At 54.5% G+C, this 57,671-nt stretch carries 44 protein-coding genes and 1 pseudogene (2 of these 45 only partly in view); 22 read left to right on the forward strand and 23 right to left on the reverse strand.

Annotated features, from left to right (window positions below):
• Nucleotides 1–396 carry the final stretch of an ABC transporter substrate-binding protein gene (locus ACFQI7_RS30865; protein WP_218101625.1) on the forward strand. 921 nt of this gene lie to the left of the window's left edge, so the window shows 396 of its 1,317 coding nt (coding positions 922–1,317); the start codon falls outside the window, past its left edge; the stop codon is at nt 394–396.
• Between the two features lie 226 nt (nt 397–622).
• Nucleotides 623–1,957, forward strand: a complete 1,335-nt coding sequence (locus tag ACFQI7_RS30870) for an MFS transporter (RefSeq protein WP_218101624.1) — start codon at nt 623–625, stop codon at nt 1,955–1,957.
• A gap of 86 nt (nt 1,958–2,043) precedes the next feature.
• Here ACFQI7_RS30870 and ACFQI7_RS30875 read toward each other — a convergent pair whose 3' ends face one another.
• Nucleotides 2,044–4,662 (reverse strand): transglycosylase domain-containing protein, encoded by a 2,619-nt coding sequence (locus tag ACFQI7_RS30875; RefSeq protein ID WP_218101623.1) that lies wholly within the window; start codon nt 4,660–4,662, stop codon nt 2,044–2,046.
• A 193-nt stretch (nt 4,663–4,855) separates the two neighbouring features.
• Entirely contained in the window at nt 4,856–5,314 is a 459-nt protein-coding gene (locus ACFQI7_RS30880; protein WP_218101622.1) for a hypothetical protein, read from the reverse strand.
• Nucleotides 5,315–5,483: 169 nt separating this feature from the next.
• Here ACFQI7_RS30880 and rluF point away from each other — a divergent pair, with 169 nt between their 5' ends.
• Nucleotides 5,484–6,206 (forward strand): 23S rRNA pseudouridine(2604) synthase RluF, encoded by a 723-nt coding sequence (gene rluF, locus ACFQI7_RS30885; RefSeq protein ID WP_218101621.1) that lies wholly within the window; start codon nt 5,484–5,486, stop codon nt 6,204–6,206.
• Here rluF and ACFQI7_RS30890 read toward each other — a convergent pair.
• Nucleotides 6,196–6,888: a response regulator transcription factor gene (locus tag ACFQI7_RS30890; RefSeq protein ID WP_218101620.1), complete on the reverse strand. Its 693-nt coding sequence runs from the start codon at nt 6,886–6,888 to the stop codon at nt 6,196–6,198. The two genes, rluF and ACFQI7_RS30890, sit on opposite strands and share 11 nt — an antisense overlap.
• 257 nt (nt 6,889–7,145) lie before the next feature.
• Between ACFQI7_RS30890 and ACFQI7_RS30895 the strand changes: the two genes are divergently transcribed.
• Entirely contained in the window at nt 7,146–9,116 is a 1,971-nt protein-coding gene (locus tag ACFQI7_RS30895) for a sensor histidine kinase (RefSeq protein WP_230415426.1), read from the forward strand.
• 10 nt (nt 9,117–9,126) lie between these two features.
• Here ACFQI7_RS30895 and ACFQI7_RS30900 read toward each other — a convergent pair whose 3' ends face one another.
• Nucleotides 9,127–10,005, reverse strand: coding sequence for an AraC family transcriptional regulator (locus ACFQI7_RS30900; RefSeq protein WP_218101618.1), 879 nt, complete (start codon nt 10,003–10,005; stop codon nt 9,127–9,129).
• Between the two features lie 224 nt (nt 10,006–10,229).
• On the opposite strand from ACFQI7_RS30900, the gene ACFQI7_RS30905 reads away from it, so the two are divergent.
• The 6 genes from ACFQI7_RS30905 to ACFQI7_RS30930 all read left to right on the forward strand — a co-directional run bounded on the left by ACFQI7_RS30905 (nt 10,230) and on the right by ACFQI7_RS30930 (nt 18,478).
• Nucleotides 10,230–11,402: a galactokinase gene (locus ACFQI7_RS30905; protein WP_218101617.1), complete on the forward strand. Its 1,173-nt coding sequence runs from the start codon at nt 10,230–10,232 to the stop codon at nt 11,400–11,402.
• Nucleotides 11,403–11,495: 93 nt separating this feature from the next.
• Nucleotides 11,496–12,482, forward strand: a complete 987-nt coding sequence (gene galE / locus ACFQI7_RS30910) for a UDP-glucose 4-epimerase GalE (protein ID WP_218101616.1) — start codon at nt 11,496–11,498, stop codon at nt 12,480–12,482.
• Nucleotides 12,483–12,500: 18 nt separating this feature from the next.
• Nucleotides 12,501–14,087 carry a UDP-glucose--hexose-1-phosphate uridylyltransferase gene (locus tag ACFQI7_RS30915; RefSeq protein ID WP_218101615.1) on the forward strand — a complete coding sequence of 529 codons (1,587 nt, stop codon included), beginning with the start codon at nt 12,501–12,503 and terminating at the stop codon, nt 14,085–14,087.
• A 266-nt stretch (nt 14,088–14,353) separates the two neighbouring features.
• Complete coding sequence (locus ACFQI7_RS30920) at nt 14,354–16,576, forward strand: methyl-accepting chemotaxis protein (RefSeq protein ID WP_218101614.1); 2,223 nt, start codon at nt 14,354–14,356, stop codon at nt 16,574–16,576.
• A 178-nt stretch (nt 16,577–16,754) separates the two neighbouring features.
• Entirely contained in the window at nt 16,755–17,402 is a 648-nt protein-coding gene (gene sleB / locus ACFQI7_RS30925) for a spore cortex-lytic enzyme (protein WP_218101613.1), read from the forward strand.
• A gap of 194 nt (nt 17,403–17,596) precedes the next feature.
• Nucleotides 17,597–18,478: a GNAT family N-acetyltransferase gene (locus tag ACFQI7_RS30930; protein WP_218101612.1), complete on the forward strand. Its 882-nt coding sequence runs from the start codon at nt 17,597–17,599 to the stop codon at nt 18,476–18,478.
• Nucleotides 18,479–18,659: 181 nt separating this feature from the next.
• Here the strand turns inward: ACFQI7_RS30930 and ACFQI7_RS30935 are convergent.
• Nucleotides 18,660–19,390, reverse strand: a pseudogene (locus ACFQI7_RS30935) (class I SAM-dependent methyltransferase).
• Between the two features lie 243 nt (nt 19,391–19,633).
• Here ACFQI7_RS30935 and ACFQI7_RS30940 point away from each other — a divergent pair.
• Together ACFQI7_RS30940 and ACFQI7_RS30945 are read left to right on the forward strand one after the other, a co-directional pair.
• A complete protein-coding gene (locus ACFQI7_RS30940; RefSeq protein WP_230415424.1) occupies nt 19,634–21,094 on the forward strand; it encodes an ABC transporter substrate-binding protein in 1,461 nt (486 codons plus the stop codon).
• 123 nt (nt 21,095–21,217) lie between these two features.
• Nucleotides 21,218–22,183 (forward strand): metallophosphoesterase family protein, encoded by a 966-nt coding sequence (locus ACFQI7_RS30945; protein ID WP_218101611.1) that lies wholly within the window; start codon nt 21,218–21,220, stop codon nt 22,181–22,183.
• A gap of 67 nt (nt 22,184–22,250) precedes the next feature.
• On the opposite strand, the gene ACFQI7_RS30950 is transcribed toward ACFQI7_RS30945, so the two are convergent.
• Nucleotides 22,251–25,145, reverse strand: a complete 2,895-nt coding sequence (locus ACFQI7_RS30950; RefSeq protein WP_218101610.1) for an ATP-binding protein — start codon at nt 25,143–25,145, stop codon at nt 22,251–22,253.
• Nucleotides 25,146–25,386: 241 nt separating this feature from the next.
• Between ACFQI7_RS30950 and ACFQI7_RS30955 the strand changes: the two genes are divergently transcribed.
• Nucleotides 25,387–26,583 carry an EAL domain-containing protein gene (locus ACFQI7_RS30955; protein WP_218101609.1) on the forward strand — a complete coding sequence of 399 codons (1,197 nt, stop codon included), beginning with the start codon at nt 25,387–25,389 and terminating at the stop codon, nt 26,581–26,583.
• Between the two features lie 126 nt (nt 26,584–26,709).
• On the opposite strand, the gene ACFQI7_RS30960 is transcribed toward ACFQI7_RS30955, so the two are convergent.
• Nucleotides 26,710–29,643, reverse strand: a complete 2,934-nt coding sequence (locus ACFQI7_RS30960; RefSeq protein WP_218101608.1) for a DEAD/DEAH box helicase — start codon at nt 29,641–29,643, stop codon at nt 26,710–26,712.
• On the reverse strand, nt 29,631–31,229 hold the full coding sequence (locus ACFQI7_RS30965) for a hypothetical protein (protein WP_218101607.1): 1,599 nt from the start codon (nt 31,227–31,229) through the stop codon (nt 29,631–29,633). Before ACFQI7_RS30965 ends, ACFQI7_RS30960 begins: the two co-directional genes overlap by 13 nt.
• 257 nt (nt 31,230–31,486) lie before the next feature.
• On the opposite strand from ACFQI7_RS30965, the gene ACFQI7_RS30970 reads away from it, so the two are divergent.
• Nucleotides 31,487–31,780, forward strand: coding sequence for a hypothetical protein (locus tag ACFQI7_RS30970; protein WP_218101606.1), 294 nt, complete (start codon nt 31,487–31,489; stop codon nt 31,778–31,780).
• Between the two features lie 13 nt (nt 31,781–31,793).
• A complete protein-coding gene (locus tag ACFQI7_RS30975) occupies nt 31,794–32,117 on the forward strand; it encodes a 4a-hydroxytetrahydrobiopterin dehydratase (RefSeq protein WP_218101605.1) in 324 nt (107 codons plus the stop codon).
• Nucleotides 32,118–32,620: 503 nt separating this feature from the next.
• Here ACFQI7_RS30975 and ACFQI7_RS30980 read toward each other — a convergent pair.
• On the reverse strand, nt 32,621–33,136 hold the full coding sequence (locus ACFQI7_RS30980; RefSeq protein ID WP_218101604.1) for a GNAT family N-acetyltransferase: 516 nt from the start codon (nt 33,134–33,136) through the stop codon (nt 32,621–32,623).
• A 136-nt stretch (nt 33,137–33,272) separates the two neighbouring features.
• On the opposite strand from ACFQI7_RS30980, the gene ACFQI7_RS30985 reads away from it, so the two are divergent.
• The 3 genes from ACFQI7_RS30985 (at nt 33,273) to ACFQI7_RS30995 (ending at nt 35,609) form a co-directional block, all read left to right on the forward strand.
• Nucleotides 33,273–34,109, forward strand: a complete 837-nt coding sequence (locus ACFQI7_RS30985; RefSeq protein WP_218101603.1) for a sulfurtransferase — start codon at nt 33,273–33,275, stop codon at nt 34,107–34,109.
• A gap of 220 nt (nt 34,110–34,329) precedes the next feature.
• Nucleotides 34,330–35,262, forward strand: coding sequence for an NAD(P)-dependent oxidoreductase (locus tag ACFQI7_RS30990; RefSeq protein WP_218101602.1), 933 nt, complete (start codon nt 34,330–34,332; stop codon nt 35,260–35,262).
• Nucleotides 35,259–35,609: a VOC family protein gene (locus ACFQI7_RS30995; protein ID WP_230415422.1), complete on the forward strand. Its 351-nt coding sequence runs from the start codon at nt 35,259–35,261 to the stop codon at nt 35,607–35,609. The genes ACFQI7_RS30990 and ACFQI7_RS30995 overlap by 4 nt, the downstream gene beginning before the upstream one ends.
• Before the next feature lie 12 nt (nt 35,610–35,621).
• Here ACFQI7_RS30995 and ACFQI7_RS31000 read toward each other — a convergent pair whose 3' ends face one another.
• From ACFQI7_RS31000 to ACFQI7_RS31025, 6 genes are all read right to left on the reverse strand, one after another.
• Entirely contained in the window at nt 35,622–35,861 is a 240-nt protein-coding gene (locus tag ACFQI7_RS31000) for a hypothetical protein (RefSeq protein ID WP_218101680.1), read from the reverse strand.
• Nucleotides 35,862–35,867: 6 nt separating this feature from the next.
• On the reverse strand, nt 35,868–37,061 hold the full coding sequence (locus tag ACFQI7_RS31005; RefSeq protein ID WP_218101601.1) for an MFS transporter: 1,194 nt from the start codon (nt 37,059–37,061) through the stop codon (nt 35,868–35,870).
• 16 nt (nt 37,062–37,077) lie between these two features.
• Entirely contained in the window at nt 37,078–37,443 is a 366-nt protein-coding gene (locus ACFQI7_RS31010) for a TetR/AcrR family transcriptional regulator (protein ID WP_218101600.1), read from the reverse strand.
• 554 nt (nt 37,444–37,997) lie between these two features.
• A complete protein-coding gene (locus tag ACFQI7_RS31015; RefSeq protein WP_218101599.1) occupies nt 37,998–39,200 on the reverse strand; it encodes an MFS transporter in 1,203 nt (400 codons plus the stop codon).
• Between the two features lie 190 nt (nt 39,201–39,390).
• Complete coding sequence (locus tag ACFQI7_RS31020; protein WP_218101598.1) at nt 39,391–39,981, reverse strand: TetR/AcrR family transcriptional regulator; 591 nt, start codon at nt 39,979–39,981, stop codon at nt 39,391–39,393.
• 94 nt (nt 39,982–40,075) lie between these two features.
• Nucleotides 40,076–40,897, reverse strand: coding sequence for a helix-turn-helix domain-containing protein (locus ACFQI7_RS31025; protein ID WP_218101597.1), 822 nt, complete (start codon nt 40,895–40,897; stop codon nt 40,076–40,078).
• Nucleotides 40,898–41,024: 127 nt separating this feature from the next.
• Here ACFQI7_RS31025 and ACFQI7_RS31030 point away from each other — a divergent pair, with 127 nt between their 5' ends.
• Nucleotides 41,025–41,474, forward strand: coding sequence for an SRPBCC family protein (locus ACFQI7_RS31030; protein ID WP_218101596.1), 450 nt, complete (start codon nt 41,025–41,027; stop codon nt 41,472–41,474).
• Between the two features lie 102 nt (nt 41,475–41,576).
• Here the strand turns inward: ACFQI7_RS31030 and ACFQI7_RS31035 are convergent, their stop codons facing one another.
• Nucleotides 41,577–42,404 carry an exodeoxyribonuclease III gene (locus tag ACFQI7_RS31035; protein WP_218101595.1) on the reverse strand — a complete coding sequence of 276 codons (828 nt, stop codon included), beginning with the start codon at nt 42,402–42,404 and terminating at the stop codon, nt 41,577–41,579.
• Nucleotides 42,405–42,622: 218 nt separating this feature from the next.
• Complete coding sequence (locus ACFQI7_RS31040; protein WP_218101594.1) at nt 42,623–44,152, reverse strand: MDR family MFS transporter; 1,530 nt, start codon at nt 44,150–44,152, stop codon at nt 42,623–42,625.
• Nucleotides 44,153–44,496: 344 nt separating this feature from the next.
• Here ACFQI7_RS31040 and ACFQI7_RS31045 point away from each other — a divergent pair, with 344 nt between their 5' ends.
• Both ACFQI7_RS31045 and ACFQI7_RS31050 read left to right on the forward strand, forming a co-directional pair.
• Nucleotides 44,497–46,266, forward strand: a complete 1,770-nt coding sequence (locus ACFQI7_RS31045) for an ABC transporter ATP-binding protein (protein ID WP_218101593.1) — start codon at nt 44,497–44,499, stop codon at nt 46,264–46,266.
• Nucleotides 46,235–47,974, forward strand: coding sequence for an ABC transporter ATP-binding protein (locus ACFQI7_RS31050; RefSeq protein WP_218101592.1), 1,740 nt, complete (start codon nt 46,235–46,237; stop codon nt 47,972–47,974). The genes ACFQI7_RS31045 and ACFQI7_RS31050 overlap by 32 nt, the downstream gene beginning before the upstream one ends.
• A 109-nt stretch (nt 47,975–48,083) precedes the next feature.
• Here ACFQI7_RS31050 and ACFQI7_RS31055 read toward each other — a convergent pair whose 3' ends face one another.
• Nucleotides 48,084–48,416 carry a winged helix-turn-helix transcriptional regulator gene (locus tag ACFQI7_RS31055; protein ID WP_218101591.1) on the reverse strand — a complete coding sequence of 111 codons (333 nt, stop codon included), beginning with the start codon at nt 48,414–48,416 and terminating at the stop codon, nt 48,084–48,086.
• Nucleotides 48,417–48,585: 169 nt separating this feature from the next.
• Here ACFQI7_RS31055 and ACFQI7_RS31060 point away from each other — a divergent pair, with 169 nt between their 5' ends.
• Nucleotides 48,586–49,473, forward strand: a complete 888-nt coding sequence (locus ACFQI7_RS31060) for an NmrA/HSCARG family protein (protein ID WP_218101590.1) — start codon at nt 48,586–48,588, stop codon at nt 49,471–49,473.
• Nucleotides 49,474–49,647: 174 nt separating this feature from the next.
• On the opposite strand, the gene ACFQI7_RS31065 is transcribed toward ACFQI7_RS31060, so the two are convergent.
• From ACFQI7_RS31065 to ACFQI7_RS31085, 5 genes are all read right to left on the reverse strand, one after another.
• A complete protein-coding gene (locus tag ACFQI7_RS31065) occupies nt 49,648–51,753 on the reverse strand; it encodes a methyl-accepting chemotaxis protein (RefSeq protein WP_218101589.1) in 2,106 nt (701 codons plus the stop codon).
• 167 nt (nt 51,754–51,920) lie between these two features.
• Nucleotides 51,921–52,802, reverse strand: a complete 882-nt coding sequence (locus ACFQI7_RS31070; protein ID WP_218101588.1) for a carbohydrate ABC transporter permease — start codon at nt 52,800–52,802, stop codon at nt 51,921–51,923.
• Between the two features lie 123 nt (nt 52,803–52,925).
• Nucleotides 52,926–53,870: an ABC transporter permease gene (locus tag ACFQI7_RS31075; RefSeq protein WP_377518168.1), complete on the reverse strand. Its 945-nt coding sequence runs from the start codon at nt 53,868–53,870 to the stop codon at nt 52,926–52,928.
• 103 nt (nt 53,871–53,973) lie between these two features.
• Nucleotides 53,974–55,611, reverse strand: a complete 1,638-nt coding sequence (locus ACFQI7_RS31080; RefSeq protein ID WP_218101587.1) for an extracellular solute-binding protein — start codon at nt 55,609–55,611, stop codon at nt 53,974–53,976.
• A gap of 214 nt (nt 55,612–55,825) precedes the next feature.
• A protein-coding gene (locus ACFQI7_RS31085; protein WP_218101586.1) for a helix-turn-helix domain-containing protein crosses the window boundary here: on the reverse strand, nt 55,826–57,671 show its 3' portion. 533 nt of this gene lie beyond the right edge of the window; 1,846 of the gene's 2,379 nt are visible here — the last part of the coding sequence; the start codon falls outside the window, past its right edge; its stop codon occupies nt 55,826–55,828.

The following is a 57,671-nucleotide window of genomic DNA, read 5'->3' on the forward strand; positions in this document are numbered from 1 at the left end:
GCCAGGTACAATTTCATCACGAAGACGAGTGCTCACAAGGACGACGTCTTCGAAGCGATTGCCTATTTGACCAGCGAGGAACGCCAAATTCAGGCGGCGAAGGACGGTATTATCCCGGCGCTGAAAATGAGCGATACGTGGATGAAAGTGTTCAAGGAGAACGATCCGCTGCTCAAAGGGAAAAATACCGGCGCTTATTTCAAGTATCAATACGGTAAGGAAATACCGCCGAGATCGGCTGGGCTGCTGCAAAATTTACAGCAAAAAGGGATCGGCATTCTCGAAACGGAAGTGAGAAATGTGCTGGCCGGCGAAAAAGATCTCAATACGGCTCTTCGTGCGGCGGACGAGTCGTTCAATAAAGAAATCGCAGCAGAGAAGGCTAAGCAAAAGTAATGGGTTTTGCGAAGGGAAAATGGCTCATAAGGGAAAGTCTCGGCACCAAGGCCGAGGCTTTCTTTTTGCTTTGTCAGGGGAACGGAAGTCGTTCAGCCTAAAAGACAGTTCGCCTCGCGGACAAAGGCCCGGTGGCCGGCATCCGCGTTCAGAAGCGTATTGACGGTATTGCAGCTTATGATGCATTATGAAACGATGGGGTCAGATTGTCGGAGGAGGAATACATATGAACCGGTTGGCTGTCATGGCCAGCATAGTGCTTGCCGTGCTCATCTCGTCGATGGACACTACGATTATGAACACCACGATGCCGCTGATCGCCGATGAGCTGGGCAACGTTAAGCTGTATGCCTGGAGCTTCGCTTCCTACATGATTTTATGTACTGTCGTAACGCCGATCAGCGGTAGGGTTTCCGATCTGTTCGGCAGGAAAAAAGTGCTTGCCACGGGAATCGTTATTTTCATGCTCGGTTCGGTGCTTTGCGGAACGGCGAACACGATGGTGGAGCTCGTGCTTTACCGGGCGGTGCAAGGTCTAGGGGCAGGGGCGATGATTGCTTTCCCTGCTATCATCGCAGGCGATTTGTTTTCGATTGAGGCGCGGGGCAAAATTCAAGCGTTTTTCACCGCCATGTGGGGGTTGTCGGCCGTGCTTGCGCCGCTGCTCGGCAGCTTTTTTCTGGAGAAGCTCGACTGGCGTTGGATTTTTTACATTAATGTGCCGATCTGCATCGCATCGCTGCTGCTGCTGATTCCGTACAAGGATGTGTACCAGGCCAAACAAAGCCGCGTCAACTACATGGGCTCGGCGCTGTTCGGGATAGGCATCGCGCTGCTGCTGGCCAATACGGTCGTCAGCGGAGGGTATTTGTATTGCACGGCGGCAGGCTTGATCTGCCTCGTATTGTTTGTCCGCAATGAACGGCGGCATCCGTCACCCATCGTACCGATGGGGCTGCTGCAGAACGGGTCGATCGCCTGGATGATCTTGAACGCTTTCTTGACGTGTGCCGCATTGTTCGGTACGTCGAGCTACATCCCGTACTACTTGCAAAACCACGGCTATTCGCTTTATGTCAGCGGCTTTGCGCTTATCTGGATGTCGGTCGGGTGGATTGCGATGGGGATGTACGGGGGCAAATGGATTCTTCGATACGGCTACCGCAGGCTTCTTGTGATCGGCAACGCCATCTTGTCCATTTCAGGGCTGCTGCTGCTGTTTTTGCCGGATACGGGCGGCTTCTGGTACGTAAGCCTCGTCATGACGCTGCAGGGCTTGGCTTACGGATTGCTTATCACTGTTTCCGTCATAGGCTCCCAACAGCTCGTAGCCGCCGATCAGAAGGGGATCTCCACTTCGCTGCAGGTGTTTGCGCGCAACATCGGGACGGCGGTCGGCGTGACCATCATGGGGGCGCTGTTGACGGCGGCACCGAATTTCATGACAGGCATTCACCGGCTGTTCTTGTACGGCTTTATCATCAGCTTGGTAGCGCTGGCATCGACCGCTTTTCTGTTCGTGCAGGGAAGCCGTGTCAAGTCGGAAGCCAAAGCTTCGTAACTGAAAAGGACGTTCTCTCGGAATGCCCGAGGAACGTCCTTTTGTCTTCCAGATAAGTCTTTGATCCGAACCTTATGATCTCTGCGTCAGTCGTCGTTTTTCTTCTTGCCCTTATTGAAAGGCCATATGTCCTTTAGACTCGGCTTGCTGCTGTTGCCGTTGCCAGGCTTATCGCGCTGTGCGGCAGCTTGCTGCTGCGCCTGCTCCATCGCCCGGCGCACTTCTTCCGGCACCGGGAAAGCGGATGGCGGCACGTCCTTCAGCGAGCGGGCCATCACTTCCCGGAACAGCTGCGCCGGAACCGCCCCGCCGGAGGTGGTCAGGTAATGCTTCCGGTCGGTCTGGTCGTAACCTAGCCAGACGGCGGCGGTCAGCTCCGGCGTGTAGCCGACGAACCAGGCGTCCTTCGATCCACCCGAGCCGATCTCGGCGAACTCTGCGGTCGCAGGCAGTTGCGTCGTGCCGCTTTTCCCTGCAACGGGCCGGTCGCTCAGTGCCGCTACCCGGCCCGAGCCCGAAGCGACGACGTCCTGGAGCAGTGTCGTCAGTGTATAGGCGACCGTCGGCGTTGTCACTTGCGACGAGGCCGGGGTCGCTTCGACCAGCGTGTGACCATCCTTGGTCGTAATTTTCGTAATGGCGTGCGCCTGGTGCAGCACGCCTTCGCTTGCGATGGCGCCGTATGCTTGCGCCATTTGCAGCGGCGAGACGCCTTCGGACAACCCGCCGAGGGCGATCGTCAGGCTGCGGTCGGTCTTGGGCAAAGCGATGCCCGCTCTGCGGACGAAATCGATTCCCGCATCGAGGCCGATCTCGTTGAGCAGCCAGACCGCCGGAATGTTCCAGGAGCTTTTGAGCGCTTCGCGCATCGAGACTTGCCCGCGCGTTCGGCCGTCCCAATCTTTGGGCCGATAGCCGGCGATATCCAGCTCCCCGTCGTACAGCATCGAATCCGGCGTATAGCCGCGCTCAAGGGCAGGGCCGTAGACGGCGAGCGGCTTGAACGACGAGCCGGGCTGCCGTTTGAGCTCGGTCGCATGGTTAAAGCCGCGGTATACTTGCTCGCCGCGCCCGCCGATGATCGCGCGGATGCCGCCGGTGCGATGGTCGATGACCGCGATGCCGCTTTGGATGACCTGATCGGCCGGGCTCTGGGGGAACAACGCGTCGTTCGCGTACACTTCTTCCGCCGCTTGCTGCACTTTTTCGTCCATAGAAGTATGGATGCGCAGCCCCATGGTGAGGATTTGCTGTTCTGTGAAACCGTACAGCTTCTCCGCTTCATCCATCACGTGATCGACATACGCTGGGTGTTTGCCTTTGAGTGATTCGCCGTTATTCGTGTTGAGCTGAATGGGGGAGGCGATCGCTTGGGCATAATCGGCTTCGCTGATAAAGCTTTGCTCCTTCATCAGCGACAGCACAAGGTTGCGCCGGTCAAGCGCCTTCTCTTTATTTCGGAAAGGCGAATAGGCCGTCGGCGCTTTCGGCAGTCCGGCGAGCATCGCCGATTCCGGAAGCGTGAGCTTCTCCACCGGCTTGCCGAAATATTGCTGGGCCGCGCCTTCTACGCCCCATCTCCCTTCGCCGAAGTAGATGCTGTTTAAGTACAGCTCCAATATTTCATCTTTGGAGTATGTGAAATTGATTTTAATCGCATAGCCGAGCTCCTTGAGCTTGCGGCTCATCGTTTTATCCGCGTCCAGGAACAAGTTTTTCGCGAGTTGCTGGGTAATGGTGCTGCCGCCTTCCTTCAGCGAACCCGTCTTCACATCGCGTATAACCGCCCGGCCGATCGACAATACGTCGAACCCGGCATGATCGTAAAATCGACGGTCTTCCACGGCGATCACGGCGTTGCGCAGATCGAGCGGTATTTGATCAAGCTGCACCGGTACGATCTTCGAGGAAGATAGCTGCGACACAGGCTTGCCGCTTGCGTCCATTACAAGCGACGGCTCCGGCAGCGGATGCTCCAGCTTGCTGATGTCGAGCGCTTGAACCCACTTCGCACCGAGCCCGAGCCCGGCGGCGCTGACGACAAGCAGCAGCACGATGCTTCCCAGCAGCGGGCGGCGCCAGGAGCGCGCTTTTTTGCCATTTCCGCTCGGGCGCGCGTCCGTCCCTGCACCGGGAGTAGGAGCGTGCTTCGGCGCTCCTGCGGGGGTGTCAGCCGCCGATGCGGAGCTCGTCGCACTCGCGGTTGCGCCCGAAGCTGCCGCGCGCATCGCCGCGTCCGCTTGGGCGGATGCCCGCGGTTGCGCCTGCTCCGGCGCTTCCCCCGGCGCGCTCGCACCGGCCTGCGGCCTGCCGCTGCGCTCGCTTGCGGGGCCCGCCGGCACAGCGCTCGCCGTCTGCCGCTCAGCGGCCGCTGCGCCGTCCGCCGCCTGTGGCCGGCCTGCTGCTGCGCCGGCTTTGCCCCAGGCGGCCCGGCTCGCCAACAGCGCCTGCTTCGCCGCACCCGCCCGCGCTGCGCCCGCAGGCCGTGCGTCGTCGCTGCGCATCCGCTCTTTAGCCGCCTCGCGGGCAAACGCTCCGTCACGCCCGCTGCTGCTGCGCACTTGCTCGGAGTCTCTCGTCGCGCCCGCGGACCACGTGCCGCGCTCTCGCGAGCCGTCGCGTGCCCCGGGCTGCTTTCCGCGACCGCCGCCTCCTTTATTCCGCCGCAGTATCCACTGAAGAAACGGCGCTCCTATCATTGCCATACGACCCCTCTCTACCGAATCGCTTCTATCAATAAATGCATGACACCTTATGGATGTCGAAGAAATTCGTTTCTCGTTAACCTATTCGCGGAGCCCCCCGGTTTTGTGCAGGTTGACAAGCCAAAAAACAGGAGCAAAAAAGCCCGCAAACCGATATGGACCGGCCGTGGGCTTGCCTGCTCTTTATGCGATATTACTGAATCGGATCGGGCACCAGACCGTTTTTCCGCAGTTCGCTGTTCGTGGGGATGCTGGCCATTACCTTTCCAAGCTTTTTCACTTCCGCTTCGTTATTCGCCATTTTCCCGTTCATCACTTGGTCAATCGACGGTGCGGCTTTTTTTTCCTGCCCGTTTTCAAGGTATTGCTGCACCTCGGTCAGCAGCTCCACGGCGGCGGCTTCGGCCGATTCCGGAACGAATTGCTTTCCGCAGAATCCGGCTTCCGGCAATTGAACCTCCGTTTGGCCGTTTTCCTTCGTCTGTGTAGGGATGCGGTACGGATACTGCTTGAGCGTCGCAGGATCATGGAATGTCAGTTCATACAATGTTCCTTCCCTGCAAGGCGTTTCCGAGAAGCCAAGTGCGGTTAAGGTGTTGTGCACATGAGTAAACGGCTTTGTGATCGTCGGCAGCGTTCTTTTGCGATTCATCGTTAACACTCCTTCGATTCGTATTGCACCGAATGCCCATGGCACCGGTGTACCGTTTCATTACCCGCTTTGGACAAGTTTGAAACGGCGCGCCGCATTCTTTTTGAATCGAATCCGGCGCATGCTATAATAAGGCAGGATGATCCAATTCAATTGCGGAGTGGGAACGATGAGAATCAACAAATATATTAGCGAAACGGGACTGTGCTCCCGTCGTGAAGTAGATAAATGGATCGAAGCCGGACGCATTACGATTAACGGGAAGCGGGCGGAATTAGGAAGTCAGGTAGAGGAAGGCGACGAAGTGCGGGTAGACGGACGGCTCGTAGGCGAGCATAAGTCGCATGTATATATCGCGCTGAACAAACCGGTCGGCATCACCAGCACGACGGAACAGCATGTACGGGGCAATATCGTGGACTTTGTCGGGCATAAGGAACGAGTCTTTCCGATCGGACGGCTGGACAAAGATTCTGAAGGACTCATATTCCTTACGAACGACGGAGATATCGTTAACAAAATATTGCGTGCGGAAAACGGGCATGAAAAGGAGTATATCGTTACGGTGGACAGGCCGGTTACTCCAGTTTTTCTTCAGGGCATGGCGAGCGGCGTGAAAATTCTCGGCACCGTGACCAAGCCGTGCAAAGTATACAAAATGGACGAGCGGGTGTTCCGCATCATATTGACCCAAGGACTTAACCGGCAAATTCGCCGGATGTGCGCCGCCTTCGGTTATGAAGTGCGGCGGCTTAAGCGAGTGCGCATCATGAACGTGAAGCTGGCGGGGCTGCCGACAGGGAAGTGGCGGGATTTGACCCGGGAAGAGCTGGAAGGATTGCTGGCGTTAACGGGCCACGATCCGGACCACCGTCCGGAAGCTAGCCGTTGAATTTGTATCCGACGCCTCGAACGGTTTGAATGTACCTCGGCTCGGCGGGATTCGTTTCGATTTTTTTACGCAAATTGCTAATGTGGACGAGAAGCGTTCTTGTATCTCCGTTGCTGTCCACGCCCCAGGTCATTTTGTAAAGCTGCTCCAGCGGGAGCACCTTGCCGGGCGATTTGGCCAGATGCAGCAGCAGATCGAACTCTTTGGAGGATAGCGGAGCAATCGCTCCGTCCACCTTCACGGTCCGGCTGATCAGGTCGACCTCGAGGCCGGGAAAATAAAGATGCTGCGAATCTTCTTTATGCTGTTCCATCAAATGACTTCGGCGCAAATGCGCCTTCACGCGGGCGACCAGCTGTCCCGGGCTGAACGGCTTCGTTATATAATCGTCGCCGCCGATGCTGAAACCGAGTATAATGTCCATGTCATCGCTCTTGCAGCTTAAGAACAGAATTGGCGTACTGAATGATTTGCGCAGTTGGCGGCACACTTCGATCCCGTCCATACCGGGCAGCGAAATATCCAGGATGACAAGGTCGGGACGATGCTCTTTGGCCATCTCCAGCGCTTCTGTCCCGTTATTGGAGCAGAGCACCTCGTATCCTTCCTTCTTCAAATACAAGCTGATCAACTCAACAATTTCCGCCTCATCATCGACGAGCAATATTTTTTCTCCAGGCATCTCATACCCTCCATCAGGCTTTGCAGCAAGGCAGTTCGTTTTTTTTCCGTATCCAAAGCAAGCGGTTTGCGGTAAGATTAATACGACGATCATTGACGTAATATGGAAAGAACGTGGTACCAATTTCCAGATTGTATCTCTATTATAAATGTTTAACGACACTTTTCGCTATAGTTTTATTAAGTGTCGTATTATCCGGCTGTGATGTGGAGCCGCACTCGGGACAACATGCCGATATTCGCGCCAAGGGCGGGGTGATGTCTCTTGGAAAATACCATTTCCAGCAGCAAGGCGTCCTTCCGCTTATAGGCGAGTGGGACTTTTATTGGCGGCAGCTGCTCGCTCCGCAGCAATTGACTGCGCCCATCGAAAACGTAGGGCCCGTACCCGGAAAGATCGAGCAGCCGGGCTCTTGGAACGGATTGGGTGATAGCGGCGATATCGGAGGCAGCGGCTATGCGACGTACCATCTCCAGGTCGAGCTGAGCGATACAACGCCGATTTTGTCGATAAAAATTCCGTATATTCGCACGGCCTACCGGCTGTGGGTGAACGGCAACGAGGTGGCTGCCAGCGGAACGGTCGGTACCGGTCCCAAGAACGCCCAGGCCAAATACACGCCCAAGGAAGTTGATTTTCATAACAATGGGCGATATATCGATATCGTGATCCAGGTATCGAATTACGATCATCGGCTCGGCGGCATTTGGAACCCGCTGCTGCTGGGAACCACGGATCAAGTCGACCGGCAAATCCGTACAGGCGCTGCGTTGGATACGATTATTGTCGGCAGCCTGTTTGCGATGGGGCTGCATTATATCGTGAAATTCATTTTGCGCCGGAAGGAAAGAGGCTCTCTATACTTTGGAGGGTTTTGTTTGCTGACCGGTCTTCGCGCCGCATTCGTCGGGGAAGGCATCGTTTATTACTTTATGCCTGGATTTGAATGGCTGTCTGCGCTGCGAATTGAGTACGCATGCTATTATCTTAGCGTTCCGGCCATTGCGCTGTTCGTTCATTCGCTCTACCCTCAGGAAACGAACCGCCGTGTAATCCGCATTATTCAGTGGGTGGCGATGCTATTTGCCGCCACGCTTATTCTTCCGCCGCCCTGGTTCACGTACGGCCCGCCGGTTTATCAGGTGATTACGGTGCTGGTATGCCTGTATTTGCTTGCTTGCCTGATTCAAGCTCTGCTGCACGGACGGGAAGGGGCATTGTTTGCGGTAACGGGAGCCGGCATTTACGTGGTTACGATCGTAATCGACATTTTGTATTACAATCAATTGTTTTCCTTCGGAGAAGTATCATCGTTCGGGCTGCTGTTCTGCGTTTTCATGACCTCGTTTGTGATCAGCTCGAAGTCGGCGAAAGCATTCATCGCGGTGGAGACGCTATCGCGTCAAATGCGGGAGATGAACATCGGGCTCGAGCAAAAAATACGGGAGCGTACGGCGGAGCTGGAGCGGATCAACAGCAGTCTGGAGCATATGAACGAAAACTTGGCCCGCATGGAAACGTCGCGGAGGCATTTGCTGAGTAATATTTCGCATGATCTCGGCACGCCGATGACACTGATCCAAGGCTACGTCGAAGCGTTGATAGACGGGGTCGTTTCGCAGCCCGAGCAGCAGCACAAATATTTGAAGCTGATCTACGCCCGCATTACCGGGTTGAACCGGTTGATCAGCGATTTGTTCCAGTTGTCCAAACTCGAGGCGCGCCAACTCGAATTCGACATTCAGCCGATCACGACTAGCGAATTTATCCGGTATTTCCAGGAACGGTACGAGCTCGAAGTCATCGGCGCCGGGCTGCGTTTCGAATCGGAGACGTATGAGCTTCAGTCCAAAGCGGACAGGCTGGCGGTCGTCTACATCGACCTGAACCGGATCGACCAGGTGCTGACCAACATCATCTACAATGCGGTCAAGCATACGCCCCAGGGCGGGCTGATTCAGCTCGATATTATCCTTGACGGACACTCGCTGGTCGTGCAGGTGAAAGACAACGGCTCGGGGATCGAGCCGGAGGACCTCCCACATATATTCGACCGTTTTTACAAAAAGGACAAGACGCGCAACACCGCAGGCGGCGGCAGCGGACTCGGGCTTGCGATCGCCAAGGAAATTATCGATTACCACGGCGGAAGAATTTGGGCGCAGAGCCGGGTCGGACAGGGAGCTTGCCTTGCCTTCATGCTGCCGCTGTCCAAGCCGGATCCGTAATCGCAGCGGGTTACCGTTTGACAAGGGAGCTGCGGTATTCCGTAGGAGCGATGGCGTAATGACGCTTGAACTGCTTCGAGAAATAGAGCGGGTCCTGGAAGCCGACGGAGGAAGCGATTTGTTCGACCGTCAGCTCGAGCCGTTCCCGCAGCAGGTGCCGCGCTTTGTCGAGCCGCAGCCTTTGCAGGAAGGTGACCGGCGTCAGGCCGGTGTGCTGCTTGAACAGCGTGGACAAATAAGCGCGATTGTAGCCGAGCGCCGCCGCCATCAGCTCGATGGTAATCGGCTCCGCATATTGCGCGGATAAGTAGTTTAGCGCCTGCTGCACGATCTGGTCGCCGCCGGATGTTAGCTCCGGCGCGTTTTTTTGCTGCGGCATCAACGCATCGGCGTACTCGCCTAGGAGCAGCTGCAGGCAGCCGTTCGCCTTCAGGTTGGAGCCGGGACTGCGCGACTGGAAGGCGCTTTGCACCTGATGAAAAAGCACGGCGATATGCCGCTTGTTCCCGGTGTGCACGATCGGCTGCTCGGAGCTGAGCCCGATGTCCCGGAGCATGGTTGCGGCTTCCGTTCCCTCGAAGGCGATCCAGCGGTAATGCCACGGGTCTTCCAGATCGGCCATATAGTTGATCAGTTTTCCGGGCTCGATCAGGAAGCTGTCGCCTGCGCCGAGCTCGTAAGTGCGCCCTTGGCACGTGTAGACGCCTTTCCCGGATACGATATGATGAAGCAAGTAATAGTCGACGATTTTCGGCCCGGGCCTATGGCCGGGCTTTGTCTGGCTATGGCCGGAAAAAAGCACGCTCAGCCTCCCGGAATCGATACCGGGCCTGGGGTTCGAGACGACGTAGTAGCTTTCCGGACGTTTGGGCGGTGCAGGAATGGACATAGCGCTTGGCTCCTTTATACCGGACTTCGGTCGTTTACGTAGAAGTATATCATGAACCTGCGGATGACTATATCGTAAAATCTAACATTTTTCCATGCAGGAATTACATCGTTCCATAGTGAATTTAGGAAGCGCAAGCTATACTTTACATCATGACAGAAGATTCTACGCGTTCAACGGAAAATCGTATACCAAACAAACCAATCGACGAGGTGACTGAGGTTATGGCACAAATTCAGGCAATGCAGCAGACGTTCAAGGAGTTTTACGGAGAATCCGGCGAGCACCCGGTACACGTATTTCACGCGCCGGGCCGCGTCAATCTGATCGGCGAGCATACGGACTACAACGGAGGCTACGTGTTTCCGGCGGCGCTGACGTTCGGCACGACGCTGCTCGCCCGCAAGCGAAGCGACGGCCAGGTGGGCTTTGCCTCTACCAATTTTCCGCTGCGCAAACATATATCCATTCAGGACATGACGTACCGCGGGGAAGACGAGTGGATGAATTACCCGAAAGGCGTCATTCGCGAACTGCAAAATCGCAATTTGTCCGTAGGCGGCTACGACCTGCTTTACAGCGGGGCCATTCCGAACGGTTCGGGCCTTTCCTCCTCCGCTTCGATTGAAGTGGTGACGGCGTTCGCGCTGCTGACGCTGGAAGGCCACCCGGCGGATAAAGTGGACATCGCGCTGCTCGCACAGAAGACGGAGAACGAATTCATCGGCGTCAAATGCGGCATCATGGATCAGTTCGCGGTGGCGATGGGCAAGAAGGATCATGCGATTTTGCTGATGTGCGATACGCTCGAATACAAGCATGTGCCGTTCCAAAGCGGCGCGTACCGTCTTGTGATCGGCAACACGAACAAAAAGCGCGGGCTCGTCGATTCCGCGTATAACGAAAGACGCGCGCAGTGCGAGCAAGCGGTTCAGGAGCTGAAGGCGAAATATCCGGAGCTGACGCTGCTCGGCCAGCTGTCGCTTGCACAGTTCAACGAGTCGCAGCATTTGATCCAGGACGAAACCGTGCGCCGGCGCGCCCAGCACGTCGTGGAAGAGATCGACCGCGTGCTGCAATCGATGAAGGTATTGGAGCAGGGGGACTTGGCCGCATTCGGACAGCTCATGATCGGCTCGCACAATTCCCTCCGCGATTTGTACGAAGTGACCGGCTTTGAACTGGACACGATGGTGGAAGCGGCACTGGCCGTTCCCGGGGTGCTCGGCTCGCGCATGACCGGTGCGGGCTTCGGCGGTTGCACGGTATCGCTCGTGCACGAGGACAGCATCGAGCGGTTCAAGGACGAAGTCGGCCGCGTATACAAGGAGAAAACAGGGCTGACGGCGGACTTTTACGTATGCGATATCGGAGACGGCGTGACGGAGTTGGCTTAAACGGCAAGGCCGGACGAACGGTGATGTAAGCGAAGGCGATAGAAGGCGTTACATGGCAATGTAACAACAATTCAGGCGGAAGGCGTGATTCATATGGCGATATTGGTTACAGGCGGAGCGGGATATATCGGATCGCATACGGTGGCGGAGCTGCTCGACAAGGGGGAACAGGTCGTTATCGTTGACAACCTGCAGCAGGGGCACCGCGATGCGCTGCTGGGCGGCAAGCTATACGCAGGCGATTTGCGGGATGCCGATTTCATGGATACGGTGTTCAAAGAAAACGAGATCGACGCCGTCATTCACTTTGCGGCGAACTCGCTGGTCGGCGAAAGCATGCAAAATCCGGGAAAATATTATCATAACAACGTTTACGGCACGCTATGCCTGCTGGAAAAAATGAACGAATACGGCGTAAAGAAGATCGTATTCTCTTCGACAGCGGCGACATATGGCGAGCCGGAGAACGTCCCGATTCTGGAGACGGACCGGACGCTCCCGACAAACGCATACGGAGAAACGAAGCTGGCGATGGAAAAAATGATGCGCTGGTTCGACACGGCCCACGGGATCAAGCACGTATCCTTGCGCTATTTCAATGCAGCCGGGGCGCACGAAGGCGGGCGTATCGGCGAAGATCACTCGCCGGAGACGCATCTGGTGCCGCTCGTGCTGCAAGTGGCGTTAGGGCAGCGGCCGCATATTTCGGTCTTCGGAGACGATTACGCGACAGCGGACGGCACGTGCATCCGCGACTACATTCATGTCACCGATTTGGCGGACGCTCATATTCTTGCCGTCGAGAAGCTTCGCGCCGGCGGAGAGAGCGGGATTTATAACCTCGGCAGCGGCACAGGATTCTCGGTGAAGCAAGTGATCGAGATCGCCCGCAGCGTTACCGGACATCCGATTCCGGCGGTGATCGAGGCGCGCCGCGCGGGCGACCCTGCGACGCTGATCGCTTCCTCGGAACGCGCGCGTGTCGAGCTCGGATGGAAGCCGAAGCGCGACAGCATGGAGCAGATTATCGCTTCCGCCTGGAAGTGGCACCAGGCTCATCGGGACGGCTACGACAAGTAAGGCTGGGAGGGGAAAGCGATGAAGGATACAACCATTTCTACGTCGCGCGAACGGGAAGCCGCGTACGGCATCAAGCGTCTGCTGCAGTTCGGATTGCGCCATAAGCTGCTTGAGCCGCTTGACGCGTATGCGGCCCGTAATAGCTTGCTCGATCTTCTGAGGATCGGCGAGCCGTATGAAGGCGAGACCAGCGAAGATGCGGCGGAAAGCCCGGACGAGCTGCTTGAGCCGTTGCTCGACTATGCAGCGGAGATCAGCGTGCTTGAAGACAATAACACGACGCTGCGCGACCTGCTCGATGCGCGCATGATGGGATACTTGATGCCGCGGCCGTCGGAGGTCGTACACCGGTTCTGGACTGCGGCGAGACGGGACGGAATCCGGCAGGCGACGGACGAGTTCTATAAGCTGTGCATCGATTCCAACTACATCCGCATGGACCGGATACGAAAAAACATGTATTGGCTTGCGCCGACCGAATTCGGCGATCTGGAGATCACGGTCAATCTCTCGAAGCCGGAAAAAGATCCGCGCGAAATCGCATTGCTCAAAAATGCGCCGCAAAGCCATTATCCCAAATGTTTGCTGTGCATCGACAATGTCGGGTACGCGGGACGGGTCAACCATCCGGCCCGGCAAAACTTGCGCGTCATTCCGCTGGAACTGACCGGAGAGCCGTGGTATTTGCAATATTCTCCTTATGTGTATTATAACGAGCACAGCATCATTTTCGACCGCGAACACCGTCCGATGAAGACGTCGAAGCAGACGTTCGAACGTCTGCTTGATTTCATCGAACAGTTCCCGCATTATTTTATCGGCTCCAACGCCGATTTGCCGATCGTCGGGGGATCGATATTGAATCACGACCATTTTCAAGGCGGCCGTCATACGTTCCCGATGGAGAAGGCGCCGGTCGAAGCAAGTTTCAGCCATCCGGATTATGCGGGCGTCAAGCTCGGAATCGTCCGCTGGCCGCTGTCGGTGATCCGTATTTCCAGCCATCACCGCGAGCAGCTGCTGAAGCTTGCGGGCGTCATTCTGGAATCGTGGAAGCAGTACAGCGATCCGGCGCATGACCTTCTTGCGTTCACCGAAGAAGCGGGAGGAGCGCAGACGCCGCATAACACCATTACGCCGATCGCGCGCAGCAACGCGGCAGGCGAATTCGAGCTCGATCTTGTGCTGCGCAACAACCGTACGAGTGAAGAGCACCCGGACGGCATTTTCCATCCGCACCGCGAGCTGCATCATATTAAGAAAGAGAACATCGGGCTGATTGAAGTCATGGGTCTTGCCGTGCTGCCGGGGCGGTTGAAGGATGAGCTGGAGCAGGCGGCGGAGCTGTTGACCGGCGCATCCGCGCTGGATGAGCGCATTAGGCAGCAGCCGGAGCATCCGCTGCAGAAGCATGCCGCATGGCTTCAAGCGCTGATCGAACGGTACGGCACCGCGATGTCCGCGGAAGAAGCGGCGGAAGCGCTGCGGACCGAGGTCGGCCGCAAGTTTGCCGACGTGCTGCGCGATGCAGGCGTCTATAAATGCACCGAAAGAGGCCGGGATGGGTTCCGTACATTTTTGCGGCAATTGGGCTTTCAGGAATAAGATCATCGTTTGACCGGATTCGTCCGCCTGCTGGCGGGCGAATTTTTTTGCGCTTATACCGAGTTTGGAGTCGATTGGAACGAAATTGTCTAACCTGAAACGGATAGCTACCTGACATGGTTCGTTTGAATCTGAAAACGTGTTAACAATTCGCATGCATGGGATATAAATAGTAGTTTATTACAAAAGATTGTACCAAAAGTACTATAATTCATGTTATAATACATTACACATTGATAACACGGAGATAAGGGGGCGGGGATAATATGTTTGATTGGCTTGGAATTAGAAAAGGGTTGCCCCTCTGGCGGTCGTATCGTTTAAATCGCGGCTCCAAGGAAGATGTGGAGCATATTTTCGAAGGCATTGCACATACGCGGATGGAATTGCTCCAGGATTGGACCAATGAATATTGGGGCCATTTGGATCGGTTGCTTGAACAGCTACATTCCGCGAAAAACGGTGATGGTTTATGGGAAGCGCCGGATTCGTCGCTATGGGATCGGCTGTTTGCCAAAGCGATGGACCGCGCGAATGATTTTACGGAAATTTTTTTGCTAAGCAGCCAAGGGACGGTTGCATTCAGTACATACCGCGGGCATTTAGACGCCCGGCATGACGAGAAGAGTCCGTTCTTTCCCGGATTGCACGATTCCAAAGGGAATGGCGAAGGCAGGAAGTGCCTGTTCGGACCGTATCCCGACCTGATGACGCTGAAGATCGGGCCCCGCAGTTCTTCGTTCCACGACAAAATGACGCTGCTTTTCATCGTTCCGATTATGGAAGAAGGGCAATGGAACGGGGCGCTGTGCGGCAGGGTGCCGAACGATGTGCTCGGCGACCTTATTCAGCGGGAGTCGGGGCATGTGTATCCCGATTCGGGCGACAACTATATTTTCATGGCCCGGCCGGGCCTGCAGAACCATATCGTACCCGGGACGGCGCTGTCGCGGAGCCGGTTCGAGGACCGCACATTCACGCACGGCGAAAATTTGAAAGACGGTGTAATGACGGATTGGGGCATCGTAACTGTAAAGGAACATACGGAGCTTGAGCTGATGTTCACCGACCCGGCGACCGGAGAACTGCATCCCGGCGTTGCGAATACGATCAAGAACGGAAACAATTTGTTCGTTGCCTTCCCGGGCTACTCGGATTACCGGCATATCCCGGTAATCGGCAAAGGCGTTACGTTCCAGCTTCCGCACTGCCCGGACGTATGGGGGATGATGTGCGAAGGCGATCTGGAGGAAGTATACCGGATTCGCAGCATCGGTTGGAAGCTGTTTCTGCTTCAGTTCTCGCTGCTTTTAGGATTCGGGCTCCTGACCGCGGCGCTGGCTTATTTGATCGTCTCCAGAGGAATGTCGCCGCTGTGGGTAGCGCTTCTAATCGGAGCGTTTCAACTCCTTGGCGGCTTCGGCATATCCGCCGTCCTTCACCGGAAAGGTGTGGCGCCGGTTGTGAGCGCTCTGCAGCGGATCAACCGGTTTATCCGGATCAACGCGGAAGGCAAAGGCGATTTGACGCAGCGGCTGAAGCCGGATGCTTTCGCCGCGGACGAGACTCGGGAGCTGGCCAAATGGATCAATAATATGATCGATTCGCTCGAAGGCATCATGCTCCAGGTGAAGCAGGCGGCGGAGGAGGTGCTGGTCAGCCAGCAGGTGCTGAATGAATCGGCGGACACGACGGCCGGTTCTACCGAACGGGTGAGCGACCGGATTCATCACATGATCGGCAGCATACGCAGCCAGCTCAAAGATATCGACGTCGCGAAAGACGTCGTCGGCGATATGCAGGGAACGCTACGCGTCCTGGAAGAAAAGGCGAAGCAGCAAATTGAGGTCGCGCACAGCGAGGTCGAGCGGATCGGCGAGAAAATGTCGCAAATTTCCACCAAGGTGGCCGATACGAATAATACGATCATGACGTTTATGGAGACGACGCAGCAAATTCGCAGCGTGCTGCAGGTCATCGATGAGATATCGGCACAGACGAACCTGCTTGCACTGAACGCATCCATCGAAGCAGCGCGCGTCGGTGAACATGGCCGGGGCTTTGCCGTGGTGGCAGGGGAAATCCGCAAGTTGGCCGATTTGACACGCAAATCGACGGAGGAAATACACGATACCGTTCAATTGATCGTCCGGAATGCGCAGAATGCGTTTGCCTCTATGAAGGAAGGTACGCAGGTCGTGAAGGAAGGGACGCAGCTGGTGGCAGCCGCTTCCGAGCTGCTTAGCGGCGCAAGCGGTGATGATTCTCTCAAAACGCAAATCGTCGAAGAAGTCGTGGAATTGATGGAGAAGATTGCCGCGGTCAGTATGGACAACCGGAAAATATCCACGGAAGTGGAAAGCCACGTTCAAGAGCTGTTGACCGATATCGGTGGCGTACGGCATACTTCGAATCACGTTGAAGCCATTACCGCGTTTTTGCAGCAGCTCGTCAATCAATTCCGGCTTACCGAAGCCCGCCGCAGATAGAGGAAATATATCATTTTTAATTGCAAGTCATAAAGCCCAAATCGCACGGTACCATTGTAACGCAAGCTCCTGATCCGGGGCTTGCGTTATTTTTTTTCCTGCTGCTTGCCAATAATTGCGGGTTGTTGCCGCTTGTGACACCCGGTACAATCGAATGGACGAAAGGAGTCGATATCATATGAAAAAATGGACAATCGCATTATTTTGCGCTTGTATGTTTCTTTTTTCATTTGCTGCGCCTCCCGATCATGCCAGTGCCGCGGCGGCGACACTCAAGCAGGGTAGCGCAAGCGGTGATGTATGGGATGTGCAGTACCGTTTGAAGGTTCTAGGTTATTATGAGCAACCGCTCGATGGAAAATACGGGGCCAATACTACATCGGCCGTACGCCGTTTTCAACAAAATTACGGACTGCCGGCGGACGGTATTGTGGGCGATCGCACATGGGCGATGCTGAAGAAATTTTCGCTGAGCCAAACCGAGATGGATATGATGGCTCGTATCATATATAGCGAAGCTCGCGGAGAATCGTATACGGGACAAGTAGCCGTAGGCGCGGTCGTGATGAATCGCATTCAGTCGTCGTTATTTCCTAATACGATACAAGGCGTCATTTTTCAGTCGAGAGCCTTTACGGCCGTGGATGACGGGCAATATTGGCTGACGCCGAACCGCACCGCTTACTTGGCGGCTTTTGATGCCGTTCGCGGGTGGGACCCGACGGGGAATGCGCTCTATTATTTTAACCCGGATACGGCTACCAGCGCCTGGATCTGGTCGCGTCCGCAGACGGTCCAAATCGGAAAACATATTTTTGCCAAATAATCGAACCTGGCTCAACATTGTAACCAGTGCCGTCAGGCGCTGGTTTTTTCTCGTTATCGAATCGGGAGGTCCGAGAAAAAATAAATATAACCAATAAACACTTACCGCGGATGAATCTCTTCCGTGTACAATGAAGGCGATCTTGCGGAGCCAACGAGTAGGCGTCCGTACTACTGAATAGAGGAGGAGTTGTTTTGTTCCATAGAGCAGGCATCATCCCGGTACACCAATTAAGCGAATCGCAGTTAGAGCGAGTGCGGGCGCTGGAACAATGCTGCAACACGCACGACGGTATTACGTTAAAGCTCAATTGGGAGATGGTGGAGCGCCGGAGTGGGGAAGAGATCAATGACTGGCTGTATACTGTCGACGGACAAATCGTCGGCTTTCTGGGCATGTACGTACTGAAACCTAGCGAGGCGGAATTAAGCGGAATGGTACATCCCGATTTCCGCAGGAAAGGCATTTTCCGCAAACTGTTGCAGGCTGCGACAGATGAGTGTAAGCGCAGAGGAATTCCTAACCGCATATTGATCGTACAGCGCGGATCGGAATCGGGCCATGCTTTGGCTGAACATCTCGGCGCGGCTTATCAATTCTCAGAGTATTGGATGGAGTTATCGGACGAACACAGCCATGAAGAGGGTATTGCCGGACCGTCTGCCAGCCAAATTTCCTTGCGACCTGCGGTGGAATCGGATCTGAATCTGCTGGTCAGGTTGGATGTGTCCGGTTTCGGCGTATCGGAAAACGACGCCAAAACGTTCAATCGGCGCATTGCGGCATCCGAGGGAGAACTGCGTTTGATTGCCGAACTGGAGGGCGTTCCGATCGGAAAGCTGAACATTCTACTTCACGGGGGCGGGTTCATATTCGGCTTTTGCGTTCTTCCGGAGTACCGCGGAAAAGGTCACGGCCGGGCCATTCTCGCCGAAGCCATTCGCCTGGTACGATCCAGACGGCTTTCCGGAAAGCTGGCGCTGGAGGTGGCGGCAACCAATTCCCACGCGCTTGGTTTATACAAATCCGTAGGATTTGTGGAGTGTAACATTAATGATTATTACGCTTGCCAATAGCAGGGGCTCATTGTTTCCCGTTCTCGGCAAAAGTCTACAATAGCGCAGCGGAGCGAACGCTCTGCTGCGCTTAGTGCGGATGCTTGAATCGGTTATTCCACTTGCCGTTCGTATTATGGAAGAAAACGATAACGATGGAAATGCCGAAAACGAGGTATAAAAAAGAAAAAGGCGACGGCGGTTATACGCCTCTGCCTTCTTTGTGCGCTTGCACGATCAAGAAATGCGGTTGCTTCATCAGGCGCTCATACCATCGCGGAGCGGGTGATGTTTCCGGGAATGCTGCAACAGGCTGTGGTTCAACGACGCGGTCGAGCGTAAAGCGCTCCGTCGTTTCGTTAATGATCATTTGAAGCGGTCTGCGGTAAAAAGTAACCTCAACCAAACCCGCTTCCTTCTTATCCCACTGATCGACCAATACCTCGTGAGCGTAATAGTCCGGCCGCTGGAATATCGTAAAGTCCATAAAAGGATGATGGACGGAAAAAAGTAGCTGCCCGCCGGGCTTCAGAACACGATGGAATTGCCGGAATACGGGCGCCCAGTCTTCGATATAGTGCAAGGTTAACGAGCTTACAATATGATGGAACGTCTCGTCTTGAAACGGGAGCGGCTCGCTCATATCGTAAGCTATTATTCGGGCTTGGCCGCCGACTCTTCGCTTGGCCGCTTCCACCATATCGGGGCTCAGATCGATCGCCGTCGTTGTTGCACCGCGTTGTACCAATTGCTCCGTGTACCAGCCGGCGCCGCGCATCCCGCATCGAGAACGGCCAGTCCGCTCATATCATCCGGCAACAGCTTCATCATAGCCGGACGCTCGTAATGTGCGTTATAAGGGCTCTCCGTATCGACGTTGTGCTCGTAATCTTTCACCAGCCTCGAATAAGCCTCCAACACTTTCTCTTTCATTCTCGGCACCTCCATATCGAATAGATTCGGTTGCGGTGGGAATTTGGTCCAGACGCATTCTACAATATCACTTCTTTGCCGGCGAGTGCCAGTATGGATTTGAAGTTTTGGTCGATTGCGATCACGATCTTCAGACTCGTCGTTTCTAAAAAAGTTTTTAGGTAACATTTGGATATGGCGACGCGTCTATAACTAGGATGTGGAAAACAATGGATTTATAGGAGAAGAACGGAGGAGTTCGTAGTGAAGCGGTTGTATGTAATCATGATTTGCATCCTGGCGGTGGCCATGTTCACGTCGGGCTGCAGCCTGGGTATGCCGGGAGCGGGGGCGGAAAAGTCAGCCGGGACGTTGAAGCAGCTAGGGAAAAACGAAACGGCGAGCATCAAGGTGCTGTATTATGACAAAAACATGTTTTTCCAGCAGTTCGGCAATTTGTTCATGGCCAAATATCCGAATATTGACGTCGATGTTATTTCCACGCAAGGCATCTACGGCCCCAATACCGACTACAAGGTCGAATTCGCCAAACTGATCGAGACGGAGAAACCGGATGTTCTTCTGTTTCCTTCGATGGATATGTATGAGCAGTGGGCGATGGACGGAAAGCTGTTCGCCATCGATGATGTCATCAAGCAGGACAAGTTCGACGTGGAAAATATATTGCCTGCGGTGACCGAGTATATCAAGGCAAAAGGAAACGGCAAGTTGTACGGCTTGTCGCCGAATTTCTCCAGCCAGGCGTTGTTCTATAATAAAGATTTGTTCGAGAAACACGGCGTACCGCTGCCTAAGGATCAGATGAGCTGGGCGGAGCTGATTCAACTGGCCAAACGGTTTCCGACCGACGGGCAAGGCGACGCGCGCATCTATGGTTATGCGGCGAATTATTCGATGAACGGCGGCAAAGATGTCGGCTACTATTATTGGAACGCCATCGGCGGGACGCAGGGGCTGTCCTTTGTCGATCCGAACAGCATGAAGGTGAGCATGAAGTCGGAAGGGTGGAAAAACGCACTGCAATTGACGGTAGATGCGCTGAAATCAGGCGCGTTTTATACCGCTCAGAATTCGTCGAATCCGATGATGATGCAGACGATGCAGGATTATTTGAAAAGGAATTTGTTTGTGTCGGGAAGAGTGGCCATGACGATGGACGGCTCTTACCTGATCGAAACGCTGCGACAGGCGAAGGAAACGCTGAAGGACGTCAATCCCGTGAACTGGGATATGGTGACCGTGCCGGTAGATCCGCAAAATCCGAACGTTGCGGGCAGCGTATCGGTCAACAGCTTGTTCGCTATCCGTGGCGATACGGACAATCGGCGGGCGGCTTGGGAATTTATCAAGTATGTGAACAGCGAAGAAATGGCAAGAATTACGTCCAAATCCACTACCGGCGGGCTAATGTCGCGCGTTGCGTACCTGAAAGATAAGGACGGTCATAACATGGAGGCGTTTTATAAGCTGAAGCCCAATGAGAACAGCTTGTACAAAGGCGCCGAGAAAATTCCGGCCGGTTTTTATACTCCATTTAGCCAGTTGGCGGCGCAGACGGTGCAGGACGTGGTGGACGGCAAGCAAACGGCGGACGATGCGTTGAATCAATTGCAGGAAAAAGGCCAGGAAATATTAATTAAAGCGAGACAGGAACAGGAAGCCAAAGATAGTGCGGAAAAGGCGGGGACTGCGGAGAAGCCGTAAACGTAATATGAAGAACCAGTGCCGGTAACTTAAGGCGCTGGTTTTTTCGTATGAGCTCCGCCGGGCGATATTCTCCATCGTTCGGGGCATAGTAACGTAACAACTGGTAAAGGAGGAAGCGGCATGCGAAACGGCAATAAAGCGGCAGCCAACCTCATTCTGGCCATCGGAATCTTTATCGGTACGACCGGACACGTCCGCGCGGACACGCCGCCTTTGACGTTTGCCGTACTTAGCGATATTCACGTGCAGAGCTGGGACAAGCGATCCATCCGCAAATTCGGCGCTGCCCTGGGCGATTTGAAGAAAGCGGCGCCACAAACGCAAGCGCTTGTGCTTAACGGGGATTTGGGCAACGGAGACCCGGACGACTACCGGATGCTGAACCGTATACTGGAACGTCATCCGCATCCTGCCAAGGTGTATTATACGATTGGCAACCACGAGTTTTATAAGGCATGGCACGACCGGTTCCGCCGCCCGGCCATGGAGACGTTCCCGAACGGGGAGTCCGAGCAGGACTCCGTCTCCCGATTTTTGCGGCAGAGCGGCGAATCGAAAGTATATTACAAGCGAATCCAGAAAGGCTTCACCTTTCTTTTTCTCGGAACGGAGCGGTACCGGCAGACGGACCCATCCAACAAGGAAAACGCCTTCCTGTCGAAGGCGCAGCTGGAATGGCTATCGCGGCAGTTGAAAGAAGCGGACAGAGACGGAAAGCCGATCTTCGTCTTCTTGCATCAGCCGCTTCCGGGGACGGTATCGGGCAGCGATACGCCGGGGAACAAAGGCATCGTACAGGCGGAAGAGCTTCGCACAAGGCTTTCCGCTTATCCTCAGACCATTTTGTTCACCGGGCATACGCATTTTGAATTGTTGCTGCCGCGAACCGTAGTGCGCGATAAGTTCACTATGGTCAACTGCTCGTCCGTGGGTGACCCACGCAAAGGTTCGGACGAGCCGTATCCGCCGGATCAAGGCAGAAGCGAAGGGATTATCGTGGAAGCCTACTCGGACCGTGTGCTGATCAAGGGAAGAGAGTTCCATGAACGGCGATGGCTCGGCTCCTATATACTCAAATACAAGTAGGTACGACCCCAACGGATTGCAGGAAGCCCGGTTCGCCTTCCAGATATAGAAACAGGGGAATGCAGGGTTACGTTTCTTCCGCCTCGCCGCGATTCACGACCGGTTCAATCTCGATATGATCCGATTTTCGCCGCAACCCTTTGATTTCGATACCCTTCTCGGCAAACGACTCCCGAATATAAGACTCATCTTGCGGCGGGAAAATGTAGGACGGGTGCCGATCCGTATGGAACAGCAACTGCTCGGCCGCTTCCAGCAATTTCTCCATGGAAAAGGGCTTGCGCAAATATTTTTCCATATTTTTCTCGCGGTAGTCGTGCGGCGGTTCAAGTACGCTGGATACGATGACCGGAGTGCTGTGGAATTTCGGATGGCGGTACAATTCCGAGATGAAGTCCCATCCGCTTTTCGAGCCTTCCAGCAAGATGTCCACAATACACAGTTTCGGTCCATGCTCCTTAATTTGATTGAGCGCAAGCAAGCCCTCCTCCGCCGAGCGGACATGAACGACAGGGAGGTTCAGCTTCGCGATCGCCTCCTGGATTAACCGGGCGAGGTTGTCGTCATCCTCCACAATCATGATGCTTCCTTCCGCACTGTTCATTTGATGGCAAGCGAGCAGCACGGTGAATGTCGTCCCTTCGCCCATCCGGGATTCGAACGTGATCGATCCGTGATGCGCCTCGACAATCTCTCTTACAATTGATAAGCCGAGGCCGGTGCCGCCAATCTGCCTGCGGTCGGAATTATCGACCCGATAAAATTTCGAGAACATCTTGTCTTTCGCGTTATCTGGAATGCCTAAACCGAAATCTTGTACGGTAAAACGAACGTTGTCGCCTTCTTGATTCAGCGCAAGCTTTACATGGTCGGCTTGCGGCGAGTATTTGATCGCATTGCTGAGCAAATTGTGGGCGACTTGTTTCAAACGATCAGCATCCGCACGTACCCATATTTCTTCGTCCGGGAGAAGCATCTCGATTCGGTGACTTTGCTTGCCGTGCCACTGATCAGCGACTTCACGGACAAGCCCGCCAAGCTCGACCGGGGCGAAATGATACACCTGTTTCCCGGACTCCATCCGCTGCAAATCGAGAAAATCGTTGATCAGCGTGGACAGCCGCATCGCTTCGTTGTAGATGGTCTGCATGTACCTTGTGCGCTTCTCCGGCGTCAGCTCCCGGTGCAGCAATATTTCGATGAAGCCCAGAACGCTGGCGAGTGGCGTACGCAGCTCGTGGGAGACGATGCTGACGAATTCGTTTTTCATCTCATCGATCTTTTCTTCCTCGGTACGGTCCCGCAGCACGAACAAATATCCCTGAATTTCAAGCTTTTGCTTGTCGCCTACCGGAGTGGCGTATAATTCCAGATGATTCGGATGGCTGCTCTCACCGCTAACGAACTGGAACCGCTCATTTAAGCGATCGGTCTTGCCCTGCAGTAATTTCCGGATCGATTGGTAAACGGGAGACATGGACGGGCTGGTCCCAAAGGCATCCATAAAGATGTCGAGAATATTCTCCCCGATCCGGTCGCCGAGGTTGATCCGATGTCGATTGGCGATGAGCAGCTTTCCTTCCGGATCGGTCATCACCATTCCTTCATTGGTTGACTCCAAAATATTGCCGATCAGATCGCGCTGTTCTTCGATCAGCGTTTTCTCCTGCTGCAGTTGGGCGTTCAAGTGCACCAGGCGTTCCGCCTGACGCTTCCGCTCTTCGTTCGTTTGCTGGGCAAGGAAAGCGAGTCCGAACTGCTTGATCAATCCTCGGGAAAGACGGTTCGTTTGTTCATGCGTGGACGTGAGGTATCCGGTTAACAGCAGAAACCCGGTAGCCTCTCCCTGGTCGTCGAATAAAGGGTAATAACGGTCCACCGCATAGGCGATGCCCTGATGAAACCCGCGTTCCGCTCCCGTTACTTCCCGCATGCATTCGAGCGGCACCTTTTCCGTCAAGACGCGCTGCGCCGGGCCGAACAGCTCGAACTGTCGGGTTTCGGACAAATGTCCGGGATAGCCGATGCTGTACACAATCTCATAAGCGGGCCCGTCCGGTTCCGCGTCTTTGCGCATGACGAGCATGGCCGCGTCCAGCTTGAGCGAATCAAGCAGCGCCGGCACCGAGCTGCTCAAGAATACGCCCAAATCGATGGCGCCCGTAAGTTTCTCCTGATAGCCGTTGATCGTCTCAAGCTCCTGTTCCCGCTGAGACAGCATTTCCAGCGTCCGTTCCTGCTCCTCCTGCTGTGCGATGATTTCCTCGTTTTGCGCTTCCAAACTTTCCGCCATCGTACGATACGTTTCTTCGCTTCGGCGCAGCGCCGCTTCCGCTCGGTTGGCCCGATTGAACAGGACGACGGTGAAAAGCGCCAATACGATTGCCGATAAGCCGCCAAGAGAAATGATGATGCGAGCTGTCCGTTCCGCGTCGCGGGCGGAATTATACGCATCGTTCGCAATTTCTTCGATTTCCGCTTTCACTTTTTTATGAATTTGCCGGAACCGGTCCATTCGATTTTTTCCGGTCGTGATGCGTTTGACCGCTTCGGCCCTTTGACCGGTGCGAATCAATTCCAACTGGCCGGCATAGAACTCTTGCAGCCTTACGACTTCGGGAATGGCTTCTCCTTCCATTACGCTTCGAAGCCGCAAATATTTTTTTTGATAGACGGCGAGCGTCTCGAGATCCTGGTGCAGCTGCGTTTTTCCAAGCTCATACGGTTCCAAAAAACTTTCGTCCCCGGCCACTTCGTATCCGCGAACGGAGGTTTCCATGTTGACTAAGTCGAATAACAGATCCTCCGCAACGGCGGAGAGCGGGATCACCTCGCTGACGACACGGTTCAACTCGCGCTCGGTGTTGCGAGACGCAAAAAAGCTCGATGCGCTCACAAGCGCGAGCAGGGTGATGATCACAACGACGTAAATATAAGATAATTTTGATCGGGAAATGTTCATTTGGGAGGAACCTGCCTGTCCTATAAATAAAAGCTGCGATATGCGTATCAACCGGCAAAATCCGGATAGGGTATAAACCGAATAATTCGACAATGAATGTCGAAATCCTTTCCTTTCATGGCAACCTTATGAAAATAACATTGCAACAACGCACCGGCTGACTTACAATAGCAATAAACAATGATGTGAGAAAACCTTCCATTGCGGAGGGGGCCGTGCAATCGTTCACCAGGAGGGGAATATGATGATTCGAACTGGGGGCGAGCTTGGCCGGTTGATGCGGGAAGTTACCCCATATTTTCAGCCGATTTTGTCGCTGCAGACCCAGCAGATTGTTGCATATGAAGCGCTCGGCCGGCGGATCGTCGGAGGAAGCGTGCAAAGCTTGGGCCCATTTTTCCATGATCCGGCCGTCAGCGACGACGACCATATGACGGTTGACCGCGTACTGCGGGACATGGCAATGGCCCGGCTGATGGAGAAGGGGGAAGGGGCTCAGCTGTTCATCAACCTGAAACCTTCCTGGATTTACCGCAAATACAAGGAAACCGGGGAGCTGCCGACGCTGCGGCTCATTGAGAAGAACGGTCTGAATCCGTCGCGGATTGTCATAGAAATTACGGAAGAGGAGTTCACGGGACGGCTGGATCAGCTCTCCGCTATCATTAATATATACCGGCAGCAAGGATGCCGGATTGCGATTGATGACATCGGCAGCGGTTACAGCAACTATGACCGGATCGCTTCCATTAAACCGCATATTTTGAAAATCGACTTGAAGCTGCTGAAAAAAAGCGCCGTAGATGAAGGGTATAAAGCCGTGCTCAATTCGTTCTCGATTTTGGCTTCCCAAATGGGGGCGTCGCTGCTCGTCGAGGGCGTGGAAACGAAGCATGATTTGTATCAGGCCATGAAAGCGGGCGCGCGTTACGTGCAAGGCTTTTTATTTTCCGAGGCGCGGGCGGAGTTTCAGGAAGCGGGCGCGTTTCAACGGATGCTGGCGGAAGAAATTGCACGGTATACGGAAAAGGAGCTGGCCCGCTATCGCAAACTGTTCGCCATTAAGAACAACTTGAATGAGCTCGTGCCTGGGGATGCGAATATTCAAAATGCCGCCGACGCCGACCTGCTGATCGAGGGGCTGAAGGGCAGCATCGCGGACAATGTGGTTCGCGTATACATTTGCCGGGAAGACGGATGCCAGGTTTCGTCCAACTACATCCGCTCGGGGGACGGCATGTGGGATAAGGATGTAAGCTTTCAGGGAGCCAATTGGATTTGGAGACCTTACTTTATTCCGAATATGCTGCAGATGAAGTCGCAGGGGCAGGGGATTTTGTCCCAAGTGTATACCGACTTGGACAGCGCGCATTCCATGCAGACGTTCGCCTGCCAGGTCGGGGAGCAGCACTACTTGTTTTTGGATTTGACCGTTTGAAAATGAAAACGGCTGTCTTCGCACCGGAAGTGCGAGGCCAGCCGTTTAGACGGTTTATCGTATTTTCCCAGGCATCCGCGGACGGACGGCCATACACACTGCTGACGGATGCAGCTGAGGACGGTGTTATCCCTCGACCCACTCGCTTCGCAAGGCGAACAGGTCCTTCAAGTCTTCCGTCGACAGTTCGGTAATCCACTGTTCGCCGCTGCCGACGATTTGCTGGCTAAGTCCCAGCTTTTTATCGATCATCTCGTCGATCCGTTCCTCGAGCGTACCGAGCGTCACGAACTTGTGGACTTGCACATGGCGCGTCTGGCCGATGCGGAAAGCGCGGTCCGTCGCCTGGTTCTCCACGGCGGGGTTCCACCAGCGGTCAAAATGGAACACGTGATTCGCGGCCGTCAGGTTGAGGCCCGTTCCGCCCGCTTTGAGCGATAACAGGAAGATGCCGGAATTCGCTTCTTCATCCGTGGCATCCTCCTGGAAGACGTCGATCATCCGATCGCGATCCAGCTTGGTGATGCCCCCGTGAAGAAACGGCGTCTTCGTTCCCAGTTCTTCCTCGAAAATGCGTTGAAGCAGCCGCCCGGTTTCCACGAACTGGGTGAAGATCAGGCACTTATCGCCCTCCTGGCGCAGCTCCTGCACCATCTCGAGCAGCCGTTCCACTTTATTGGATCGCTGCTGCCAAGGGGACCTAACGCTATCTTTGCCGAGCAGCGCCGGGTGGTTGCAAATTTGTTTCAGTCTCGTCAGCGCCGTCAAGATGAGGCCGCGGCGTTCCATCGTCGACAGCTTGTCGAGTCGCTCGAACATGTCGCGAATGTAATTTTCATACATCGTGGCTTGCTCGGCCGTCAAAGATACGTATGTTTTGTACTCGTTCTTATCCGGAAGATCGAGCTGGATGGAAGGATCTTTCTTCACCCTCCGCAGCAGAAACGGACGAATCAGCCGCTGCACCTTGGCGATCAGCTCCTGGTCCTGCGTACGCTCGATCACGCTGACATAGCGATGGGAAAAGTCCCGGAGCGATCCGAGGTATCCCGGATTGAGAAAATCAAAGATCGACCACAGCTCGGTCAGCCGGTTTTCGATCGGCGTCCCGGTCAGCGCGATCCGATGCCGTCCGTTCAGCTTGCGGATGGAAGCCGCTTGCTTCGTGTAGGCGTTCTTAATATTTTGCGCCTCGTCGAGACAGATCGACTCCCAATCGACGGAGGCCAGCTCGGTCTCATCCAAATGCGACAGCGTATAGGACGTGAGCACAAGATCGTAGCCGCGGCACGCCGCCGCGAACCGGTCCCCCTTGGCACGCGCCGGGCCGTAGTGCAGGTAGACGCGCAGATCCGGAGCAAAGCGCTGAAGCTCCTTCTGCCAGTTGCCGAGCACGGAGGTCGGGCAGACGAGCAGGGAAGGCGGCGCTTCGTCCGGATCGGCTGCATTGCCATCCGTCTCTTGCAGCTGCTGTTCACGCAGCAGCAGCAAATACGTAATCATCTGAATCGTTTTCCCGAGGCCCATGTCATCCGCCAGACAGCCGCCAAAGCCGCATCTGCGCAAAAACATGAGCCAGGAGATGCCCTCCACCTGATAGGGGCGCAAGGTGCCCCGGAACGTGTCGGGCGGCTCCATCATCGGCGGGCGCTGGGCATGATTCAACTGGTCGACGAGCTGCTGCAGCTGTTCGTTCAGCTCGACTTCCATTTGCAGCGAGCGATGGAAGTCCTTTTCCTCCTCGCCTTCGGAGGAGCCGAGCAGATGCAGCTCCAGCACGTCGCGCATCGACAAGCCCTGCTTCTTCTGCACCTGGCTCATCACCTGCTGCAGCTGCGCAAGGTGAACGGGATCGAGCTGCACCCATTGGCCGCGGATTTGCACGAGCTTGCGGTTTTGCTCCAGCAAGGCGTGGAATTCGTCCTCGGTTAATTCGATGTCGCCGAGGGCGATTTTCCAGTCGAACTGCATGAGCTGGTTCAGGCCGAACATCGACTGCGGTCCGCTGCCCACGGACGATTTGATCTTCGCCTTCAGGCGCGGCCGCCACTTGCGGATGCGCTCCCACCAGGCAGGCAGAAACACGGAGTAGCCCGCCTCCATCAAGCGCAGGCTGCCCTTCGCGAGCAGATCCCACGCCTCGCTCTCGCTCAGCTCGCTGCGCAGCCCGCTCTCGCCCTCGGCCAGCCATGGCAGCATGCGCCGCCACTTCGCGACGTCGCGCGCCGCGCGTCCGAGATGCTCGCACCAGGCGGGCGGCAGCGGCGCGCTGCCGGGCACCGGCCCTTCTTGCTGTGCGTCCGCCTGATCCGCCGACCAGCCGCTCACACTCGATGGCAGCACCTCGTGCAGCACTTCCTTGTCGCCGCGGTCCTGCAGCACGACGCGCAAAGGCCAAGCGCCGCCCGGCTGCTGCGGTTCCTCGAGCTTCAGGCACGTGCGGAACGGCGTGCCGTCCGATTGCCAGCCGATCGAGACGAGCCAGTCTTCTTCGTCCATCCACAGATCGGCGGCCTCCTGCCCCCGCTGCAGCAGCGGGAACGAGCGCTCGAGCTGCTCGAGGCTCTGGCGCATGACGCCGTCCGCGTGGGTCCATGCCGGGATCAGCACGTCGAGCCACTGCTGCGCTACCGGCAAGGCTGCCCAGGCGGACGCATGCTCCGGCAGCTGCAGCTTCCATCCGAGCTCGCCCGCTTTCCACTTGGCGAAGTCCGGCATGAAGCGGCCCTGCGTTAGCGCCTCTTTCACATGCGGCGCAAGCGCGATGAGCTCCTGCAGCTCACGGCTGAAGTCCAGCCGCTGATGCTGTACGGCCGCAGGCGCGCATAAATAATCGAGCGCATCGAGCTCCGGCAGCAGCAGCCCTTCGATGTTCAGCGATTCGACGATATCGATGAACGTGCCGTAAAACGACGGCTCGTGCCAGGCGAATAGCCAATCCCGCAAGTCGGATGCGTCGCAAATGCCGCCGTTTCCGCGGGCGCCCCATAGAAAGAGGCCGCCTTGCGGCGCCCAGCGCACATTCACTTGGATTGTTACCGTGTCGGTCATGGCACCCATTTTCCTCTCTTCAGCTCTTCCTGCAGCGCGCGAAGCCGCGAATGCTTCGTCGCGAGCCGGTAGATGTAATCGTCCCAGGCGTGCTGACGATGAAGTTTTTTGTATAACGATTCAAGCTTCTTGAGCATCCGGCTCGCCGCTGCATAGGCGGTGCGGTTTTTTTCCGCAATCGTACGTTCGACGGCCTGATGATACAGCGGCAGCACCAGGGTAGGGTCATGCTTCTCGACCGTGTGCAGATCGACGGAATATAAATTTTGGGGCGATATATGGCTGGCGAGCTGCAGGTCGATCCAGGCTTTGTAACGATTCGTTTTCATCAAATAGGATGTATAAAACGAATACGTCCGCGGCAGCAGCGCGACCATGACGTCAACCCACTCGCGGTCATCGTTTTGCCGCTGCACCGCTTCCATCCAATAGTGGCAAAACTGCCGCAGCTCCTCTTGCTGGGCTCGCTGCACCACGGGAAGCAGCCAGCGAAGCCAGGCCAGCATGCGTCCCCATGATCCGTTTTCGTAGCAGTGGTGCAGGTACAGGAAGAAATCTTTGGCTTCCCGTTTCGTCAGCCGCTCCATTTGCGCGCGGGCGCCTTCGTCGTCGCCCTCAATCACGGCAAAGTGCGCCGCCGCCATTACCAGCGCATCTCTGCGCCGAGGCATCATATCCGGCGTCTCCAGCAGCTTGGCGACACGTTCGCGTTCAGCCGCCAGCCATTTCGGCTGATCCTGCATCCGCCACCAGACGCTGCGGTATACGGTAGGCCAGGACAGCGGGGATTCTTTCCCGGACAGTGCCATGCTCTCGATCATCGCGAGCGTTTCTTTCCAGTATTCGGCATAATCTTTGACCAATCTGCGGATGTCCAGCTCGGGAACAAGCCGCATCAGCTCCTCTTGACACAGCCGTCCGACCGTTTTGCAGCCCGTTTCAATGTAATATGATAAATACGACGATCGCATCTCTTGATAAAACTGTTCGATTTTCCGCATGATGAACAGCAGCATTTGCAGTGCGTACAACGTGCGCAGCGGCGCTTCCCAATCGTTTCCGTACGGCGCCAGCTTTTCCTTGACCGCCGAATGGAACAGCTCGATGGAATGCTGCTGCGAAAGAGAGAATCCGTAAAACTGCTGTTCGAAAAACTTTTGCCACTGTCCCGGCATCTGCTTCGCAGTCGGCGGGTCCAGACGATCCTGCCGTTTCTCGGCCGCTTTCGTACCGGATTGTCGCTTTTGCTGCCTGCTCTTGACCCGGATGGCTTGCTTCAGCTGTTGCAGCAGCAGCTCGGGCCGCGCAAAGGATGCATACAGCGAGAACACGAGCGCCGCCATATGCTCGCAGGCCGGTCCGTCCGAGCAGCTGCATTCGCTCTTGGCATACTGGTCCAGATCGAGAATGACCTCGCAAACTTTCGCTCCGCGAACGAGCGCATGCACCTCTACGCCATGTTTCAGCTCGACATCGGCAACGAGACCTTTGTGCACGTATTCCCAGCCTCGCTCCAACTGCGCCAATTCGAAGTCATTGCGCAGATGACCGATCAGATCTTTCATTCGGTTTTTCGGAATCTGCAGCTTCAGCATCGATTTGTTTTGTCCTCCGCACTTTTTGTCTATCCTTATAGTGTACCAGATTTTACATGCAAATGCGCGAATTTATCCGGGCTTACAAGATGTTTTTTGTTTCCATATCCGCAGTTGCGGGTGGGGGGGAATCCGAGTACAATGAGTCAAAAGGCTTTTTCAAAGAAATGGCAAGCAGCGATGAAAAGGCTTGAAACGAGCGACGGAACCGGCTAACGGCACGCGGACACAGTATAACGGTGGAAGGAAGGATTGGCATGGGAATTAAATTCGGCAGAGAGTATAGCGACATCATCGACGATTTTACGGAAGCGCTTCAAAGCGTGGAGGGTTGCCACGAGTTTCTCGAAATGACCGAGGAGGAATGGGGCGGACTTGAAGCGGAGGAACAAAGGGAATGCATCAAGACGCTTGCGGACGACTTGTTTTACGGACTCGGCACGGAATCGCATATGAGTATCGGCGGCTGTACGGTCACGCACGACGCGAAGCGGCATTTAATCCGCATCGATCATAGCGGTGCGCTGACGCGCGTCATTCATCTAGTGTGAGGCAGGGGAGACGATGGGGAACGATTGCGGCAAAATCCCGCTGCTGACCGAAGCTGAAGCCGATGTCCGCCTGGCCGGCAAGCCAGGTTGGACGCTGGAAGAAGAGAAGTGGATCGTAAAAAAATACCGCTTCCCCTCGTTTGCGGGCAGCATCGATTTTGTAAACAAAGTGGCCGTTATCGCAGAGGAGCTGAACCACCATCCGATGATCGCCATCGATTACCGGATGGTTACGCTGCGGCTTACTTCATGGAGCGCAGGAGGGCTAACCGGGCTCGATTTTACCTGCGCAGACCGGTTCGACGATGCATTTGCGGCCAAGGGAGCGGGAGGCTAGGGAATAACGAACTTCGCGCTACTGATTTTACGTGCTTCGTAGCACGTGGGCAGCCTCTTGTGGCTGCTTCGGGATCTAGCCGGGTACCGTTTCCTGCTTCTCCCTGTGCATATCAGTCCTTTTTTTGTAAAAACGGAGAGTCGGCTCCATCCACATGCTTCATAAGCGCGGCAAGGATCCGGCGTCTGACTTCCAGGGGAAGCGGCTGCCGTCTCGCGGTCTCCAGGCGGTCTTTTTGCACGAGGAACCCAGGTGCTCCAGAATTTTGCTATGAGATCCGTTTGACGCTTTTTCTGAAAAGTACAGTACGAACCAATCTTCAAAACGCATTGAGCGGAGCATTCATTTGCTCCCGCCGCATGTTCCGATCGAGATCCTCTTGCCGCCAATTCAGGCGGTAGATTCCCTCCGCGTATTTAATTGCGAACAAGCCCAATATGTCTATATTCGGCGCGCCGAAACCTCAGTCGATGAAGGTGTTCGTTCAACATCCCGACCGCGTCTCATTGTGCCTGTTCCCGTGCCTCCGGCTTCGTCTCGTTCCACACCATACAATGAAACGTATCCATCCCAGTCAGCGTCATTCGCTCGTACGTGTCCGTAATGGCAAAGCCCGCTTTTTCATAAACGCGGATGGCCCGCTTGTTCCAGATCAGCACTTCCAGATCGATCTCGTGCTCGGGCTGAAGCCTGCGGGCTTCTTCGGCAATGGCGCGGACGAACCGCTCGCCTTGGCCTGCTCCGCACAGATCAGGCCGCATGCCGAGCCCAAGCCGCGTTAAGCCGGCCATGGGGAACAGCTGTGCGAAGCCGCATAGACTACCCGCTTCATCGACCACGGCACGGTACTGCGTCTGGCGGATGAACGGGTCGGCAAACTCTTCGCCTCTCGACAGCATGTGCTTCCAGTCGTTCCAGTTGTACAGGTCGTAGGGAGCCGGATAGCGCCAGCTGCATATTACCGGCCCGTGCTCCTCGGTCATGGGAATGAGTTGGTAACGTATTGGATAACCTGTCATGCTTCGGTCGGCCTCCCAAATGTAAGGTGATTTGCTGCAAAATGGGTTAAATGTGTGTGCAATCGCTTCCGCTTCCGGGTGGATCGTTGTATACTTAACTATACCGTATTTCATCTCAACTAAGGAAGTGAGTGGCTTGAAGCACATCGTAAGTCAGGAATGGCTGTTCGAACATGGTACAGATGAACATATCGTTATCGTAGATTGTCGCTTTCAGCTTGGAAATCCATCGGCAGGGCAGGAGAGCTATGCCGTAGATCATATCCCCGGAGCCTTTTATTTCGATCTGGAGCAGGACTTGTCCGCAGCGAAGCAGCCGCACGGAGGCCGGCACCCGCTTCCGGATATTCAGCAGCTGGCAGTCAAACTCGGAAAGGTGGGAATTCATGACGAATCGCTTGTCGTCGCCTATGACGATCAAGGAGGGTTGTATGCATCGCGGTTTTGGTGGATGCTGAAGTTTCTCGGTCACGACAAGGTATTCGTCTTGAACGGAAGCTACACCCAGTGGAAAGATTCGGGTTATCCGGTAACGGATGAGCCGCCGGTGGAGCATCCGTCCGTCTTTACGCCGCGCGTGCGCAGCGAAATGCTCGTCAACGTCGAGCAGGTGCGGGAGCGTATCGGCCGGCAGGGAACCGTGTTGATCGACTCGCGGGAAGAGCGGCGCTACCTCGGTATCGAGGAACCGATCGATAAGATTGCAGGGCATATTCCCGGGGCGAAGCAGCGGTTCTGGAAGGACAGCTTGACTGCGGAAGGTGCGTGGAAAGGCGCGGAGGAGCAGAAGCAACGGTTTGCGGGGCTGAAGGACGCAAGCGAAGTAATCGTGTACTGCGGGTCCGGCGTAAGCGCCTGCCCGAATGTGATTGCTTTGAGCGAAGCTGGGTTTTCCAATGTGAAGCTGTATTCCGGCAGCTGGAGCGATTGGGTATCGTACAGCGAGAATCCGATCGCGACGGGGGAAGAGTAAGAGTGGAGAGTCGTGTCGCAAGAAGACAAAAGGGTCGTGACAGGTTGCCGGGAGGCAGCCTGATCGCGGCTTTTTTGTTTTTTCAGTGACAAACCGGAAGGTTAAAAGCGAACGCCAGGCTGTAAGGCAGGCCACTAACTATTTTTTTCATCCTTGACATTGACACTAGTGTAAACCTTTAACATAAGCTTTAAGCCGAATGAAAGGAGGTACTTAATTTATGAGTGCAAATGATCACAAGAAGAACGAACACAACATGGATGGGATGCCGAAAGACGGTAACCGTGCACCGGTGACAATCATCGGGTTAGGCATGATGGGGTCGGCATTGGCACGAGCTTTCCTGAAGGAGGGGCATCCGACGACCGTCTGGAACCGTGCCGCCGGCAAAGCCGGCACACTTGCTGCAATGGGAGCGGCAGTAGCGGGAACGGCTGCCGAGGCGGTGGCGGCTAGTCCGTTGGTGGTGATCTGTGTTTTGGATTACGAGGTCATGAACGAGATCCTTGCGTCTGCGGGCGGCATATTGTCCGGTCGGGTGCTGGTGAACCTCACTAACGGAACGCCGGCCCAAGCTCGTAATGCAGCTGCATGGGCAGCCCGGCAAGGCGCGGAATATCTTGATGGGGGAATCATGGCCGTGCCTCAAATGATCGGAGCTCCCGGGGCACTTGTGCTTTACAGCGGTTCGCCCAGCTCATTTACAATGTACCAACAGTCGTTGGAAAGTCTGGGGGCAAGCCATTATGTCGGTGAAGACCCGGGTCTGGCTTCCCTTTACGATTTGGCGCTGCTTAGCGCGATGTTTGGGATGTTCGGCGGTTTTTTTCAAGCTGTAGCCATGGTACGTGCGGAAATGATCCCGGCGTCGGTGTTCACCCCGCTCGTCATCCCTTGGCTTAGCGCAATGATGAATGCTTTTCCCCGAATGGCGCAGGCGGTTGATACGGGTGAACACGGAACCGACGTATCCAGTCTTAACATTAACAAATCGAGTTTCGTAAATCTGATTGAGGCAAGCCGGGATTTAGGGTTAAGTGCCGACCTCATGACACCTCTCCAGGCTCTTGTCAATCGCGGGGTTGCGGAAGGCTACGGTGCCGACGGCCTCTCCAGGCTGGTGGAACTGATCCGGAGGCCGATATCGACGTGAATGGTGTTCGCCTTGGACGTACGAACTTCGTTGTTCACCATCAAGCGCAGCAAACTTCTTCTTTCAGATTAAACCTAGTTGGACTCAAAAGCGGGGGCGAGCGCGGCAATTCGTTCGCAGCGCTGTTTGATGACGATGGGCTTGTCCTAACTTTAATGAAAGGTGCGCATGTTAGTTATCCCGAGACCTTTCATATCGGCTTTGTCCAGGAGAGCGAGGAAAAAGTGAATGAGATCCATCAGCGATTAAAAGAGGATGGCTTCGATGTCGCGCCGCCGAAAAGAGCGCATGGCTTCACATTTTATGTGGAAGCTCCTGGCGGCTTCACTGTAGAGGTGCTTGCTTAAATATACAACGGACTAAATGTCGACTACAGGCAAATACGCCTTGGAAACCAACATCGGATAATCCGGATCTGGTTCCAAAGGCGTATTTCTTTGAATGCCCGAGTGCAGCAGTTTCCATACCGCATCGAAGTCATCGTCGATTGTCTGCGATCCCCACTCCCCGGCATGCCCCGGATGATGGAACTTTGCCGTTGCTATAAGAACCGCGTCCGGCTCTGCTTTTTTTCCACAGTCCGTCTTTTTTATCGTTATTGATCCTCAATGATCGCCTTGCGGTTTCAATGAAACGGATTTTCCAGCGCGTTTTGAGGCTGTGGCTCCGAACTGGACGGCCATCATGACGACGTTAATGATAACCAAACTCAAGACGGCGTAAGCAAAGCTGTTCGTTGCATCGTGAATCCAGCCTAAAATAAGAGGGCCGGACGCTCCGATGATATAACCTACCGATTGTGTCATCGCCGACCAGGCGGCTGCCTCATGAGGGTGTTCCGTTGCATCCAGCGGCAGCAACAGATTCAAAGGGAACAGCCCCCCTGCGCCCAGTCCGATGAAAAGGGCAGCGATCCAGGGTGCAGCGGAGAAAGCAAGGAGAAGCAAACCGATAAGTTCGAGCGAACCTTCGACGATTAACCATAAACGGCGAGAAGGGACTTTTTTCAGCAACATGGGAAGTACAAGGCTCACCGGGATCTGGACGACAACGAAGACGGTGAGAGCCGTGGCGGCGTAAGCCTTGCTATAGCCCATTCCCTGCACGATCTGCGGTAACCAGGCGGTAAAGGAATAAAACAGCATCGCCATGCATCCGAAGGAAAGCGTCAGCATCCACGATTTTCCATTTGCCCAGGGCAGCTTAAACGTAGTTCCGTCCGCAGGTTGAGACTCCCCGCCTTTTGCATGACGCATGACAAAGATCCACCAGATCGGCACAGCCGCGAAAGCGATGACGGCCCATATCCCTAGAGCGCTCCGCCAGGAGTGGAACCCGCTCTGTAATGGAGCGGTCAATCCCGAGCCGAGGGCTGCACCTAGGGTAAGCGCTACGGTGTATACCGCAATCATGGTGGGGACGCGATTGGGAAAGTGACGCTTGATGAAGCCGGAAAGAAGGGGCCCGGCGGCTGCGATGCCAATGCCTGCAATAAAGGCCGTGAACAGCAGTATAATGGTATTCTGGGCAGCAAACCGCAGGATGGTCCCCAGGCCGATCATGATCAGCGACCAGCCAAGCACCCGCTCGATGCCCCATTTGCGGCTTAATGCAGCGGCGGCGGGGGAGAACAGGCCCATACACAGAACAGGGATGGAAGTTAATAAGCTTGCCGTGGAAGCACTCATACCTAATTCATTGCGAATGCTTTCAAGCAACGGTGCGATGGAATTGATAGCAGGACGTAAGTTAAGCGAGGCAACAAACAAAGCTGCTGCCATGAGAACGTATTTTCTCATAGGTGCGACATTCCTCTCACATTGTATCAGTGTTGTTTTTATGAATTTGGTGCGTAAGAAGAACGTTCCGGAATTGCTCGCCCCACTGCAAAAGCTGCTTCGTCCATGGCAAGGAGGCATCCGGTGACGTCATTTCGGAACAAATCTTATCCGCAAGCAATTGAAGCATTTGTTCTTTGCCTTTCACGTGATAATACAGGGAGGCAGGCTGTACCGTCAAATCCTCAGCCACTTTTCTCATACTCAGTTCCATCAACCCGTGCTCATTCAATAAGCGGATTGCCGATTCGGTGATCCGAGCGCGATATAAAGGGATATGGATATCTTGATCTTGTTCAAATCCGATCAGCTCGTATTGCGGGCGCGTCCGTTTTCTGGCCATGCCGAAAGCTTACTCCTTTTCATTGGCAATGATACCACATTAGAATAATCTAACATCATTAGATTAATTAAAAAAGTAGTGGAGTGTGATGGATCATGCGGTTTAACCATTTGAATTTATGCGTACATGACTTATATAGAGGCGCGGGATTTTTTTCAAGCGGCCAACATTGCAGTGGACCATAGACCGAGGAAAATCCGGGACGGATATGCGCTGTATTTTACCGCGCTTGGCGGGATTTTGTTTGAAGTGACTTGCTTCGCTTGATAAACGGCTTCGACCCAAGGCTGAACAGGACGGTTATTGAGCTAAGGTGAGGCGGACTTACACGGGTTCTGGTGTCGAGTGAAACTGGGAGCGGTATCGGATAAGTAGCAGCTCTCGGCACCTGCATCCGGATTCATGATCGGGAACTTGTTCGGCATGTTCCGCAAGGTAAACGACCCTTACACAGTTGGTACAAGGGATGCTGTCCCGCCTGCCAATCGGTGGGAAGGCGGGACAACGATGGAGATCAGTGCACGGGCAGCGTTATTCACGGATCGGCATCCTGTTCATCTTTGCTTGCCGACCGAACGGCAATGTTCGGTCTCAGCGGAAGCGGTCCGCGACCCTCTGCGGTTGTTTTTGCTCCGAACAACGGGGAGCAAAGAGAGCAAGCCGAGAGCCGCGAGAGCAGCGCCGACCCATAGCGGAGAAGCGAGTCCGTAACCGGCGTCGATCGTCATTCCGCCGATGGACGAGCCGACGACGACGCCGAGGCTGATCACCGAGCCGTGCGCGGTCGTAACGAGTGTTCCGGTGTTAGCGACGCGGGTGATGCGGGTGGCCATCGCCGGGTTCATGGGCACTCCCGCCAGTCCGACTGCGATGACGGCTGCGACTGCGATGACCGAATGGTGTGCCGAAAGAGCGAAGACGACCAGCGTGATAGTCAGGACGGCGAGTCCTGTGGTAAGAATCCGCATCGTATACCGGTCGGCCAGCCGGCCGGTAACGAGATTACCGATCACGGTGGCTGCACCGTACATTCCCAACAGAAGCGGGACGGTGGCCGGCCCGAAGCCGGTCAAATCGGTCAGGATCGGCGAAAAATAGCTGAATGCAGCAAACGCCGCGCCGATGATGAGCATACTGGTGGTATAAGCTATCCACAAATAACGATTCCCGAAGGCGGCCAGCTCGCTTCGCAAGCTGGCCGATTCCGGCTTGGATGTTGACGGGATGGCCCATATGCCAAGAAGCCCCGACAGAAATACGAGCACGACCACGGCCCAGAAGCTGGAGCGCCACCCGAAGTATTGATCGAACAGCATGGCCGCCGGCAGCCCGATCGCCGTGGCGACCATGAGCCCTCCAAGGACAATGGAAGCGGCTCGGCCGCGCGAATCGGGACGGACAAGGTCGAAGCAGATTGCCAGGGAAACGCCGAAGCAGGCGGCGGAGGAAATGCCGGTAATGATCCTCGCAACCATCATGACCACATAGCCGGAAGCGAGAGCGCCAACGGTTTGCCCGATCAGGAACAGTAGCGCAAGCAGCAGAAATGCTTGTTTGCGCGGCACTTTCAGTAGACCGACCGTCAGCAGCGGTCCGCCGACGATCATTCCCGCAGCGTAAGCGGAAATGAGGTATCCGATGGCGGCAACCGATACCTCGAATTGCGCCGATAGCGAAGACATCATCCCGGCTACCATGAACTCGGAAGTGGTCATGGAAAAGATCATGAGACCCAGCACATAAATCGCGAAAGGCATGAACAACAACTCCTGTCCTTTTTAAGTTTGAAAATGAGTCTTAATATTGTATTGGTCAGTACAAAATTAGGCGCGCAAGCATACTAGCGAGTAGATTACTCGCCTTGAGCACATGCGAATACAATAAGTCGCACTAATTTTTGAACGGATAGTACAAAAATAACGAAAAAATATAACGCTGCATGCAACGTTATTGGAAGGAGGCGATCGTTCCTTCGACGATTTGCGCGGCCATCTCGCGGTTTTGCACGGCGGCGTTCAGTACGCGGAGCCCGTAATAGCTGCTTAATATCATGTTGGCCGTCTCTGCCGCGTCTTTCTCCCGCGAAATTTCCCCTGCACTTATGCCGGCTTCGGCCGCCCGGATAAGCGCTTGCTTCAGCAGATCGACATGCCGGTCGAATATTCGTTTGACCGCCGGGTCTCTTTGCGCGCGTTCCATGGCTGCATTGATCAATAGACAGCCTCTGCGTCCCTCGTTCGTGAAATCTTCATGTATCGCCCATTCCAGCAAGGCGCGCAGGCGGTCTTTGAACCGGCCGTGCTGCTGCAAAATGTCAATTTGAGCCTCAATGCCGATTTCATGGTAGCGCAGAAGAGCATGCTCATACAGCTCATGCTTGCTGCCAAACGCATTGTACAAGCTCCCTCGGCCGAGACCGGTCTGCTTGCACAAATCGTCCGTCGAACAGGCTTCATATCCGTGCGTCCAAAATGCTTCCATAGCGGCATCGATAACGGCGGTATCTTTAAATTCGCGAGGTCTTCCGCTTTTGCTCATGACCATTCCACTCCTTCCTGGAACTAGGATACCTATTTTGTACTGATCTGTCAAATATACAGGTTGTCTGCACAAAGGGAACCATCACGGCACTTTACGAAAGCCCGGCATCCTTCACGTATTCCAGCGGCGACCGGCCGACCATCGCCTTAAAATCTTTAATGAAGTGAGACTGGTCATAGTACCCCAAATGCTGTGACAAGGCGGACCAATCGGGCACATCGCCTTTTTCCATGCGCTCGGCCGCTTCTTGAAGGCGATACCGCTTAATGACCCATTTCGGGCTGACGCCGACGTACCGGCTGAACAGCCGCTGCAGCGTTCGTTTGTTAATGCCGAGGAGCGATACGACGTCTTCCACCTTCGTGATTTCCCGGTTATCGATCACCGTTTGTACAATCCGGTTCAGCAGCGCGACGTTATCATCCGGCTCCGGGAGCCGTTCGAGCAGAAACCGCTCGACCAGCTGGGCGCCTTTCTCTGCATCGTCGAGCGCAAACATTTGTTTCTGCAGCGCCGTTCCGTCTTCGCCGAATACGTCTCCGACGCTGAGGATTTGACCGGTGATATTGGAGATCGGATGCTTCCAGAAAGGGTAGAAGCCGCCGGGTTGGAATTTGACGCCTATGACGACGCCGTTTTCATGCAAATCACGGGTGTACGGCTTGGACGGCACGCCGTATACGCCGGCAAACGTGCCGTTATGTTCTTTCTCGAACACCATATGGACGTTAGGATACGACAGCACGACCTGACGATAAGGGGCTTGTCCCCTCAAGTCCCATCGGACGACCCAATAATATTCGACCAAATGAGCGAGCGGCTGGACGGGTTCATAACGCGCGAGCGAGAAATTTTGCTTGCCCGCTTCCGCTTTCAGGATGCCTCTGTCGGATTGTTTCTCGCTTGGTTTCATGAGCTGGCCTCCCAGAATATCGTTGTCGCGTTTTTACAATACCGCTGAAACGTATTATTTTATAATGGGACTAGCAGTTGGGAATGAATGAAGCTATTGATGAAAACTTATCGAACGGAGGATCATTATGGATCTCAAATACGTTACGTATATCGCAGCAAAGCCGGAGGATGTATGGAATGCGCTGGTAACGCCGGAAGGAACGCGGGCGATCTTTTTCGGCTCTACGCTCCAATCGACATTCGAAATCGGCGCTCCTTACAGGTACGTCGGGCCCGGCAACGACGGAGAGGAGACGGTTCACGTCTACGGCACCGTACTGGCATTCGAGCCGAACCGGTTGATGAGCTATACGGAACATCCCGGACCGTCTTACCGTGAGAATCACGCCGAGCTGGAAACGAGAGTTACGCTTACCTTGGAGACCGTAGGCAACAGCACCAAGCTTACGCTCGTTAACGACCAGTGGCCGGAAGGCCATCCTTCCTATGAAAATACGAAAGAGAGCTGGCCGATGATTTTAAGCAATATCAAGTCTTATGTGGAAACCGGCAAAACAATGGATTTTGGCTGGTAACAGGTTAATAATAACGTATCATCGATCGGATCGGTAGGATGAATTCCGCTAGCACAGGGTGCTTACCGAGTTACGATGAGACGCGTGGGTCGGGGACATTTCTCAGTCGGGAATGCCCGGCTTTTTGCTTTGCCCTGCGCAATCTTCGGCATTGTCCTCGCCTGCCGTTTCGGTTAGTTCCTTGAGCTGCAGCAAGATAGGGCAGTGGTCGCTGCCTGTAATCTCCGAGTCGATTTGAGCGTCGATCAAAAACGGATTCAGTCTCGAAGATACGAGAAAATAATCGATGCGCCAGCCGATATTCCGCTCTCTTACTTTCGGCATGTAAGACCACCATGTATAGGCATCCGTTTGTTCGGGATAAAAATAGCGGAACGTATCGGTAAACCCGGCCTTCAGCAGCAGGGTCATCTTCTCCCGTTCTTCCTCGGTGAAGCCGGAGTTGTTGCGGTTCGATTTCGGATTTTTCAAGTCGATCTCCTGATGAGCCACGTTCAAGTCGCCGCAGACGACGACCGGTTTATGGCCGTCCAGTTCCTGGAGATAACGGCGAAACCGCTCTTCCCATTCCAGCCGGAACGGCAGTCTTGATAGATCGCGCCGCGCATTCGGCGTATATACGTTAACCAGATAAAAGCCGTCGAACTGCAGCGTAATGACCCGCCCTTCGGGCTCTTCATCCTCTTCCAGGCCGTATCGTACCGAGAGCGGCTTGATTTTTGTAAAAACCGCCGTTCCGGAATACCCTTTCTTCTCCGCGTAGTTCCAGTACTGGCTGTACGCCTCGTCCTGCTCCCAAGTCAACTGCCCTTCCTGCAGCTTGGTCTCCTGAACGCAAAAAATATCCGCATCCGCTTCTTTGAAATAATCCGTAAATCCTTTGTTGATGCACGCCCTCAGGCCGTTAACATTCCACGATATGAGCTTCATTGTCGTCTTCTCCTTGCAAAATAGCCGTTATTTCCAGCTTTCGTTACCGAAAGCGTTTCTCATATAAACGATAGTGTAGCATAGATGACCCGAGCGAAGGTGGATGTTTTGTAAAAAATATCTTATTCCCGCACATCGAACGGCATAAAGGGGCTCCCCAGCACAGCATGCCAGGAGAGCCCTCCTTGAACACAAATTTGCAACGTGAGTAGACAGCGTTAAGCCGCCGGTTGCGCCGCCGATTCATCCTCCTCCGCCACCGTCTTGTCGTTGGTGAGCATCAGGATGAAGCAGATCACGAGCACGGTCGGGACGAGCGCCCACAGAAACGTGTAGCTGATCGAGCCGGACAGCACGCCTGCAATCTTCTCCAGCAGCGGCGCCGGTATAGCGGCACGGCCTTCCGGAGAGAGCAGGACGCGCGGATCGCTCGAAATGCCGCCGACCTGCTGCGCGCCGCCCTTCAACGCATCGGCCAAACCTGCGGCAAAATGGTTCCGCTGCACAATACCGTACACCGTAACGCCGATCGCCATCCCGAGCTCGCGGACGAAGCTGATCGTCGAATTCGCCGACCCGCGCTGCATCGGGCTTAAATGTTGAATGGCCGCCATGCTCAGGACGGAGAACGAAGCGCCGATGCCGAGCCCGGTCACAATCATATAGACGGTAATGAGCCATTTCGGCGTGGACGTCGTCAATGTTGCAAGCAAACTAATGCCGAGCAGAAATATGAATCCGAAGATCAGCATGACGCTGCGATAGCCGAGTTTGCTGCACAGCATCGCGCCGATTTGGCTGGATGCGACGACTCCGAGCATCATTGGCAGAAGCAGAAGACCGGAGCTGGTGGCGGTTCCGCCCATGACGCCCTGCACGAAGATCGGGATGTACACGGTAGCTACGATAAAGGCGACCCCGTAAAACAAGCCGATCAGCGCGCTGGCCCGGAACAGGCGGTTTCGGAACATGCGGTAAGAGATGATCGGTTCCTTCGCACGGGCTTCCGTCCATAAGAAAGCGAGCAGCAGGACGGCAAATCCGGCAAACAAGCCTGCGATCTGCGGGGAGCTCCAAGCGAAGGTGTGTCCGCCTAGCTCCAGACCGAACATCAGGCAGAGGGTGGCGCCGACGAGCGTAACCGCTCCGGCCCAGTCGATTTTTTGTTCGGAATGACCGACGGACTGCTTGTAATGGATTAGGATGAATAGGAGAGACAACAGGCCGATCGGCAGATTGATATAAAAGATCCAGCGCCAGTCGATATAGTCCGTAATGTAGGAGCCGAGCAGCGGCCCGAAAATGCTGGACAAGCCGAAGGTCGCGCCGAACAGTCCCATCGTTTTGCCGCGCTGTTCGGGCGGCACGACGTCATAAATGATCGTAAATGCAATCGGCACCAGCGCACCGCCGCCGATCCCTTGAATTGCGCGGTAAATGCTGAGCTGCACGATGCTTTGTGCCGTTCCGCACAAAATCGATCCGATCAGAAAAACGATCATACCGAATAGAAAAAACTTTTTTCTGCCGTACATGTCGGAGAGCTTGCCGAAGATCGGCATGCCCGCCATGCTGGCGATCATGTAGGCGGATGTGACCCAGATGAATTTGTCGAAGCCGCCAAGCTTGCCCACGATCGTTCCCATGGCCGTTGCGACGATCGTATTGTCCATCGATGCCATCAAAATGGCGAGCAGCAAGCCGGCGAGTATATAGCCCAATTTGCTGTTAGTCGTTTGTGTTCCCATTCTTAAAACCGCTCCTTATTATTCGTTGTAATTGGCTCTCTTGCTTATGGTTTTACTATAGAGCTCTTTCACTGACAGCTATATGTCAGTGTTTGGAGCGGCCTGAATTATTTTATTTACAAGCAGCCTCACCTGGTTATTGTATAAACGGGCGATTGAAGGAGCATGTCCAAGCTTTCGTTTTCAGAAAATGGCGAACGCCCTTCAAATGCCGGAATAGGCGGAAAGGCGAACGTTTGTTTTTGCGGTTTGACAGGTTGAAAAAGCGACTGCTACGATGAGCCTGCTGGGAAATTTTGAAAGGGTGGTCCTGATTGCGATTGCCGGAGTGGCTATTATTTTTTATGAAACAAATGGTTCGTTCGAGAGGAGCGCTTCTGACCGTTGCTTTGCTAACCGTGACAGCCTCCTTGTGTGGAGCGGCAGCGCCCCTTCTGATCGGCCGATTGATGGATGCCGTCACGCTTCGCGGCGGGGAAGGCATGGCCCATACCGCTATGCTGCTGCTGGGCGCGCTGCTTCTGAGCGAGCTGTGCATCGCAGCGAGGGTGTACGTATCGTCGAAGACGATGATTCATCTCTCTTACGCCATAACGGAGGAAGCTTTATCCGCGGTGTTGAAAACGTCGTCCGATTTTTTTGCGAAGACGGCGCGTGGGGAACTGCTGCAGCGGTGCACGAAAGATACGAAGGCGATTCAGCAGTTTGGACTCGCGACGCTTCCAAGCTTTGTGCAAGAGCTGCTGCTCGCATGCATCGCGCTCGCCGTCATTTCCGGGTGGAACGGGCCGCTTGCCGTTATTCTTTTGACGGCGTATATCGTATTGTTTCTCCCTGTCCATCTGTATGGGCGAAAACGCGGGCTCGTTCGAAAGCAGCTTGCGCAGCATGATTCCCGCATCCGGCAAAGCGTGCTGGAGAAGCTGGAGACGATGAAGCAAATTAAACTGTACGGCACGGAAAAAAAGGAATTTGCGGATGTGACGAGGGAGCAAGACCAATGGGCAACGATGAAGTTTCAGGAGGGGATCGTTGACAGCGTGTACCGGACGTTCCCCCGCATACCGGATTCGTTGGCTCCCGTTCTCGTGTTTCTTTTTGCCGGTTGGCAGATGATGAACGGGGAAGCATCCATCGGGCAGTTGGTCACGATTCTTGCCTATATCCCGGCCATTAACGCGCCGGTGCGCTCGTTTTTCGGGCTGTATGTCAGCTTTACCGATATCAAGGTACGGATTCACGGCATTATAGATTACTTGCGCTTGCCGGCGGAGCCGGGCAGGCAGCAGGGACTGCTGCGTCCGGCGCATGTTCGCCGGCTGCCCATCGTATTTGACAACGTTTCGGTAACGGGAGACCAAGGCGATATATTGCGAAACATTCGCTTTACGGTGCATCCAGGCGAGTATGTGGCAATTGTCGGACCGAGCGGCGCAGGGAAAAGCACGCTGCTTAAGCTGCTCCTTCGCCTGCAGGAGCCTTCGGAAGGGGAGATTCGAATCGGCGAATATGCGATGTATCGGCTGGACGCGACGCACGTGCGCAGCCGGATCGGCTATGTCATGCAAGAAGACGTGCTGTTCCGCGACACGTTAATGCGCAACTTGACGTACTTGGCGGAAGCGGACCGGCAGCGAGTGGACTTTTGGATGAAAGCATTCGCAGCCGAAGACATCGTTGTCTCGCTTCCTCTTGGTTACGAGACGGACATCGGTGCAAACGGCGGAACGCTGTCCGGCGGGCAGCGACAGTTGGTCGGACTCGTACGTACGATGCTGAAGCAGCCGGACATCCTGCTGCTGGACGAGGCGACTTCGTCACTGGATCAGACGAGCGAGAATGCGGTGTATGCCGCATTGGACTGCCATGCCGCCGGTATATCGAGAATCAACGTGACCCATCGGTTGAAAGGGGCCGCTCTGGCCGATCGCATTGTAGTGATCGACAAAGGGCGAGTGGTGGAGGAAGGCACGCATGACGAACTGCTTGCGCTTCAAGGGCTGTATGCGCGAATGTGGCATGAAGAACGTGAACGGCTGGAGGAAAGCTCGGAACATGGGACACGGGAAGGAGAGGAACGCGGTGAGCGCCGATTTGCCTTTGGCGGCCGGTAATCGTTCGGCCGTAGCGTCTTATGCGAAGAAACATCTGCTGCCTTATTGGTTGAACTTAGTATTAATCGTGATGAAAAACGTAGTAGGCAGTCTGCTCTACATGGTGCCGCCTTTTATGTCTAAGTACATCCTGGAGACCGTATTGCCCGAGCGTAACTGGAATTTGCTCGTCATTGTCGCCATCTGTATGGTCGTTGCTCCGATTGCAGGAAGCTTGATGATCATTCTCGAGGTCGTTTGGGGAAGGTTCATGGAGAATTTATCCGGTCGCGGGCGGGCTGACTTGTATAACGGGATCCAGCATCAACCGTGGGACTGGCTGGTGCATCAGCGCGCCGGCGATTTGCTTACGCGGATGCTGGATGATACGCGGTCCATCTCCGACAAAGTGAACGGACAAACCGGATTTACGCTGTTTCATATCGTGACGTTAACCGTCGGCTCGGCGATTTTGTTAACGCTTCACTGGGGGTTGGCCGCCGTTGTGCTGCTGCTGTGGGTAGGACAAACCGCGCTGATGTCGGTGCTTGGGCGATATGTCAAACGGCGGGCGGAGGAGACGGCGCAGCGCAACTCGCGTGTCGCAGAGATGGTGCGGGAAATCGTATCCGCCGCTGCCTTTATTAAAGCGAGCGGCAAAGAAGCGGCGGCCTTGGGCAGCGTGCGCAGCGGACTCCATCAGGAATGGGAACAGACGAGGCGCGGCATCGTATTGGACCACAAAGTCCGGGTGCTGAATGGAGCTTTGAATGCTTGTTTTCTCGTGTTGATGTACGCAGCTGGAGGTTGGTTCGTGCTGGAGCAAAGCATGACCATCGGTTCTCTGGTCGCCTTTGTTGCGGTTTATAACTGGCTGAGGCCTTTCGGCATGCAGTTCATCGAGTTGCTGCTGTCCATCATGAAAATCATTCCCCCGATCAACAGAGTAACGGATATCGCTTTCGCCGCAAGCGAGAATACGAATGGGATCATTCCTTCTAAGCCGGTTACATTGGAGGCGGACGGACTATCGTTTCGGTATGAAACCCGGACCGTGCTTCGCGATATCCGCTTCCGTGTTCCTTCGGGGTCGATCGTAGCCGTTGTCGGTCATCGCGGTTCGGGTAAATCAACGCTTGTTGATTTGCTTCTGGGGCTGAGAGAGCCGGATACGGGCCATATCCGCATTAGCGGCATGCCGCTCGGCCAAATCGACCGTCGCTGGCTGCGCAGCCATATGCTGTGCGTTGCGCAGGATGTGATGCTGCGAAGCGGGACGATACTCGACAATATTTTATTCGGGATGGACGCGACGACGGAAGAAGTAATGGAAGCGGTCCGCACGGCCCAGCTGGAAGCGTGGATTTCATTGCTCCCGGACGGACTGCGCACGCAGGTTGGCGAGCGGGGATACGCGATCTCCGGCGGAGAGCGCCAGCGAATCAGTATCGCGCGGGCGCTCCTGCGAAAGCCTGCCATTCTCATCCTGGATGAGGCGACTTCGGCGCTGGATCAACGAACGGAGCGGAGACTGCTGGATCGATTGCTTCTGGAGAGGAAGGACATCATCCTCATTTTTATCACCCATCGCCTTGACATCGCACAGCGGTCGGATCTTGTGCTCGTTCTAAACGAAGGCATCATTGCGGAGCGAGGCACGCATGAAGAGCTTCTGCCGCAATATGGCCTTTACCGGGAGCTGTGGTCCGCGCAAACGGCACGCCGATAGGGGTACATGGATGCGGGTCAGGAGCGTCGTTCCAAACGGAGCCATGAGATTTGACCGCCTCACAGCGCCGAAACGCGTTCCTGGGATTGTCCGCAGGAGCCATCCCGACTTATACCGTCGGCTGACGGCTCCATTTCTCTCCCCATTTGCGCATTTCCAGCAGAATGGCTCCATATTCCTTGCCTTTTTCCGTCAATGCGTATTCGACCGTGACGGGAACCGTAGGAAAGACGTGACGGCTAACGATTTCATATTGTTCCAGCTGCCTCAGCGTGTCCGTTAAAGATTTGACGCTGACGCCGCCCAAGCTTCTTTGCAGCTGATTGAAGCGCTGGGCGCCTTGGCACAGCTGACTGATCACGAAATAGGACCATTTGCCGCTAACGACTTGCAGCGCTTCGCTAATAGCCAGCTGGCAGGGATGTTGGTAGGGAGGATTCAATCGACCATCTCCTAACGTTTCGTTAGTAACTTTGTTCGACGAGTGTATGGCAAAAAAAAGTGCGTTCTTATGCAACTATATCATTTCCTTTAGAATAGCGACAGGGCGTGACAAGGCGGCGCTAAAGCTTTTGCGGCCCGACTACCATTTCTAAAGGAGAGGACGACGGATGAACATGATAAACAAAACGATACTGGTGTTAGGAGCTACAGGACAGCAAGGCGGTTCGGCTGCGGCGCGTTTGTTGGCAGACGGGTGGCAAGTGCGCGCGTTTGTACGCAATCGTTCTGCGAAGGAAGCGCAGGCTCTGGCGCAGAACGGCGCGGAGCTGGCCGTCGGAGATTTGGATGACCGTGCATCGCTGGATGCGGCGATGCAAGGGGTATACGGGGTGTTCAGCGTGCAGCCGAACGAATGGGATCTTCATTTCACGGCCCGGGAAATCGGATGGGGGACTAGCGTAGCCGATGCAGCCCAAGCGGCCGGGGTTCGGCATTTCGTCTACTCGTCGATGTCGGGGGCGGAGGCGCAATCCGCCTTTCGTGAAGTGGCCAAGTGGGAGATTGAGAAGCATATCCGGGCGATCGGCCTTCCGGCGACGGTGCTGCGCTTGCCTATTTTTATGGAAAACTACGTCAACTTTCCGCATTACGGGATACGGCAAGGCACTTATTTCGAAGCGACAAAACCGGACGTCCCGGTGCACATGATTGCCGTGGACGATATCGGCGCTTTCGTCGCCCTTGCCTTTCAGCATCCCGGCACATTTGTGGGGAAAACATGGGAGCTCGCCGGCGATGCCCAGACACCTCCTAATATAGCCTCAGCGATCAGCCGCGTTTCGGGCCATCCGGTTGTTTACGTGCAGACCCCGATGGAAACCGTCCGGGAGCAAAACGAGCTCCTCGGCCGCATTTACGATTGGATCAATGATGGCGGTTATGTCGTGGACATCGCTTCCTTGCGCGAGTTTCATCCGGGTCTGATGACTTTCGATACTTGGCTGGAAACGAATGGAAAGCTGAAGCTGGAGGCCATGTTCAGCCGCCAGATGTGAGTGTACAAGACGGGCGGATGCGCGAGCAGCAATGATAATCGGCGTTCTCCTCTTACGAGCGCAGCCCGCGCTTTCTCTTGGCAGCTCTGTGTGGGCATTTCTGGCCGCCGATACGACAAAACACCGGTTTGGGCCGCATTAAAGCCCTCACCGGTGTTTTGTTTGCAATGTAAGTTACAGCTTGAATTTGGACATCTGATCGAGCAGTTCCTGCACCATCGAGCTCAGCGATGCCGCCGCGGACGAAATTTCTTCCATGGTCGCAAGCTGCTCCTCGGAAGAAGCGGCTACGCTCTGCGAGTTGGCCGAAGCTTCGCCGGCGATATGTGCCACCTGTTCCACGGTTGCGGTCACTTGCTGCGAGCTGGCGGACATTTGCTCGGCTGCGGCCGACACTTCTTGAATCTGCATGGTCACCGACTGGATTTCCTCCATAATGGAAGCGAACAGTTCGCCGCTGGCCGACACGCGCTCTACGCCTTTTTCCACCTCGGCGGTTCCTTGTCCCATCGCTTCCATGGCTTGTGCCGTATCGGTCCGGATCTCTTTGATCAATTGACCGATCTGCTCCGCGGCCGCCGTCGTTTGCTCGGCGAGCTTGCGCACTTCCGCCGCGACGACGGCAAATCCTCGGCCATGCTCGCCTACGCGTGCGGCTTCAATGGCTGCGTTGAGCGCAAGCAAATTCGTCTGCGTACTGATGCCCGTAATGATACCGACAATGCCGCCGATTTCCGTGGAACGCTCCTCGAGCCTGCGAATCGCATTCTCCGATTGGCGCACGGTGGAACGGACGATGCCCATTTGCTCCACTGCCTCCTGGATGGCCGCATTGCCTTGTTCCGATTGCTTCGCCGTATCCTGGGCCGATTCGGATACAGCCAAGGACGATTCGGCGATACGTTGGATGCCTAGGGACATATCCGTCATCGCCTTCGACGCTTCCGCTACATGATGATTTTGCGTCTCCGCTCCCGCCGCCACCTCTTGAATGGATTGCGCGATCGTCTCTGACGCACGGCTCGTTTGTTCTGCGCTCGCCGTTAGCTGCTCGGAGGTAGCGCCGACGGACATGGACAAATCCGTTACGAGACGCAGCATGCCGCGCTGCTTGCCGATCATGGCATTGAAGTGCTGCGCCATCCGTCCGAATTCATCTCCGCTGCGGACGGGCATCGTTTGAGTAAAATTGCCTTCGGAGAGTTGCTGCATCATGTCGACCATCGACTTGATGTGGCGCAGGATCATATGCCGGATGACCAGCGCGATCAATGCTCCGATAAGCAGAAATGCACCGATCGAAATGGCGATGGAAGTGAACATGCTTTCTTTATACGTGCGAAGTACATTGCTTTCAGGAACGACCGTTTCCTCATACCAAATATCGGTGCTGCCTTTTAAAAGGATCGGAGAGAACATCCGGAGCGCTCTGCTTCCGTCAGGTTCTTCAGAGTAGTGGGTCATTCTTCCATACTGAATACCGTTCCATATTTGCTTTTTTTCCGAACTATCCATATACGTTTTCGAAATCAAATCCGGGGCGTTACCGTTTGCGATATACATACCTTTGGCCGATACGATGGAAACATATCCCGAAGCGGGATCGATATCCAAAGCTTTTTTTTGCAGTTCGGCAAGCGAGAAGTCGACGCCGACAATGCCGAGGAACGTACCGGATGAGTCCAGAATCGGCTGGACGACCGAAGTGATCATCGTTTTCTTTCCGGCAACGGCATATTCGTAGGGCTCGAGCAGCGTCAAATTTTTGCTTTTCTTCGGAAGAAGATAGTAATCCCCGGTGCCCTCTTTGTCATAGTCTTTGTTCGGTTCCATGACGATCTTGCCCTCGCTGCGAACGATATAAGGGACGAATCGCCCGGTCCCGTCTTCGTAAGAAGCCTTGTTCATACTTGCTTTATCGTTGCCGTCGAACGCGTTAGGCTCCCACACCGTATAAATTCCGAGAATATTTTTTTGTTTATCCAAATTATCGGCTAATATCCGGACGACGTCTTCCCGCGATAATTTTTTTTGCGTTTTCGCATCCAGCAGCGTGCCGGACAACGTTTGTAACATCGATTGAACACCGATCAGATCGTTTTTGAACGATTGCGAGAAGGCCAGTCCGACCTGGCCCGCTTCGAGCTCTCCTTTGCTTAGACTGACCGAATGAAGCTGCCTCAAGCTCAGGCCGATGAGCGTGCCAAAGGCCGCGATCAGGACGAGCCCGACCGTCGCGACGAGCTTGATGGAAAGATTGAGATTTCGATACCATGCCATTATGTAAGTTCCCCCTCGTGTGCAATATGACATATATCGACAATTTTTGCTAAAAACATTAGTGAGTTTTTACATGGCAAAAAAATAACTGCATCCCCGCTTGTTAGATGGCTCTAACTTGCGGGATGCAGTTTCCTTGTTCGGAGACGTTTGCGTATTGCGAATCATTATCCTTTCAAAGCGCCGATCATGACGCCTTTGACGAAATATTTTTGCACGAATGGATAAACCAGCAGGATCGGGACGGTAGCCACCATAATGGTCGCGTACTTGATCGTTTCCCCGATTTGGAACTGGTCGCCCGCGCTGGCGCCTTGGGACATGCTGTCCGTCGAGTTGGAGATTAATATTTCGCGCAGGATGACCTGCAGCGGGAACAAGTCGCGATCTTTCAGGAAGATGGAGGCGTAAAACCAGCCGTTCCATTTTTCCACCGCATAGTACAAAATCATGACGGCGATGACCGGCATGGACAGAGGCAAAATGATTTTGAACAAAATCGTGAAATGGTTCGCGCCGTCCATTTTGGCCGATTCTTCGAGACTGTCCGGGATCGCCATGAATGCCGTACGCATAATGATCAGGTTGAACGTATTGATGGAAAAAGGAATAATCGTCGCCCACAGCGAATCGACGAGCCCGATGCCTTTCACGACGAGGTAGAGCGGGATGAGGCCGCCGTGGAAAAACATCGTGAATACAATGATGAAAATGAACACTTTGTTCCACATCACATTTTTGCGTGACAGCACATACGCGCCGAGCGCCGTAAGAAACAGGTTGATGATGACGCCGAAGACGAGGATGAACAGTGTATTGCGATATCCTGTCATTATGCTCGGATTTTTAAATACGCTCTCGTAGGCGGAGAAGCTGAGTCCGAGCGGTTTCCATAGAAAGCCCGTATGGCTGATCAACTGCGAGGCGTCGCTGATCGAAGCGAAGGCAACGTATAGCAGCGGATACAATGTAATGACGACGAGAGCGAGCAAAACGGTATGAATCACGACATCGAACGTTTTATCCGCCAATCCGGCGTTCTTGTGCATAATGGTCCCTCCTAAGGGCATTGCGAAGCAATGCCAGCATCGAAAGCATAAGCTTGGGCATTGCGGAGCAATGCCAGCATCGAAAGCATAAGCTTGGGCATTGCGGAGCAATGCCTATTCCTTTTACCACAAACTGCTTTCACTAACTTTCCGGCTGATACGGTTGGCCAGAATAAGCAGCAGCAAATTGATCACGGAGTTGAAAATCCCGACGGCAGTGCTGTAGCTCCAGCCGAACTCGAGCAAACCTTTCCGATACACGAACGAATTAATGACATCGGCCGTGTCGTAAGTGCCCGGATTGTAGAGCAAAATGATCTTTTCAAAGCCGACGTTAAGCAGGTTGCCCATCCGCAGGATGAACATGATCGCAATCGTCGGCAAAATGCCGGGCAGCGTAATGTGTACGATTTGCTTCCACCGGCTTGCGCCGTCCATGCGGGCCGCTTCGTACTGTTCTTGGTCGATGCTCATGAGCGCGGCGATATAAATAATCGACTCCCAGCCGATTTTTTGCCAAATTTCGGAAAGAATGTAGATGGGGCGGAACAGCTCGGGCTTTTGCAGAAGCGCTAACCCGTCGCCGCCGAAGTAAGTGAGCAGCGTATTGATGACGCCGCCGCTGTTCGTAAAGTCTTTAATCATGCCGCAGATGACGATCAGCGAGATGAAGTACGGCATGTACGTCACGGTTTGCACGAACCGTTTGAACGCCTGGTGACGCACTTCGTTGATCAGAATCGCCAAAATGATCGGCATGGGGAATTCAAAGCATAAAGAATATACGCTGATTAAAACCGTGTTTTTCAGTATACGCCAAAAATAATAGCTGCTGAAAAAATCATAAAAGTGTTTGAGCCCGACCCAATCGCTGCCGAGAATCCCTTTCATCGGGGAGTAGTCTTTAAATGCGATAATCGCTCCGTACATCGGCCCGTATTGAAAAATGGCATAAAACGCGACGACGGGGATCATCATCACGTACAAATATTTATTCAGCAGAAAGTCTTTTTTGAATCGCTGCATAAAGGACGCCTTTCGAGCGTGCTCGGCTCGCTTCGCTTCCATTTCAAGCGTCATCGACTTGGCCATTACCATTCCCCTCCTTCCAAAGGCTGACTTTGCTGTTTTTTTAAGCAGGAGGGAGGGCGCAGGCCCTCCCGGCAGTCATTTACCGTTTGTTATAACGATCCAGAGCGGCTTTTTGAATTTGGATCGCCCGGTCCAGCTTGAGCGATTTCATTTTTTCCTGATATTTTTCGAAGTTGTCGAGCGGCTCGGTGCCCAAAATAATTTTGATCGTCATTTCATCGACAAGGGTGTTGACGTCCGTCATAATTTTCGCGAACTCGGAGCTTTCCTCCGGCGTCGGCGTAATCGGCGGCAGCTGGTATTTGCCCATGTCGGTTTTTTGCCAAATGCCAACCGCGTCGCGCTGCGTCGGAAGCGCCAAGTACTGCTCGATATAGCGCTTGTCTTGAACGAACGGTCCGTTATAGTTAGCCCGGAAGTACGTCGACATCGCCTGGGCCGGAGCCAGTTTATCCGGATTTTTCATGATGAGATCGGTATATTTCGGATAGCCGTTCTCCATTTTGTAGCTGACGCCTTCGGTACCGAAGTTAAACAGCATGTGTCCGGCTTCGCTGTAGCCGTAATCGAGCAATCTTGCCGCCAATTCCACATTTTTCGAGTTGGCCGTAATCGCCACCATCCCGCCGTTCGAGAACGGCTGGTCCCGCTGGCCGAATTTCGGCGTGTCGCCTTTTTTCAGCACCGGATACGGGGTTGCGACGAGCTTCGCTTTCGGATCTTTCGCCTCGATCAGAGGCTGCCATTTGCCGATACCGCCGCCGGCATTGCCGACCGTCGCGCCGGTGGCTCCGGAAGAAATATTGGCGTCCCATTGCTTGTTGTCTACGGTTGCGATGTTTTTATCAAGCAATCCGTCCGCGTACCAGGTGCGGAATAACTGCAGGAAGTCTTTGTAGCCTTTTTCCGCCGGACCGAACTTGATCTGTCCGCCTTCCAAATAGAAATTGCGCGTGACGCCGAAGGCGCCGCTGAACGCGCCGTTGTTGAAATCGTTGAATACGCGCGGCGCGCTGTTGACGGAGAACGGTGCCGTTGCGCCTTTCTTTTCCTTGAACGCTTTGAGCATCGCCGTCCATTCGTCGATGGTGGTTGGCACCGGAAGCCCGAGCTCGTCAAGCCAATCTTTGCGCACGATCGGCCCCTGGAACACCATGAGCGCCTCGTCGCCGCGAATAAACGGGAAGGCGAAGTAGTTGCCGTTATCCGTTTTGACCATCTTGTCGACTTCGGGATGCTCCTTCAAATATTTCTTCAAATTCGGCGCATATTTATCGATGACGTCGTTCAGCTTCAATATATAACCGTCTTTAATCGCTTTTTCCGGTCCGCCCGGGAAAGACAAGAAATCGTATTCAATCATATCCGGCAGCTCGCCCGAGGCCAGCATCACGTTCAGCGCTTCTTTGGCCTGGTTGGCCGGAGGGGCGGTAAACTTGATTTTGACGCCCGTCTGCTTTTGCCACTCCTGGAAGAACGGCGTTTCCTCATGCGAAGCTTTGACCCCGCGAAGGTTGCTGGTCAGGTCGCCCCAATACGTTAAGGTTTTGTCGGATTTCATCGGATACGTAACCGCAGCACCCTGCGTAGAAGATCCGTTTGGAGTCTTGCTGCCTTCCGCCGCATCCGGCGCTTTTGAAGTACATGCTACCATTAAGCCGCCCATCATCGTGGTTGCCAGCATGACGGGGACGAATTTCTTGGATCTCCGTTTCATATGGTATGACCTCCTGATTTGTCCGGTTTGTCCGGATTTCTATGAGATGCTTCTCATGCCATCATTATATGACAGCGCTTACACAAAATGAAATCGTAATTATATCCAATTCAGTCGGCAAAATGCTATGAGCCCATATGCAAAATAGCCACTCGCATCGGCAAAACCTCCAAAAAGGGGCCAAGCCCAAACGAAAAAGCCGCACCGCTGCGGCTTATTCTTCCAATAATTCCTTATATTTTCCCGGCGTGATGCCTTCGTATTTTTTGAAGGTGCGGATAAAGGCGTTCACATCGTTGAAGCCCGCGAGACTTGAGGCGTCGGTAATGTTTTTTTTGCTGTCGGCGATCAATTGTTTCGCCTTTTCAATCCGTACCTTATTGATGAAATCAAGCAGCCCTTCGCCGGTATGATCTTTAAACAGTCGGGACATGTAAGTCGGCTTCATCTCAAAATGATGCCCGATCATCGTAATGTTCAGGTTGGGATCGCGGTAGTGCTCGTGAATGAACGCCGTGATCCGCTCGGCCAGCTCGCTGAGCGCATGTTGCCGCGATTGCTGAATGTTCTGCTGGCGTTTGGCGGAAGTATAATCGCATACTTTCTGCAGCAGCCCAGTCATTTGCATCTGCATGTCTTGCAGCGTTTCGCATGTGCTCAGTCGTTCGATGCGCTTCGTATTTTGCAGCAGGAAATGTTCCTGCCCGTCTCCGATTTCGCTGACAGTTTTCATCATCGTGCTGACCAAGTCCAGCATCAAGCATCGCGCAATGGCAATGGACACGACGGGACGGTTCAGATTTCGCTCGATGATGCCGCTAAGCGTCTCCTTCGACCGTTCGAAGTCGCCGATCTTCACGTAATTGATCAGCTGCTGCTCGACCTGAAGCGGGTAATAATACGCGGCGGGCTCGCTGTCGTCCGCTCCCGTTTTGTAAATTTGTTCATAAGACAATATCTCATTGCTGCCCATTACCAGCTTATATTCCATCGCGTCGAGCGCTTCCAGGTATGCTTTGGCGATGTTGTCGATTCCGCTGTGGATCGATGAGATCGATAGCGTCAAGTGCAGATGGTAGTGCGTATTCAAAAACGCTTGCGCTTCTTTAGCGATTTGCATTAAATCGTCCATGCGCGAACCTTCATCCTGTTCGGATACATTGATCAGGCAGGCAAGCGTATGATCGACCTCGGCCGTGTAGCCGCGATGCCGCCGCCCGGCCAGCTCTTCGACGACGTTGCTTACGATAAACTGGAGCAGTTTTTGTTTGTCGCCCGTCTCCATCCCGTCCAGCCTTTCATGAAAGGGGGCGCTCGCTTCGACATACAGCATAATGACGGCGAAGTCGCTGGAGATCGGCTTCATATTAAACGTAATCAGCGATTCGTCGACCGGGATTTGACTGTCGATGCGGCCTTTCAGCAGACGTGCGATAAAATTCGAGCGCAGGATGTGCTGCTGGCTTTTCATCCGGTCCATGATTTTATCCATCTCGCTGAGTGTGCTGCCGATCGCTTGTTCAAGAAATTGAAATTCGTTGTGCTCTTTGCCGTAGCTGACATTGGATTTGCCGGAAAACGTCTGCACGAGCCGCCGGACCGGGTTGTAGTTGCGGCGCAGGAACACATAGGTCAGCAGACTGCCGCCGGACAAGCTGATAAGAACGCTTACATAAGTCAAGTTCCGTACATGCTGCGCTTTCTCCCAGTATAGGGAACTCGGGATCATGGAAATATAGGTCAGCCCGACGCGCTCCGAACGAATGGAATGAATCTCGTATTTTTCCCCGTCTTTTTTATAGTAAAAAAACTTGGATTCATCGCCGAGCTGGTCGAACGGAAAATCGGAAGGGATCGTTTCGTTGGCGTTGGAAACGAGCGTCTCGTTATTCCGGTTCAATATGAGCACATGCCCTTTATTGAACAGCTCTACATTCTGGATCGCGCCAAGGATGCGCGCTTGATCGATCATGACGACGTTGGTTGCCAGCGTCCCGTCTTTATCCGTATTGTAGGGGCTGACGTAAGCGACCGTTTTGCGAATTTTAAGGTTTTCATCG

This window comes from Paenibacillus allorhizosphaerae, from assembly GCF_042659105.1.
GTDB classification, from domain to species: Bacteria; Bacillota; Bacilli; order Paenibacillales; family NBRC-103111; genus Paenibacillus_G; species Paenibacillus_G allorhizosphaerae.

Bases quoted from the DNA above. Each gene is read 5' to 3' on its own strand.
- ACFQI7_RS30890 (WP_218101620.1), bottom strand. From the start codon at position 6,888: ATGCCTGGAGAAAAAATATTGCTCGTCGATGATGAGGCGGAAATTGTT.
- galE (WP_218101616.1), top strand. From the start codon at position 11,496: ATGGCGATATTGGTTACAGGCGGAGCGGGATATATCGGATCGCATACG.
- ACFQI7_RS30870 (WP_218101624.1), top strand. From the start codon at position 623: ATGAACCGGTTGGCTGTCATGGCCAGCATAGTGCTTGCCGTGCTCATC.
- ACFQI7_RS30955 (WP_218101609.1), top strand. From the start codon at position 25,387: ATGATGATTCGAACTGGGGGCGAGCTTGGCCGGTTGATGCGGGAAGTT.
- ACFQI7_RS30875 (WP_218101623.1), bottom strand. From the start codon at position 4,662: ATGGCAATGATAGGAGCGCCGTTTCTTCAGTGGATACTGCGGCGGAAT.
- ACFQI7_RS31020 (WP_218101598.1), bottom strand. From the start codon at position 39,981: ATGAGCAAAAGCGGAAGACCTCGCGAATTTAAAGATACCGCCGTTATC.
- sleB (WP_218101613.1), top strand. From the start codon at position 16,755: ATGAAAAAATGGACAATCGCATTATTTTGCGCTTGTATGTTTCTTTTT.
- ACFQI7_RS30905 (WP_218101617.1), top strand. From the start codon at position 10,230: ATGGCACAAATTCAGGCAATGCAGCAGACGTTCAAGGAGTTTTACGGA.
- ACFQI7_RS31065 (WP_218101589.1), bottom strand. From the start codon at position 51,753: ATGGCATGGTATCGAAATCTCAATCTTTCCATCAAGCTCGTCGCGACG.
- ACFQI7_RS31035 (WP_218101595.1), bottom strand. From the start codon at position 42,404: ATGAAGCTCATATCGTGGAATGTTAACGGCCTGAGGGCGTGCATCAAC.
- ACFQI7_RS31015 (WP_218101599.1), bottom strand. From the start codon at position 39,200: ATGCCTTTCGCGATTTATGTGCTGGGTCTCATGATCTTTTCCATGACC.
- ACFQI7_RS30950 (WP_218101610.1), bottom strand. From the start codon at position 25,145: ATGAACATTTCCCGATCAAAATTATCTTATATTTACGTCGTTGTGATC.
- ACFQI7_RS31030 (WP_218101596.1), top strand. From the start codon at position 41,025: ATGGATCTCAAATACGTTACGTATATCGCAGCAAAGCCGGAGGATGTA.
- ACFQI7_RS31040 (WP_218101594.1), bottom strand. From the start codon at position 44,152: ATGGGAACACAAACGACTAACAGCAAATTGGGCTATATACTCGCCGGC.
- ACFQI7_RS30960 (WP_218101608.1), bottom strand. From the start codon at position 29,643: ATGGGTGCCATGACCGACACGGTAACAATCCAAGTGAATGTGCGCTGG.
- rluF (WP_218101621.1), top strand. From the start codon at position 5,484: ATGAGAATCAACAAATATATTAGCGAAACGGGACTGTGCTCCCGTCGT.
- ACFQI7_RS31045 (WP_218101593.1), top strand. From the start codon at position 44,497: ATGAAACAAATGGTTCGTTCGAGAGGAGCGCTTCTGACCGTTGCTTTG.
- ACFQI7_RS30965 (WP_218101607.1), bottom strand. From the start codon at position 31,229: ATGCTGAAGCTGCAGATTCCGAAAAACCGAATGAAAGATCTGATCGGT.
- ACFQI7_RS31025 (WP_218101597.1), bottom strand. From the start codon at position 40,897: ATGAAACCAAGCGAGAAACAATCCGACAGAGGCATCCTGAAAGCGGAA.
- ACFQI7_RS30920 (WP_218101614.1), top strand. From the start codon at position 14,354: ATGTTTGATTGGCTTGGAATTAGAAAAGGGTTGCCCCTCTGGCGGTCG.
- ACFQI7_RS31080 (WP_218101587.1), bottom strand. From the start codon at position 55,611: ATGAAACGGAGATCCAAGAAATTCGTCCCCGTCATGCTGGCAACCACG.
- ACFQI7_RS31075 (WP_377518168.1), bottom strand. From the start codon at position 53,870: ATGGAAGCGAAGCGAGCCGAGCACGCTCGAAAGGCGTCCTTTATGCAG.
- ACFQI7_RS30895 (WP_230415426.1), top strand. From the start codon at position 7,146: ATGTCTCTTGGAAAATACCATTTCCAGCAGCAAGGCGTCCTTCCGCTT.
- ACFQI7_RS30975 (WP_218101605.1), top strand. From the start codon at position 31,794: ATGGGGAACGATTGCGGCAAAATCCCGCTGCTGACCGAAGCTGAAGCC.
- ACFQI7_RS30945 (WP_218101611.1), top strand. From the start codon at position 21,218: ATGCGAAACGGCAATAAAGCGGCAGCCAACCTCATTCTGGCCATCGGA.
- ACFQI7_RS30900 (WP_218101618.1), bottom strand. From the start codon at position 10,005: ATGTCCATTCCTGCACCGCCCAAACGTCCGGAAAGCTACTACGTCGTC.
- ACFQI7_RS31060 (WP_218101590.1), top strand. From the start codon at position 48,586: ATGAACATGATAAACAAAACGATACTGGTGTTAGGAGCTACAGGACAG.
- ACFQI7_RS30980 (WP_218101604.1), bottom strand. From the start codon at position 33,136: ATGACAGGTTATCCAATACGTTACCAACTCATTCCCATGACCGAGGAG.
- ACFQI7_RS31010 (WP_218101600.1), bottom strand. From the start codon at position 37,443: ATGGCCAGAAAACGGACGCGCCCGCAATACGAGCTGATCGGATTTGAA.
- ACFQI7_RS31070 (WP_218101588.1), bottom strand. From the start codon at position 52,802: ATGCACAAGAACGCCGGATTGGCGGATAAAACGTTCGATGTCGTGATT.
- ACFQI7_RS30880 (WP_218101622.1), bottom strand. From the start codon at position 5,314: ATGAATCGCAAAAGAACGCTGCCGACGATCACAAAGCCGTTTACTCAT.
- ACFQI7_RS30915 (WP_218101615.1), top strand. From the start codon at position 12,501: ATGAAGGATACAACCATTTCTACGTCGCGCGAACGGGAAGCCGCGTAC.
- ACFQI7_RS30990 (WP_218101602.1), top strand. From the start codon at position 34,330: ATGAGTGCAAATGATCACAAGAAGAACGAACACAACATGGATGGGATG.
- ACFQI7_RS30970 (WP_218101606.1), top strand. From the start codon at position 31,487: ATGGGAATTAAATTCGGCAGAGAGTATAGCGACATCATCGACGATTTT.
- ACFQI7_RS31005 (WP_218101601.1), bottom strand. From the start codon at position 37,061: ATGAGAAAATACGTTCTCATGGCAGCAGCTTTGTTTGTTGCCTCGCTT.